The following is a 57,671-nucleotide window of genomic DNA, read 5'->3' on the forward strand; positions in this document are numbered from 1 at the left end:
ACGCCAGGCGACGTTTGCGGTAGCGGCGAAGATCTTCGAGTCGGTGTAGGCCACCTGGGCATTGGCCTGCAGCTTCGGGGTCAGCTGATAGCTGGAGCCGGTCCAGAAGGCCCAATCGCCCCAGCCGCAATCCGCGCCGTTGGTCGGGCAGGCGGAACGGTTGCTGTTGAGGTAGGAGCCTGCATATTTGTTCAGCTTGTCGCCGTCCGTATTCCAGCCACCCATGAGGAAGGCCTTGAAGGCACCGAAGCCGGCGTCGATACGGGCCTTGACGACACCTTCCTCGACGACGGGATCATAGCCGCCGATGACCCTCAGCGACCAGGCACCCGTTGTGTAGCCAGCGCCGAGGACGACGTCCGGAGCATAGTGGTTGCCCTTGCCGGTCTCTGCCATGCGCCGCCATAGGACGAGGTGTCACCCGAGGAGTTGGAATCTTCCAGCGAGATAATGGCCGTGAACCCGTTGCCGGCATAGCCCATGTAATAATTGTACTGCGAGTCGGTCACACTTCTTTCGCGAAAGTATCACAAACAAAGTTATGAAGAAAAATCAGACAATTGAGCCGCGCATAAAGCGCGCCTCTACAAAACGTTCAGCGGCGTTTTCCGAAATGCAGGGGCATTGCAATCGCTGCGGCCGGCGCTTTCACAGGACGTTGGCCAGCCACCTGAAGCCGCTTGTGCTCGAGATGATAGGCATAGGCGAACTGTGCGGCGATACCGATGACGACATAGATCGCGCCGACGGTAGGGCTCTTGTTGGTCACATAGAGAAGGACCTGGCCGGCCATGGCAAGGATCGTGCCCGCAACGAAGATGCTGAGCGAATGCCGCCCGAGGATCGTCAACGGATGGTTCGCCGAGCGCCGCAGCAGCGCTGATAAGGACGGTATGCTGATGATCAGATAGGCGAGCGCCAGCACATGCAGCAATCGCGGCAGCGACAGGAACGTCTTGTCAAAGCCGGTGACGACAGTCGGCAGGCCGAATGTCGCAAGATAATCGCCGATCACCCAGAGCTTGTCGGTCACCCAGATGAAGGACAGGAGCACATAGGCGGAAGCGAGCCCGATCAGCACGGGATGAACGAGGATCCGCCCGCCACGCTTCACATGCATGGTGGCAACGAAACCGATGACGAAGAGGAACTGCCAGGACAGCGGATTGAGGAACCAGAATCCGTCAAGCAGTGTCGTGTGCGGCGCGATGTAATAGATGCCCGAAACAAGCCAGACGCTGGCGGACACGAGAAGCAGGAGCAGGGGATTTTTGGCCTCCAGCAGCATCATCAGCGGCAGCATCAGAAACAGGGCGCCATACATGGGCAGGATATTGTTGTAGCCGATCTGATGCCCGAGCGTCAGCAGCGCCGGAATGCCACGACCCGGATCCATCAGCAGCGCGAGGATATTCACCTCGCACAACAGGCCCTTCTGATGGAAGATCCATGCGCCGCAGATGAACAGTACCAGCGTCACGAAGGTGGTGATCATATGCGCGGTATAGAGGGTGAAGGCGCGCTTGACCGCCTTCCACATCATTGCCAGCCGATTGCCGGGGAGAAACTTCGTTCCATAGGCGAGGCCGACGGAGATTCCGGAGATCAGAACGAAAGCTTCCGCTCCATCGGAAAAGCCGAAGTTTTTGGTGGTCAGTTGCTCGAAGAACTGCCCCGGCACGTGATTGATGAAGATCATGATCAGGGCCAAGGCCCTGAGGACATCCAACCGAGTGTCCCGCAGCATCGCCGCAGGCTTTGGCAAACTCATTCGTTTTGCCGCAGCCGCGTCGATATTCACCCTCGAGTTCATCAAACTCTCCTGTTCCGACAATCAAATGCGATCGGGGCCAAAGAGTTCCCCCTTTGGCCCCGATCGTCGAAGCAAAACAGTGCGGAAAGCACTACTGTCCGATCGGATAGCCCTCTTCGGGATGGGCGATTGCCCTATCATTTATGGTGACCGAGTATCCCTCAGCATCGGGCGCTTTTGAGACGGAAATACGGTATTTTCCGCTCGGCAGTTCGAGGTCCGCCCCAAAGCCGTCCCATGTCGAAGGCAGCGCCGGCCTAACATACAGTCTGCCGTTCTTGACGCGAATGCCAAGAATGCCCTCGATTGCCACGCGATACAGCCAGCCGGCCGATCCTGTGTACCAGGTCCAACCGCCACGGCCGGTCAATTCACCTTCACCGTAAATATCAGCGGCAACGACATAGGGCTCTACACGATAGGTATCGGCCTGATCACGATCGCGTGCATGGTTGACCGGATTGAGCATGTCGAAGCAATGCCAGGCGTCATCGCCGCGGTCCATTTCCGCCAGTGCCATCACGACCCAGGTGGCCGCATGCGTATACTGACCGCCATTTTCACGGACGCCCGGCGGATAGGACTTGATGTAGCCCGGATCGCGCGTGGACTTGGCAAAGGGTGGCGTAAACAGCCGGATGATCCGGTTGTCGTCGTCCACCAGTTTGTCGAGAACGGCATTCATCGCCTTCTCGCCGCGTGCCTTATCGCCTTCGCCGGAGAGAATGTTCCAGGACTGCGCGATCGAATCGATCTGGCACTCGAAATTCTCGCTGGAGCCGAGCGGGCTGCCATCGTCGAAATAGCCGCGGCGATAATGACCGCCGTCCCAGCCCGCCGTTTCCAGCGCCTTGCGCAGTTCCGGCAGATGATCCGACCAGCGCTTGACGCGCTCCTTGTCGCCGCGAGCTTCCGCATAGGGCAGGAAGGCGGTGAGGGTACCGGCCAGGAACCAGCCGAGCCAGATGCTTTCGCCGCGACCCTGGATGCCGACGCGGTTCATGCCGTCGTTCCAGTCGCCGCCGAGGATCAGTGGCAGGCCGTTGCCGCCCTTGCGCTTGATCGCGAGATCGAGCGCCAAGGCCGCATGTTCGTAGACGCTGGCTTTGTCCTCAGAGACGGTCGGCTGATAGAAGACGTCGTGTGTGCCGGGCATCAGGGCAGCACCCTCGACGAAGGGAAGCTCCTCGTCCAGGATCGACCTGTCGTTAGTGACTGTGCAGTACTGGTTGATGGCATAGGCCAGCCAGACGACGTCATCGGAGATATGCGTGCGCACGCCGGCGCCGCTGCCGGGCAGCCACCAATGCTGCACGTCGCCCTCGCGGAACTGGCGCTGTGCCGCATTCAGGATCTGCTTGCGGGCAAGTTCCGGCGCATGCATCAGGAAGGCCAGCGTATCCTGCAGCTGATCGCGGAAGCCGAAGGCACCCGACGCCTGATAGAAGGCCGTGCGCGACATGATACGGCAGCCGAGGCTTTGATAGGGCAGCCAGGCATTGATCATGTTGTTCATCGCCTTGTCCGGCGTCGAAATCTTCACGCGGCCGGTGAAATCATCCCAGAAACCGCGGTTCGCCGAAAGCACCGCATCGAAGTCGGCCTTGCGGATATCCGCCACCAATGCACGCGCCTCTTCGAGCGAAGCGGTGTCGCCCATATAGAAGCAGATCTCCTTCTGCTCGCCGGCCCCGATCGTCAGATCGAAGGCAAGAGCTGCGCAGGGATCGCCGTCCAGATCGGTCGAATTGGAGAGTGCCGCACCGGAGACGACGGCCTCCGGCAACTGCACCGTGCCATGGCGGCCGATGAATTCGCGGCGGCTTGCCGAGAAGCTCGAATGCGCCTCGCTTGCCGCCATGAAGGCGATCCGCTTGGAATAGTCGATGCTGTAGGGGTTGTTGGCAAACAGCGCGCCCGTCCCCTCGTCCAGCGACGAGAGGATGAAGGGCTTGGTCTTGTGCGGATTGATGCCGAGCACCCATTCCGCATAATTGTAGACCCGCAGCCGCCGGCTGCCCGTGCCCTTGTTGCTGAGGCGCAGGCGGAAGAGCTTGACCGGTCGCTCGCGATCGACCGTCTGGGTCAGCTCCAGCGCCACGCCATCCTCTTCGCTCGAGAAGACGGAATAGCCAAGGCCGTGACGGGTCTCGTACCGGACCTTCGGGTTACGGGACAGGCCCGCATAGGGTGTCATGACCCTGTTGCCATCGAGATCGGCCACGTAGAGCGCCTCGCCCGGGCGGTTGAGGACCATGTCGTTGGTCCAGGGCGTCAGCTGGTAGTCGCGCGAATTGTGACTCCAGGTGAAACCGCCGCCTTCGGCGGGCACGTGGAAGCCGAAACGCTCGTTGGTGATGACGTTGATCCACGGATGCGGCGTCGATTGTCCGCCGGCGAGCCGGACGACATATTCGCGGCCATCCTTGGCGAAACCACCATAGCCGTTCCAGAAATCGAGATCGTCCTGCGCTTCGAGCGCATCGGCAACAAAGACCGACTTCTGCGGCGCCATCGGCACTGCAAGTCGATTGACCGGCACCGGTCCGTCGGACTGCGAGGAGGCAAACAGCGTCGCCGCACGGGCAATCTGGTCGACGAGTTTGCCGTTTCGTGCGTGGAAGATCACGCGCGAGGCCGCGAGGATCTGCTGGTAGGTCTCGTTCTCGATCAGATCCTTGCGAACCGAGAAGATATTCGGCCGCAGCCCGTCGCCCTGATTGTGACGGACGTGCTCGACGAGCTTATCCAACTCGCTCTGCATTTCCTGGACGTGATCCGAGGTGCGTTCGTTGACGATGACAAGATCGGCGTTGATGCCGCGCGAGCGCAGATAGTCCGCCGCACTCAGCGCTTCTCTCGCGATTTCGAGATCGATATCGTCGTTGATGCGCAGGGTGAAGATCGGGAAATCACCCGATATGGTCACCGGCCAGAGCGCCGATTGCGAATGCAGGCCGGCCAGCACGGTGGCGCCGTCGGCGCGCAGGTGCATGTCCGGATAGACGAGGTAGCGGGCAAGCTTCTGGAAGGCTGCCGCCTGCTGCGAGGTGACGCCGACATGGCGCATCTGCATTTGCGTGCGCGTCCAGGCCTGCGTGAGCTCGACCCCGAAAGTATCGGGATTGCGATAGCGGTCGACCGCCTTGTCGACGTCCTCGCGGCTGGGTGCTGCAATCGTCCAGAAGATCACGCTGACCTTCTTGCCGGCCGGAACGCGCACGACGCGACGCAGCGACAGGCAGGCGTCCATGGTGAAGCCGTCCGTGCCGGAGAGCGTTGCGCCCGGATCGAAAGCCGCAGCTTCGGCAAGCGTGCGGCCGCGGCCGAGGAACTTGCGGCGGTCCGTCTCGAATTCCGTCGGGCGTTCGGAGCCGGCATTGTCGACGACCAGATGGGCGACCGACATATCCGGCTCGTTATAGTCGCGCTTGTTGCGCTCCGCCCGGATCATGTCGCCCTTGCCACCGATCTCGGTGCGCACGAACATGCGCGCGAAGACCGGATGACCCGAATCGACATCGTCGCTGGCGATGGCCGGCTCGAGATAGGAGGTGACTTCGATGAAGCGATCCTCCGCGCCCATGTTGAGCAGCGTCACGCGGCGGCCTTCGGCATCGTGTTCGGTCGCAACGATGCACTCGACCTCGCTGGTGAGGTCGCCCACGGTCTTGCTGTACTCAGCCTTTTCGTCGCTGAAAGTGACCTTGACCTTTTCGCCTTCGACACTGCGCGGCTCTGCGGTTGCCGACCACCATTGGCCGGAAGCGGTATCGCGCAGGAAGATGAAGGTGCCCCAACGGTCTTCCGTCGGATCCGGGCGCCAGCGCGAGACCGACAGGCTGTTCCAGCGCGAGTAACCGGCGCCGGTCGCCGTCAGCATGACCGAGTAGTGACCATTGGACAGGAAGGCGAGTTCGCGATCCTGCGTGGCCGGATCGGCGATCTTGCGAATTTCCGGACGCAGCAGATCTTCCTGGATGTTGGCCGGCTGGTCGCTCTCGTGCTTGGCGGCCATGACCGGAATATCGCGCGGAGCCTTTTCCTGCAGCAGCAGTTCGGCAGCTTCGATCACCGGATCGGCATGGAAAAGTTCACGCAGACGGCCATTGAAGGCGACGTTGGCAATGGCGGCGATCGACATGCCGTGATGGTGCGCATAGTAGTTGTAGACAACAGCGCATTTCTTGCCTTCGGGAACACGGGTCGGCGTGTAGTCCACGGCGTCGTGGAAGCCGTAGATGCCGAGCGCGCCGACCTTGCGCAACTTCTGCAGATTCTCCAGTGCGGCGGCCGGGCGATACTGGCTGGCGAGGATCGAGGCATATGGCGCGATGACGGCATTCTGGCCGAGGCCGCGCTTCAGGCCGAGCGAAGGCACGCCGAAATTGGTGTACTGGTAGTGCATATAATGGTCGCGAGCATTGAAGGCCGCTTCCGAAATGCCCCAAGGGATGCCGGTGCCTAGGCGCTTGGCATAGTTCATCTGTTCCTGGACGATCAGATTGTTCGTCTGGTTGAGGATACCGCCCTGACGCTCCTGCATGACGAGCGGCGGCATCAGATATTCGAACATCGAACCCGACCAGGATACCAGCGCGCCGCGCGACCCCACAGGCACGACCTGGCGGCCGAGACGATACCAATGCTCGGTCGGCAGATCGCCCTTGGCGATGGCGAAAAGGCTGGTGAGGCGGGCTTCGGAAGCCAGCAGATCGTAGCAGGCAGCATCGAGTTCGTTCGTCTCGACGCGGAAACCGATGGAGAGCAGGCGCCGCTCCGGGCGATAGAGGAAGCCGAACTCCATGCCGAAGGCGATATCGCGCATGCGGTCGCGCAGCTTCGTCAGGCGCTGGCGCAGCGAATCGACGTTGGCGAGATCGAAAATGCTGTCGGCGATATGGCCTTCGCAGACCTTCACCAGCGTTTGCGACCAGGTGAGCACTTCGCCGCTCTGCGGAGACTTGACCTCATGATCGAGGTTGCCCGCCAGCTTCTGGATATCCTGCGCCAGAACCGAGAGGTTGATGACGCGGATGGAGGCGAACTCATGCTCACGCTTGACAGCGACGAGCGCGTTCTGGAAGCCGGCGATGCGCTCTTCCAGGCGGCGGCGCAGCGGCCGCACGGTCTTGCGGTCGTCCGGGAGCTCGGCAAGCGTCTCGGCGAGAATGCCGGCGACGTCGCCGATGCCGTCGAGGTTGCCCTGCATATGCGCCGAGGGCGCTTCCGCCCAGATGCGGCAGGCCGAGGACACCGCGATCAGATGACCGGCGAAATTGCCGCTGTCGACAGCCGAGACATAACGCGCGCCCATCGGCTTCAGCGTATCGGTGTGATACCAGTTGCACAGGTGCCCGCGGAACTTTTCGAGCTTCTCGACGGTCGCCATGGTCTTTTCCATGCGATCGATGGTTTCCTCGAAGGAAATCCAGCCGAAATGACGCGCGGAGATGATCGACAGGAAATAGACGCCGATATTGGTCGGCGAGGTGCGCGATGCCACAACCGCATTCGGGGTCTGCTGCACGTTGTCAGGCGGCAGATGGTTCTGCTGCTCGACCACGAACGTATCGAAATAACGCCAGGTGCGGCGAGCGATCTTGCGCAGCTCGGCCGAGACGCTTTCCGGCACGTCAAGCCTGTCTTCGGTTTCCGCCGACTGGCTGACATACCAGGCGATCGCCGGCGACAGCATCCAGAGCAGCGCAAAGGGAATGCCGACGAAGAAGGCGTTGTCGCCGGAAAGCGAGGCGAAGGCGAGGGCCAGCAGCGCCAGCACCGGCGCATGCCACATGACGCGATAATGGCCGAGGATCGTCGTCTGCGCGGCGGCCTGGGCGCTGGCGGCCGTGCGCCATTGCAGCATCAGCTTGCGGCTGACGAAGGCGCGGTAGAGCGAGCGGCCGATGGCATCGGCCATGATGCAGGCGCCGTCGGCGATGAAGACGATACGCAGCGCCACTTGCGCATTGGCGGCGCGAATATCGGTCCAGACCGTATAGAGATGGGCGCGCGCGATGATATCGCTGGTGCGGGGGATGATGCCGTTGATGAGCGACAGCGTCGGTGCCACGAACAGGCAGAAGATCAGCAGGATCTGCCACAGAAGCGCGGCAAGCGCTCCCATGAAATACCAGCCGAGAACGGATGCGAAGAACCAGGCGATCGGCGTCAGCGAACGACGCAGATTGTCCACCATCTTCCAGCGGCCGAGGCCGGTCACGCCGCGCTTCGGATTGAAGAGATAGGGAAGGAGCTGCCAGTCGCCGCGGGCCCAGCGATGCTGGCGCGAGACTTCGACTTCATAGCGGATCGGAAAGTCCTCGACGAGCTCGCAGTCGGTGACCAGCGCGCAACGCGCCATCGAGCCTTCGAGCAGGTCGTGGCTGAGAACGGCGTTCTCCTCGATCTTGCCCTTCAGCGAGGCCTCGAAGGCGTCGACATGATATAGGCCCTTGCCGGTGAAGGTGCCTTCCTCGACCAGATCCTGATAGACGTCGGAAACGGCGAAGACGTAAGGGTCGAGGCCGCGATTGACCGAGAAAACGCGCTGGAACACCGACGCATCCTTGCCCGTCGTCAATGACGGGGTGACGCGCGGCTGCAGCACGCCATAACCGCGAACGACGCGCTTGCTGTCGGGATCGAATACGGGCCGGTTGGTCGGATGATGCAGCTTGCCGACGAGCTTGGTGACCGTATCGCGCACCAGACGCGTATCGGAATCGAGCGTCATGACATATTGCACATCCTTCGGCACCGTGTTGGCGCCGGGCAGGAAGGTGGTGTCGCGGTCGCCGCGCAGGAGCATGTTCAGCTCATGCAGCTTGCCGCGCTTGCGCTCCCAGCCCATCCAGGCGCCTTCGGCCGGATTATAGAGACGGCGGCGATGCAGCAGGTAAAAGCGCTGCTTGCCGTCCTCGTCGTAGCGGGCTGCCAGATTGGCCACTTCGCGGCGGGCGTAGTCCAGGATTTCCAGATCGCGCTCGCTCTCTTCCTCCTGGCTATCAGGCCAGTCGCTGAGCAGCGCGTAATAGACTTCGCCGCGCGGATTGGCGAGGTAGTGAACCTCGAGATTGCGGACGAGCTCGTCGACGCTGTCGCGATTGCCGATCAGGGTCGGCACGACCACAAGCGTACGGGCTTCTTCCGGAATGCCTTCCTTGTATTCGTAGCCGACGAGGCGCGCCGGCGTCAGATACATGGTGACGACGAAATTGAAGAGGCCGGTCGCACCCTCGGAGGCCGGCAGCGAGAACATCAGCAGCAGGATGACGGTTTCAGCCCAGCCCATGCCGGCCTGGATCATGTAATAGCCGACGACGCCTAGCACCACGGCGGTGAGAAACAGCACCGGCGCCGCGATCGCCAGCCAGTTGAGCTTGCGCCACTGGCGCACGAAGCTCGTCGATATCGGCGGACGATAGCCGATCGCCTTCTCCAGCTTCTCCGTCTGCTGGCCTATGATGAAATCGCCGATATTCGGCTCATGCGGCTCATGTTCGCCGGACGCCGTCGCCGCCGCGGTCATCGCCATGGCGACCTGGGCGATCTCCATTTCGGTCTTTTCGGAACGGCGCGCAAGCTTTTCAATGCGGCGGCGATAGCTGTTGCGCGAGCCCGGATCGAGCTTGGCATAGTCGGTCTCGTCCCACAGCAGCTTGTCGACCGCACTGACGTCTTCCACCCAGACCGACCAGTCTGTGTCGTCGATCAGGCGCAGGCTCTTGATGATGTTGCCCATCGTCACGTTGCCTGATGACAGCCGATTGTGCTCGGCCATCATGACGCTTTCGGCGTCGGTGCCGGCTTCGGTCAGCCGCTTTTCCATCCAGGTGACGGCAAGGCCTGAAGTGTGCGAGCCGTCGCGCAGGCGATAGAGGAACTGCGTGGCGAAGGTATTGTCCGACGTATAGGGCTCGAGTGTCTTCAGGAATTCGGCGACCTTGGCCTCGTCGTTGAGGCGGATCAGCTCGTCGACGGCGGCATTGGCCTTTTTGCGCGTAAGACGGCTCTGCTCGACGCGGCTCGAAATGCGGCGCAGATTGTCGACGAGAATATATCGCACCAGCGACGGAACGGCCCAGAGCTCGCCGATCTTCAGCATCTCTACCGACTGGAAGCCTTCGACCAGCGCCAGCAGGCCCGGACCGGAAACCGTGCTGTGCGTATGTGCGACATAGAGCCAGGCCAGCGCCATCGTGCGCGGCATGACCATGCCGCCGAGGGTGATCGTCTGCAGCTGATCGTAGAATTTCTTCGGGAAATCGCGGCGGACTTCCTGAATGGCTTCTTCGATGATGTAGTGGTTGTCGAGCAGCCATTCGGCGGCCGGCGTGATCGATTCACCGGCGTCGACATCGGCATTGGCAGAGCGATAGACGCGCAGAATCTCTTTTTCGTTCTCCTTGTGTCGCGCAAAGAAGTCGAACGGTGCAAAGCCCGGCAGCTTGGTGTTGGCGCCATTGCGGGCGAAGGTCGCGCCGCATTCCCGTATCTGCTCGTTGGAGAAATAGGTCGCGCGGATCGCATCGTTGTGATCGATCTGCTTGGCTTCAGAATCGCGCGGCGTAACGGTGGAGAGATTTTGAGATGTCATGGATTCGGGTTCTGGGTCCAAACAGAGTGAGTGGCATTGCCGCCTTTATCGTTTTTGCCCTGCCTGACACAAGAATTCACACATCTGGACCCTTTTGCTTCGCTTCCCGGCGGGCGAAGGGGATGAATTCGAGGTGACAGCTTAGAACAAACGTATAGAGGCGAAGATTTTCACGGGCGGTTTTTGAGAATAATGGCGATTTCCATCATCCCAAAGGGAGTGTCCGTGAAACTGGATATGCGGCTAAATGGTTCCGGCCGCGATCCGCACACGTCAACGACAATCGATCAAGGTCATGAGGCATTCTCCTTGGGCTGATTCATCCAATTGCGGAAATTCAGCATGGTTCGGCATATTGAACCCTCAATATCCCGCAGAAGATGAACTTAAACTGAACCCCCTCAAAAGATTCGCAAATTCCTTTCGGGACGCATCCGCTCCGGAAGCGATTAAGGCCGATTGGCTGACCATAAGCGAGCTACCGCCTGAAACGGAGACACCGCAAAACCTACTCGTCGCCATCCCGCGATGACAAAGTCACGCTCATTTCGAGCCTGGGAAGCGCGACGCACCTGCGCGCAAGGGTTACTTGGCATTCTACATGCCGCCAAACGCCTGATTGCGCCCGGCCGCCTCCCGAAATCTCTCTCATCTTTGCGGGAAGCTTACTGTTTTCACGAGGCGTATACCATCGGGTCGGGCAAATTTTCTTTGTCCGGCAAAGTTCCGCCAGTCGGATGGAGAGGAATTGTCTGAAGTGGAAATGGAGGCTTGAAAAAGCAGCATACCAGAACGACGCGGCTCGACATCGCAGTCAGCCACGCTTGTCATCACTCTATATTATAGGAATGGTCTGCATCGTCGCAGATGGCGGTCACGCCGACCGCCTCGCGAACAGCGTGTTTAAACAACGATGCCGCAAACAATGGCCGCGACGAAAAGAAACGCCGCGGAAAACAGAACGACATGAATCGCCATCTGTATCTTGTGCCGCGTCTTCGCGGCGCGCTTGGAACCATCGAACTGATTCACATGCGTATTCGATATACCCAAATTCGCCATGTGTTGCCTCCGTTCGTTTTTTATTTATATCTCATGGGCCAAGCCCAAGGCGGATATTCATATATTTCCTATCAATTAGGTAGACATGAATTTCCGTCCAGAACTCCGTCTGAGAAAAATTAAACCACTGGACTGCTAGGGGCCCGAAAGATCGGCAAAGCCAAAATCAGCAGAGAATGCGGCGAGCCCAAATCAAACTGCGCTCTATGGCGCTTGCATCAGCGACCTGCTCTTCGGCAGGACCTGTCCGGCGGCGGCTGTTTTCTTCCGAAAGAGCGGCGGCCCCTACGCGTTCCTCTTTCGCCGGCACCGGCGGATGAAGATAGCCCATGGTCATGCCACCCATGAAAAACATGCCTGCCTCCACTTAACGTCTGACCCTTGATCGGGATCACGAAAGTTAACTGCTATTAACGAGATCATGACATAATTGCGGCGGGTGTCAATAGTCTATACGATTGGTCGTGTTTCGATGGGCCATTCGTTAACGAGCGCGCGGGGTCTGGAGACCGTCCGATCAGGTGCGGACGAAGCCCTTGCTGGCGATCATCAGATTGCGCGTATAGTCTTCCTTCACGTCGCCCGCCGCCAGGTCTTTTGCACTCAGCCGCTCGACAACGGCGCCGTTGCGCATGACAGCGAGACGTTCGCACATATGCGTGACGACGCCGAGATCGTGGCTCACCATGACGAAGGTCAGATGGCGGTCCTTGCGTATCTGTTCGAGCAGATTGAGCACCTCGGCCTGCACCGAAGCATCCAGCGCCGACGTCGGCTCGTCGAGCAAAAGGATGGAGGGTTCGACGATCAGAGCGCGGGCAATGGCGACGCGCTGACGCTGGCCACCGGAGAGCTGGTGCGGATAGCGGAAGCGAAAGCCGGTTCCGAGACCCACTTCATCGAGCGCCCTCGCAATGCGCTTTTCGCCGTCGCCGATACCATGGATCACCAGCGGCTCCAGCAGCAGCCGATCGATCGTCTGGCGCGGATGCAGGGAGCCATAGGGGTCCTGGAACACCATCTGCACCTGGCGATAGAAAGCCTTGCTGCGTTTTGCTCCCTTCAACTGCTCGCCGCCGATGCGGATCCTGCCATCGCTGACGGGCGCAAGGCCCGCGACAGCGCGCAGCAGCGTCGACTTGCCGGAACCGGATTCGCCGACCAGACCGAAGGATTCGCCCTTGTTCACCTCGACGCTGACGGCATCGAGAGCGTAGTAACCATCATAGACGACGCTGAGGCCGTCAACCGCGAGCGCCACCGTCATGCCGCCCACTCCGGCTTGCGATCGAGAACCGGCAATGGATGGCGGTTCTCGCCGATGACCGGCATGCAATTCAGCAGACCGCGCGTATAGGGATGCTGGGCGTTATTGAGCTCGGAAGCCTTGATTTCCTCCACGACCTTGCCTGCATACATGACGATCACGCGATCGCAGAAGGAGGAAACCAGCCGCAGGTCGTGTGACACGAAAATCAGTCCCATGCCGCGCTCCGACACCAGCTTGTCCATGATCCTGAGCACATCGAGCTGCACGGTGACATCGAGAGCGGATGTCGGCTCGTCGGCGATCAGAAGCTCAGGCCCGGCAATCAGCATCATCGCAATCATCACACGCTGGCCCATGCCGCCCGATACTTCATGCGGATGCAGGTCGTAGACGCGCTTGGGATCGCGGATCTGCACGGCCTCCAACATCGCCATGGCGCGGTCGCGCGCTTCTCCCCTGCCCACCTTCTCATGCGTGCGCAGCGTCTCGGTGATCTGCCGGCCGATGGGCATGACAGGATCGAGCGAATATTTCGGATCCTGCAGCACCATGGCGATGCGCTTGCCGCGCAAAGACCGCCGCTCCTTGGCCGAGACCGACAGCAGCTCGATACCGCTGAAATTCAGCGTGTCGGCGCTGACGAGAGCGTGCGGCGGCGTCAGGCCCATGATAGCCCGGCCCGTCTGCGACTTGCCGGAGCCGCTTTCGCCGACGATGCCGAGCCTTTCGCGGCCGAGCGTGAAGGACACGCCGCGCACCGCTTCGATGACGCCCGTGCGCGTCGGATAACGAACCCTCAGGTTTTCTACGGTCAACATCGTCGTCATTGGCCGCTCTCCTTCGGATCGAGCGCGTCGCGCAGACCGTCGCCGAGCAGGTTGAAGCCGAGGCTGACGATCAGGATCGCAATGCCGGGCATGGCCGCCACCCACCACTGGTCGAGATAATATTTGAAGCCGTTTGCGATCATGACGCCCCATTCCGGCAGGGGCGGCTGCGCGCCGAGGCCGAGAAAGCCGAGACCGGCCGCGGTCAGGATGACGCCGGCCATATCGAGCGTCACACGCACGATCACCGAGGAGATGCACAGCGGCATGATGTGGCGGAAGATGATGCGCAGCGACGAGGCGCCCATGAGCTGCACGGCGGCGATATAATCGGAGTGACGCACCGTCATCGTTTCCGCCCGCGCCAGACGCGCATAGGGCGGCCAGGAGGTGATCGCGATGGCAATGACGGCGTTCTCGATGCCCGCCCCGAGCGCACCGGCAAAGGCGAGCGCCAGCACCAGCTTCGGGAAGGCGAGGAAGATGTCTGTGATGCGCATCAGCACGGTGTCGACCCAGCCGCCCAGGTAGCCGGAAACCATGCCGATGATGAGCCCGATCGGCGCCGATATGATCGCCACCAGCACGACGATGTAGAGCGTCCACCGCGAACCGTAGATGAGGCGGGAAAGGATGTCGCGCCCGAGATCATCCGTGCCGAGAAGATAGCCCGGCGTGCCCGGAGGCTTCAGATAGGCATTGGTCAGATCGCCGATGACGGGCGAATGCGGCGCGATGACATCGGCAAGCGCTGCCACCAGCACGAGCGCAATGATGATCAGCAATCCGACAACGGCCAGGCGATTGGCGGAGAATTGCCGCCAGGTGACATAGGCACGCCCGAGCCTTGCCTGCCGGCGCGACTGCGGCCGGTCGGACAGCAGCCAGTCACGCCAGCCGAGGTGGGTGGTCTCAGCGGTCGCCGTCATTTACGTCGCGTCCTTGGGTCGAGGGTCCGATAGAGCAGATCGGAGAACAGGTTGATGCCGATGAAGACCGTGCCGACGACGATTGTGCCGCCGAGAACGGCGTTCATGTCGGCATTGCGCAGCGAACTGGTGATGTAGAAGCCGATACCCGGCCAAGAGAACACGATCTCCGTCAGCACCGAACCCTCCAGCAGTCCGGCATAGGACAGCGCGATCACCGTGATCAGCGGCACCGCTGCGCTGCGCAGGGCATGGCCCCAGATCACCCGCGTCTCCGAAAGACCCTTTGCGCGGGCAGCGACGATATATTCCTGGCCCAGTTCGTTCAGCATGAAGCTGCGCGTCATGCGACTGATATAGGCGAGCGAGAAATAGCCGAGCAACGACGCCGGCAGGATGATGTGGCGGAAGACGTCCCAGAAGACGTCCCACTGCCCCTGCAGAGCGCTGTCGAGCAGATAGAAGCCGGTGATCGGCGTGAAGGTATATTCGTAGGCGATGTCGATGCGGCCGGGATAGGCCACCCAATTCAGCTTCGCATAGAAGATGACCAGCGACACCATGGCCAGCCAGAAGACCGGCACGGAATAGCCGACGAGGCCGATGACGCGGACGATCTGGTCGATGAAACTGTTGCGGCGCACGGCGGCAAGCACGCCGAAGGGAACCCCGAAAATCGCACCGATGATCGTGCCGACGGTCGCAAGCTCCATCGTCGCCGGAAAGACGCGCTTGATGTCGTCCATGACCGGATTGGTCGTCAGCACCGACGTGCCGAAATCGCCGGTAAGCGCGCTCACCAGATAGTAGTAGAACTGCTGGTACAGCGGCTGATCGAGATGCATTTCGCGGCGCAGGCGATCAATCACCTGCGCAGGCGCATGATCGCCGGCAATCGCCAGCGCCGGATCGATCGGGATCACCCGTCCGATGAAGAAGGTGACGGCCAGAAGGCCGAGATAGGTCGTGATCGCAACGACGAGGAATCGCAGCAGACCCATGAAAAAAGGAGCGGCACGGCCCTTCTTGGGCCGCACCTGCATTTTCCGCTCGACAGTGCTCAAAGGACTAATCCTGCCGGATTATCACTTTGACACCGGCCAGACAAAGTTGGTGTCGAAGGTCGGACCGAGCTTGAAGTCCTTCACGTCCTTGCGATAGCCGGCAACTTCCGTCTGCTGGAACAGGATGACGAAGGGGCTGGCATCCAGGAACTTCTTCTGGATGTCCTGATACATGGCGGCACGCTTGGCGGCATCGCCCTCGAACAGCGCTGCCTTGGTTTCCTTCTCCAACTCAGGCGTCGTCCAGGTATTGCGCCAGGAGAGCGTCTTGTTCGAGCTGCCGTCAGAATTGTCGTCGTTGGTCGTGAAGGTATCGGCGTTGGAATGGGGATCCCAATAGTCGTTGCCCCAGTTGCCGAAATAGATGTCGTGATTGCGGGCGCGATATTTGGTCAGCTTCTGCTTGCCGTCGCCGGGGATGATCTCCACCTTGATGCCTGCCTGGCCGAGCGTCTGCTGGATCGATGTGGCGACACCGGTATCCGGCTCGATGCTGCGCACGTCCATGGTCACGGAGAAGCCGTTGGGCAAGCCGGCCTTGGCGAGCAGTTCCTTGGCCTTGGCGATATCGAGCTTGAACGGATTTTCATCCAGCGCACCGAGCAGGCCCTTCGGCTCGAAGGTCTGATGGATTTCGCCGATACCCTTGATCAGGGTCTTGCCGATGGCATCGTAATCGACAAGGTACTTGAACGCCTGCTGCACTTCCGGCTTGGCAAGGTTCGGGTTCTTCTGGTTGAGGCTGATGTAGTAGATCGTGCCCTTCGGCGCGTTGGTGGAGGCAAGCTGGGCGTTCTTCTCGATGGCTGCGAGATCGGTCGGCGACAGGTTGCGGGCAACGTCGATATCGCCGTTCTCCAGCGCCAGACGCTGCGCCGAGCTTTCCTTCATGAAGCGGTAGATGACGCGGGCGAGCTTCGGCTTTTCGCCGTAGTAATTGTCGTTGCGCTCGAGGACGACGGCTTCGTTGGCGCGCCATTCACGCAGCTTGAACGGGCCGGAGCCGGCAAAACCGGTCTTCAGCCAGCCATTGCCGAAGTCGTTGTCGTATTTGCTGTCGGCCGATGGCGTCACCGGCTTGACGTGCTGCAGCACCAGCTTCTTGTCGACCACTTCGGCGACGGTCGCGGTCAGGCAGTTCAGCACGAAGCTCGGTGCGTAGGGCTTGTCGACGGTGAAGACGAAGGTATTCGGATCGGTGGCCTTGGCCTTTTCCGTCACATTGTCGCCGGTCAAGCCGAACTGGGTAAGAATGAAGGCCGGGCTCTTGTTGATCTTGACGACGCGCTCGAAGGACCATGCCACATCATCGGCGGTGATCGGATTGCCGGAGGCGAATTTCAGGCCGGGCTTCAGCTTGAACGTATAGGTCAGATGATCATCGGAAACCGACCAGCTCTCGGCAAGATCGCCCTGGATCTTGGAGGTGTCTTTGATATCGAGGCGAACGAGCAGGCTGTAGCTGTTGCCGGTGATTTCGGCAGCGGAAAGTTCATAGGCTTCCGCCGGGTCCATGCTCAGAATGTCGTCGAAGGAAAAACCTTCGACCAGCGTGTCCTTCGGCGTTGCGGCAAAAGCGCTCGGCACGGCCATTGTCAGAATAGAGAGAGCAACACCGGCCGTAAGGACGCGGAAGCTGCGGTTCATTCTGGTAATCATCATTGTTTTCGTTCCCTTCTTTGAGCTTTTATCAATATTGCGACGCGCGTGTTGCGCTGCCTTCCTTCCAAGCGGACGCCAGGATGCGAAGCCAGTTCTCCCTACACAGCTTTACAAGATCGGCTTCAGCATAACCAACGTTCCGAAGGGCGGCAATCAGCTTCTGGTTACCCGCCGCATCACTGATTTCCTCGGGAATCGTCGCGCCGTCGAAGTCCGATCCGAGGCCGACGCAATCGATACCGACGCGGCTGACCAGATGATCGACATGACGCACCATGGCTTCGATCGGCGTATTGGCATCAGAGCGGGCATCTTCGCGCAGCATGGCCGTCGCGTAGTTCAGGCCGACAATGCCGCGGCTTTCCTTGATTGCGCCGAGCTGCTTGTCGGTGAGATTGCGGGCAACGGGCGTCAGCGCATGCGCATTGGAGTGGCTGGCCACAAGCGGCTGATCCGAGGTCTTGGCCACATCCCAGAAGCCCTTCTCGGTGATATGGGCGAGATCGATGAGGATACCCAGCCGGTTGCATTCGCGCACCAGCGCAAAGCCCGCATCCGTCAGGCCCGGGCCGGTATCCGGAGAGCTCGGATAGGCAAAAGGCACACCGTGGGCGAAGACATTGTTGCGGCTCCAGACGGGGCCGAGCGAACGCAGCCCCGCCGCATAGAAGGTTTCGAGCGCGACGAGGTCGGCATCGATGGCTTCGCAGCCCTCCATATGCATCACGGCTGCGAAAATGCCCTTCTCCATGCAATCGCGAATTTCTCCGGTGGTACGGCAGAGCTTCCACGCGCCGGCGCGATCGAGCCGCAGCGCGATCGCCGCCATTTCCAGCGCGATATCGAGCGACGGCGCCCGCTCCAGGGGAGCAGCAAGCGGCGTTGCGTAATGACCGTTGCGATCGGGATCGGCGAAGACGAGGTCGCCTGATGGAATGTAGATGGCGCAGAGACCGCCGGCCAGACCGCCCGCTTTGGCGCGCGGCGCATCGATATGACCGCTCGATATCCCATCCTTGAATTCGGCGATCGGGTCGGCGCCATCGCGCTCGTGATGCCAGAGTCTCAACAGAACGTCATTATGACCATCGAATACGGACTGCATTGTCTATCCTGGGTGAAGCTCATGCGGAGCAGATGGAAAGCGGCCAGAATAGAAAAGCTGGCGGGATTCGCCATACCCAAATGAAAAAAATTTGCATTTGCATGGAATGCCGGATGCAAATGAAAAAGGCGGGGCAAAACCCCGCCTCGGATCATCGATCCTGTTTCAGGCGTTTCAGCGTTTCGCCCGCTTCTTCTGGCGGTAGACGTCGATGGCGACGGCGGCGATGATGATGACGCCCTTGGCGATTTCCTGGTAGTACGCGTCGACGTTCAGGAAGGTGAAGCCGGAAATCATCACGCCGAGGATGACCGTGCCGATCACCGTGCCGGCGATGCGCCCCACGCCGCCGGTAAGCGAGGTACCGCCGATGACGGCGGCTGCGATCGCGTCCAATTCATAGGTCACACCCATGCCGGCCTGCGCCGTCTGGACGCGGGCGGCGGTGATGATGCCGGCAAGCCCGGCCAGAAGCCCCGCAATTGCATAGACCTTGACCAGATGCCCCTCGACATTGATGCCCGACACGCGCGCTGCCTGCATGTTGGCGCCGATCGCATAGGTGAACTTGCCGTAGCGGGTGTAGCGCAGCACGACATGGAACGCGACCGCGATGATCAGGAAAACGATGACGGGCCAGATTCCGGAACCGATGAAATTGAACTGCTCGGTGAGGCCGGAGATCGGCTGTCCCTTGGTGTAGAGCTTCGACAGGCCGCGCGCCGAGACCATCATGCCGAGCGTGGCGATGAAAGGCGGAATTTTCGTCCGGGTGATGAGCTGACCGTTGATATAGCCGGCAAGCAGGCCGATCAAAAGCCCGACGCCGATCGGAACGAAGAAGGGCATGTCGGTCAGCGCCGGATAGACGGCCCGCGCCCAGGTGGAGGACTGGGCAAAACTCGCAGCGATCATGGCGGTCAGGCCGACGACGGAGCCCGACGACAGATCGATCCCGCCGGTTATGATGACCTGCGTCACGCCGATGGAGATGATGCCGATGACGGAGACCTGCAGAATCATGATCTTCAGGCGCTGCACGTTCATCAGGAAGCTCTGCCCGACGAAGATCCAGCCAAGGATTTCGCAGACGAGTGCAATGCCGATCAGCACGAGGAAGATGCCGAGTTCGGGCGGAACACGGCGACGTCTCGGACGCGTCAATGCCGGTGCGGCCGCCTCTGCAACTTTGCTAACCATGGTTCAATCCTCCCTTGCGATGATTGACGGCGTCACTGCGCCGCCAGCTCCATCACCTTCACTTGAGTTGCTTCCGCTCGATCCAGGAATCCGGTGACCCGTCCCTCATGCATCACCATGATGCGGTCGCTCATGCCGAGTACCTCGGGCATTTCCGACGAGATCATGACGACGGCGACGCCGTCGCGCGCCATTTCGGTGACCAGGCGATGGATTTCCGCCTTGGCGCCGACATCGATGCCGCGCGTCGGCTCGTCCAGGATCAAAATGCGAGGCTTGGTAAGCAGCCACCGGCCGATCAGCGCCTTCTGCTGATTGCCGCCGGAAAGATTTTCGATCCGCTCATCAAGGTTCGGCGTCTTGACGCGCAGCTTGCGCGCCATCTCCTCGCAGGCCTGCTCCACAGAGCCCTCCTGCACGAAGCCGCCACGCACGAACTTGTCGTGCAGCACGGCGACCTGCATGTTTTCGAGCACGCTGAGGATCAGCAGACAGCCGGTGTCCTTGCGGTCTTCGGTCAGAAACGCCATGCCGTGACGGATCGCCGCCGCCGGCGAGGAAATCTCGACCTTCTTGCCGAAAAGCTCGATCGTGCCTGACGATGCCGGCGTCACGCCGAAGATCGTCTCGGCGACATTCGATCGCCCGGAGCCGACCAGTCCGGCAACACCGAGGATTTCGCCGGCCCTGACATCGAAGGAAACATTCGAAAAGACGCCGTCGAGGCTCAAGTCCTTGACCGAAAGGACGGTTTCGCCGATCGGCACCTCCTCCTTCGGGAACATCTGCGTGATCTCGCGACCGACCATCATACGGATGATGTCGTCGCGGGTGACATCGGTGGACGCATGCGTGCCGATATACTTCCCGTCGCGGAAGACCGAGAATTCGTCGGCGATCTCGAACAGCTCGTTCATCTTGTGGGTGATGTAGACGATACCGATGCCCTGTTCGCGCAGGCCGCGGATAATCTCGAACAGATGCGCCACCTCGCGCTCGGTCAGCGCCGAGGTAGGCTCGTCCATGATCAGCACGTCGGAATCGTAGGAGACCGCCTTGGCGATTTCGACCATCTGCCGGCTGGCAACCGAAAGCTCGCTGACCTGGATTTCGGGATCGATCGAAATGTTGAGGCGGCGGAAAAGCTCTTCGGTCTTGCGGCTCATCTCGGCGTGATCGACGAAACCGAAGCGGTTCTTCGGCTCGCGCCGGATCCAGATATTCTCGGCAACAGTCATGAACGGCATCAGGTTGAGCTCCTGATGGATCATCGCAATGCCGTTTTCCAGCGCATCCAGCGGCGATTTCAGCCGGATCTCGACGCCCTTGAGGCGCACTTCGCCCTGGTCTGGAATATAGATGCCGGCAAGGATCTTCATCAGCGTCGACTTGCCGGCGCCGTTTTCGCCCATCAGCGCATGCACAGTGCCGCGCTTCAGACGGAAGGAAACATCGTCGAGGGCCAGGACGCCCGGAAATTCCTTGCGGATGCCTTCTGCGCTGAGCAGGTAGGCGGCGTTGGGGACGGCGCCGCTGGCGCGTACCGCAGCCATGGTGGATGGGCTGACAGCCATTTTTTCCTCCCGGGCAGCTCGGATTTATGAGGATGCGGGCTCAAACGCCCGCATCCGTCGATCATCGCACCGTCAGTTCTTCTTGACGAAGTCCTTGACGTTTGCCGGCGTCACGAGCTGGAAGGGAATGTAAACCTTCTTCTCGATCTTATCACCCTTGGCGAGCTTCAGCGCGGCATCCACGGCGCCCTTGCCCTGACCGGCGGCATCCTGGAATACCGTGACCTTCAGGTCGCCGGCCTGCATCGCAGCCAAGGCATCCTGCGTCGCGTCGACACCGGCGACGACGATCTTGTCGAGCGACTTGCCGGAAGCCTTCAGCGCCTGGATGGCGCCGATCGCCATTTCGTCGTTGTTGGAGATCACGGCATCGAATTCGATGCCGCTGGAAAGCCAGTTGGTCATCAGGTCGGCGCCCTGGGTACGCTGCCAGTTGGCAGTCTGCTCCTGGACGATGGTAATGCCCTTGCACTGGTCGGTGGCGATAACGTCATGCACGTCCTTCGTGCGCATGCGAGCAGCCTGGTTGGACAGCTCACCCATCATGACGACAGCCTTGCCCTTGCCGCCGAGAAGCCGGCAAACTTCCTTGGCTTCCAACGTGCCGGATTCCTGCTCGTTGGATGCGACGAAGGCCTGCTTGTCCGGAAGGCTGTCGACGTTCGCCGGCTCGCGGTTGACGTAGATCAGCGGGATCTTGGCATCGGCAGCCAGTTTGGAGATGGCAGCCGTCGCGTCGGTATCGACCGGGTTGACGATGATGGCATCGACCTTACTGGCGATGAAGTTCTGAATCTGGCTCTGCTGCTTGGCGATGTCGTTCTGAGCGTCTTCGACCTGCAGGTTCACGCCCTTCAAGGTCTTGGCGTAGTCCTGCATGCCGTTGCGCAGAACGGTCAGGAAGTTGTCGTCGAACAGCGCCATCGAGACGCCGATTGTTTCGGCATGGGCCGCAGTCGACAGCATAAGTGCCATCGCCGAGCCAAGGATGAATTTCTTCATGTTTTTCCTCCCAGATACGGTGCCCGGCCGCACCCCTCCTAAATGCCGGAGCCCCCGGTTTCGACCGCAGGACCTACAATCAATTCGGCCGTCACTCCCATGGCGGCCACATTGAAAAACGGAACAAACAAACCGTAAAATTCTCTATGCGGAATATTCATTCCATTTTTCCACACAAAGGTCAATACTATTTTCTGACCGCATCGCAGAAGCCGGCGATGACGGATTTCTCAGGGCGGATACTGCAAGAATCGACGATCGAACCTACATACGGGCACCCCTCAGGTGGAACCGACGTTCCATCGCCATATGAACGGGGTAGAATGCCATTGATACCGGCCGCCCGGCCGGCCATAACGGAGAACAAGCATGCCTTCGATGTACAGTTTCTCGGTCCCCGTCTTTCAGCGCGGCCTGCAAAATCTTTCCGCCTATCTCGACAGGATCGAAGCCTATGCCGCTGAAAAAGATATCGAGCCGAATGAACTCATCGCGGCGCGTCTGTTTGACGACATGCTGCCGCTTTCCGGTCAGTTCCAGCGCGCTTCCGATACCGCAAAGCTCACCATATCCCGGCTCGCCGGCATCGATGCTCCGCGCTTCGAGGACAACGAGACGACCGTCGCCGACCTGCGCGAGCGCCTGAAGAAAACGCAGGATTTCCTCGCGACGGTGACGCCGGAGGCTATGGAAGGCAGCGCCGAGCGGGAAGTCACCATCTCGCCGGGAGGCAACAAGACGGTCTTCAAGGGCGAGGATTATCTTGCAAAGTTCGCGCTGCCGAACTTCTTCTTCCACATCACCACGGCACACGGCATATTGCGCAGCCGTGGCCTGCCCGTCGGCAAGATGACCTATCTCGGACCGTTTGCCTGATAGCCTGCCATTGAATCTCGATCAGGGCCGGCGCGAAACCGGCCCTTCTTCCGTCAGCTCCGTATAGGCAAGCGTCTGGTCCAGGTGCTGTGCCCGCAGGGACAGGAGCTTTTCGGCATAGGCAAGCCGGGTTGCCGCGTAGGCTCCATCAGCAGCGACATTGGAAAGCTCCATCGGGTCCTTCGCCAGATCGAACAGCAGTGGCGGCAGGCCGGCGAAATGGACGTATTTGAAGCGCTCGTCCCGGATGACGGCGAGGTTGCAGGCATTGGATTTCAGGCCGAAATGCCGCTCAGGCTCGCCATTGGCGATATCGCGGAAATCGAACTCCCAGAATGCCGCCTCGCGCCAACCCTCCGGCACCGCGCCCGCGAGAAAAGGCAACAGCGTCTCACCATCGACATGGTTTCGAGGCTCGATACCGAGCCGGTCGCACAGGCTCGGGAAGATATCCGCCGCGCTGGTGAAATGCTCCACTTCCCGACCGTGGGCAACGGGCCGGCCCGGATCGCGAATAACAAGCGGGACATGATAGCTGCCGTCGAAAAAGCCGCCCTTGCCGAGCATCCAGTGATCGCCCATCATTTCGGCATGGTCCGATGTGAAGATGATCAAGGTGTCATCCCAGGCATCGGCATCCCTGAGCGCCTGCCAGATCCGCCCGAGCTGTGCGTCGACCTCGGCAATCATGCCGTAATAGATGGCGCGGATCGCCGACAGATCCTGCGACGTCCAGTCGGCGATGGGACCTTCGCCGCCGTAGATGAAACCGCTCTTGTCGATCAGCGGCAGGGCGAAGGCAAGAAGCGGATGCGCTGCCTGCTCCGCCTCGCGGTTGGCGGCGCGCGCAAAAGTCGGGCCATCACTCGCCGAGAACATGCGATTATAGGGTTCCGGCACCGAGAACGGCGGATGGGGCCTCAGAAAGGAAACATGCGCGAACCAAGGCGCATCCTGCTCGCCGAGCCAACGGATGAATTCGCCGGCGAGGAAGGCCGTCTGCGTCTCGTCCTTGGAATAGGTGGGCGCATTGCTTGAAATCTCGCCGGGCTTCGCGCCGACGGGAATATGGATTTCGCGGCTGACGGCATCGGCATGGCCGCGCGAACGCAGCCAGGATAGCCACTGCTTCTCATGCTCGGGCAGAAGCTGCCGCGCCGTGAAGCCCGGCAGCACGCCCTCATAGGTCGTCAGGTGCGGATCGTGAGGATCCCTGCCGCGTGGATCGGGCGCCGTGTCCGTATAGCCGAACAGCGTCGGATCGTAGCCGGCCCGGCGCGCTGCAAGCGCCAGATTGTCGAAACGGGCATCCAGCGGCGACCCGTTGCGGCAAACGCGATGGTTCATCTGATAAAGGCCGGTATAGAGCGTCGCCCGCGCCGGCGAGCAGGGCGCGGCCCCCGCAAAATGCCGGCGGAACAGCACGCCCTCCCGCGCCAGCGCATCGACATTCGGCGTCCTGACGCAATCGTGTCCAACCGCGGAAAGGCAATCGCCCCGCCACTGATCGGCCGAAATCAACAGCACGTTTGGGCGCTTGCCCACACCATTCAGAGAGGAACGCTGCTCAGTGCTGGTTCGACTTGGCATGCCAATTCCAGGCGGATTCGACGATCTCAGTCAGATCATATTTCGGCGACCAGCCGAGAACGTCGCGGGCCTTGTCGTTATTGGCGACCAAGGTCGTCGAATCGCCCTCGCGGCGACCGACATATTCGACCGGGAACGGCCGATCCGACACGGTCTCGATCGTTCCCAGCAATTCCTTCACCGTCGTGCCGGTGCCGGTGCCGAGATTGAGCGCGACGGATTCGCCGCCGCGCAGCAGATATTCCACCGCCCGGACATGCGCGTCGGCGAGGTCGAGCACATGGATGTAATCGCGCACACAGGTCCCATCGCGGGTGTCATAGTCGCTGCCGAACACCTTGAAGCCCTGGCGGCGACCGAGCGCGGCTTCGATGGCGAGCGGAATGGCATGCGTTTCCGGCGTGTGCCACTCGCCGATGCGCCCCTCGAAATCCGCGCCGGCGGCGTTGAAATAGCGCAGCACCACGGAGCGCAGCCCCTTGTACTGATCATAATCGGCAAGCGCCTGCTCGACGATATATTTCGTGCGGCCGTAAGGGTTGATCGGCACCTGCCGATGGCTTTCGTCGAGCGGCACACTCTGCGGCAGGCCATAGGTCGCGCAGGTGGAGGAAAAGACGAAGGCCCCGACACCGGCCGCCTGCGCCGCCGAAAGCAGGGTCAACGTGCCGATGACGTTGTTTTCATAGAAGGAAACGGGATCCTTGACCGACTCGCCCACTTCGATCAGCGCGGCGAAATGCAGGATGGCGGCTGGCTTGTGTTTGGCAAGCACCTCGTCGAGGCGCGCGCGATCGCGGATATCCCCCTCCTCGGCCGGACCCCATTTGACGAATTCACGATGGCCGTTGGAGAAATTGTCATAAACGACTGGCTGAAATCCCTTGTTCGCAAGATCCAGACATGTATGCGAGCCGATATAGCCGGCTCCGCCTACCACAAGCACCGTTTCTCCTGCCATAATCACCTCTTCTCAACCTTCAACGACATCTAGCCCAAGCGCGGGGGACCGTATTCGATCCGACGCGTAGAGTTAGAGAGCTGTAGCCGACTTGCAAGGCCGGAGAAAGGCGCAAGATTGGCAGGATCGGGACGAAAAGCTAAGCCGGCTTCGCCGCAGCCTTACTGGTGTGCATGAGAATTCCGACAAGCGCCAGAACCGGCGGCAGCAAGAAACATTGCATGCCGGCGAACAGAAAAAGTGCGGCGGCCATGCCGCAGCCAAGGGCAAAACCGCCGACGGCAGCTCCCATGCGGGCAAGCCGGGCGGTCATTGCCGCCCGCGCCTCCGGCTCGGCCCCGCGCAGCATATCGGCGATATCGATCATGATCTGCGTCGTCGTCCCCGTCATCATCGTCGTCGGCGGCGTCGAGCCGAGATGGACGCGATGAGCCGCCGTCTGGATCGCCATCGCCGAGACCAGCGTCATGCCTGTGAGGATCGCCTGCCAGCCATCCCCATCGGCGAACGGGCCGAAACGGATGGCGAAAATGGCGGCAAGCACCAACAGCAGGAATTTCAGCGACAGGATGATCTGCAATGTCGGCAGGTTGCGCCGCGACAGATCACTGCCAATGAGGCGCGCGAGAATGACGACCACGCAGAAGACCGGCAGCGCCAGAAGCTTGGCCGCAGCGCCGGACGTTCCGAGCGCCATGGCCGCGCCGAAGGTCACGAAATTGCCTGTGACATGCGCCGTGAACAGTCCGTGCAAGGCAAGAAATCCGGCGGTATCGACATAGCCGCCATTGATGCTCAGGAGGGTGGGCAGGCTCGGCTTCATCGGCTCCTCGTCTTCGCGTTGATCGCCTCCGATCTTATCGCGCCGAACAATCGCCGATGTCGAGATAATTGCGCAATCACGCTGTACAAGCTTGTGACGATTTCTCCAGCTAATCGCCGCTCGCGCCTATTCGCCGCGCTCGCTTTCGAGTGCGGCGATTTCGTCGGAGATTTCCGTAATCCTTTGCTGAAGCTCTGCTTCGGTGCCGTCCTCGACGTCACCTTCGCCAAAACAATAGCGCGCTATATGCAGCTCAAGCTTGGCCTCGAGTTCCTCGCGCTGGACGTGGAGATGTTTGAGATGGCTGTTTCGCATTGCGAACCACGCTTTCGATAAAATAAGTCTCACCCTTATAAATAGGTTGGAGACCAGAAAGTTTCGATGCACATGTCAGGCGCCTGGCCAAAACTGCTTCCGCAACACGCTGTAACACCGTATCCCCCGCCTATTGCAAAGCCCTCACCCGATATTCACATTCACGCGACCTGCACCTGAAACACGCTGAAGGCAAATATTGGCGCTGACACGGGCCATGGATTTGGGCTAATTCAGGTGGCTTGTTCGAGGTATGGTGTGTTGAACGAAAAAATTGCCGTCATCGGCCTGGGTTATGTGGGATTGCCTGTCGCGATCGCGCTGGCCGAAAAATTTCATGATGTGGTCGGTTTCGACATCAAGGCCTCCCGCGTCGCCGCGCTGAAGGCGGGTGACGATGATACCCGCGAGGTTTCCGCTGAGAGGCTGAAAGCGAGCGGGCTGCGCATCAGCAGCGACCTGCAGGACCTGCGGGACCGCGATATTTTCATCGTCGCCGTGCCGACGCCGATCGATCGCAACCGGCAGCCGGATCTTAGGCCGATGATTTCCGCCTCGCGCACGGTGGGCCAGGTTTTGCGCAAGGGCTCAGTCGTCGTCTACGAATCGACTGTCTATCCCGGCGTGACGGAAGAGGTATGCGGCCCGGTGCTCGCAGAAGTTTCCGGCCTGCGGCAGGGTGAGGATTTCCATGTCGGCTATTCGCCTGAGCGCATCAACCCCGGCGACAAGGAACACACCTTCGAGCGCATCGTGAAGGTCGTCGCCGGCGACAGCGAGGAAACGCTGGACAGGATCGCCGCCGTCTATGGCGCCGTGGTCGAGGCCGGCATTCACCGCGCGCCCAGCATCAAGGTCGCCGAAGCCGCCAAGGTGATCGAAAACACCCAGCGCGACGTCAACATCGCGCTGATGAACGAGCTGTCGATCATCTTCGAAAAGATGGATATCCGCACCGCCGACGTGCTCAAGGCGGCAAGAACGAAATGGAATTTCCTGCCTTTCACCCCCGGTCTCGTCGGCGGCCATTGCATCGGCGTCGATCCCTACTACCTCACCGCCAAGGCGGAAGAGCTCGGCTATCACCCGGAGGTCATTCTTTCCGGCCGCCGCATCAATGACGGCATGGGCGCCTTCATCGCCCAGAAGCTCATCAAGATGCTGGTATCGGCAAAGAAGCCTATCAATGGCGCCAGAATCGGCATCTTCGGCCTGACCTTCAAGGAAAACGTGCCCGATCTGCGCAACAGCCGCGTGCCCGACATCATCCGCGAGCTGCACCAGTTCGGCCTGGAGCCGCTGGTGCACGATCCGATGGCGAGCCATCCGGAAGCGGAAGAGGAATACGGCATACGCCTGGCGCAACTGAAGGATTTCGGCAAGCTCGACGCCCTCGTTCTTGCCGTTCCGCACAAATCCTATCTGGCCGAGGGTGCTGCCGGTATCCTCGATCTGCTGACCGAGAACGCCGTGGTCGTCGACGTGAAAGCGGCACTCGACCCCCGCAATCCCTTGCTACAGAGCCACTCGGTCTGGAGCCTCTAGGGGTCTGGCGGAAGACCCCGGCCCGATGCCGATCAACCGTCTTTCGCGTCGGAACCACCGACCGTCAGCGCCAGTCCCTCCTCGACGGAATAGGGCGGCGACCAGCCGGTGATCGCTTTCGTCTCGCCGATATCGACCTGAAGCGAGCCAAGAAGACGCTGTGCCGCCGCACGGCGCCCGAGGAGCGCTGCTAGTCCTTCCAGCAAAATCGGTGGCACCGGCAGCATGAGGGCTTTCCGCCCCGTGGCCGACGACAGCCTGGCAATCAATTCGCCGATCGAAAGATCCTCGCCGTCGCTGATCAGAAACACACGATTTCCGACGGCCGGATGACGAACGCAGAGCAGCATGAAATCGACGAGATTGCCGACGAACACCAGAGACCGCCGATTGACGACATTGCCGAACGGCCAGGGGAACGGCCGCTTGGCCCATGTCATCAGGCTTGCGAAATTCGCTTTGACGCCGGGTCCGTAGACCAGCGGCGGCCGGATGATGACGACATCCATGCCCGTCTCGGCGGCCACGGCCAGCAGTGCCTCCTCCGCTTCCAGCTTCGAGCGGCCATAGGCATCTTCCGGGTGCGGGACATCCGAGGCCTTGAAGGGCTTATCCCGCGCGGTTTCCTCGCCATTGACCTTGATCGAGCTCAGGAAGAGGAAGCGCCTGACACCGGCTCTCGCCGCCTGCCGCGCCAGATTGACCGTGGCATCGACATTGACGGCGCGAAATGCGGCAAGCGGATCGGCTGCACTCTCGTTCATGACATGAACGCGGGCGGCCAGATGCATGACGACGTCGGCACCGGCAAGCGCAGCCGACCAATCCGTCCCGCCATCGATCGCGCCCATGGCGACGAATCCCGGCCTCGGCGCGCGGCTCACCGGCCGATACTCCATCTGCCGCCGGGAAAGCTCGGCACAAAGCGTCCGTCCGACAAAGCCCGTCGCACCGGTGACCAGGATCATGCGTCCATTGCCTCTATTCGTTCGTCTGTTCGTTTTGTCGGACATGCTTTGCATAGGACATCGGCTGAGAACAAGCCCGAGGAATTTTGAGCAGGGCGGTTGTGCGCCAATCCGCGATATGAGATGCACAACGGAACAATGGCTATCATCGCGACCGCAAAGCCGGTGCCAATGCAACTCAACGAGACGATGCTCTATACGATCGCCAAGCGCCTTTTCGATTTTCTTGCCGCTCTTGCCGCGGCCATCGTCTTTTCCATTCCGATCCTGATCGTCGCCATCGCCGTTCGCGTGACATCGCCAGGCCCCATCCTCTACTGGTCGGATCGGGTCGGCCGCGGAAATAAGATTTTCGGCATGCCGAAATTCCGCAGCATGCGCACGGATACGCCCGCGGTCGCCACGCACCTGCTGAAGGATCCCAAGATCTATCTGACGCCGATCGGCTCCTTCCTGCGCAAATCCAGCCTGGACGAGCTGCCGCAGCTCTGGTGCATCCTGAAGGGAGAAATGAGCATCGTCGGCCCCCGCCCCGCTCTTTTCAATCAGCACGACCTGATCGCGCTCCGCACCGAGCGCGGCGTCGATGCCTTGTTGCCCGGCCTTACCGGTTGGGCGCAGGTCAATGGTCGCGACGAACTGCCTATTCCTCAGAAGGTGGCGCTGGACGAGGACTATCTGCGCCAGCGCTCCTTTCTCTTCGATCTCAAGATTATCATTCTGACGGCATTGAAGGTGGTTCGACGCGATGGAGTGACCCATTAGCAGGCACCTTGGCAAGCATCGGACGGAAATCGCCGTGGCGGAGGGAGTGGTGCGCAAAAATGCCGTATTCCTGCCCCTTTGCGACCCTAGGGGCCGTCATCGGGTTCCGGAATGCCGGATATTCAATCGAATGTGGACGACGACATTGGACGACTCGCGCATGAACAACCTGCATGCTGATCTCGCGGCCGAAACTCCTGGCGTCGCCAAAGCAGCGAGCACAATGCCGAAAGCTGTGGCGATCATCGGCGGCTTGCTTTGGCTTTTCCTGGCTTCTCCGACCGTCGTCGAAAGCGACGCCTATCGCTATGCGGCGGCGCTCCTCTCGCTGATCGCCCTCTATTACTATATGAGAGCGCCCGTGCGGCCGCGCACGGACTGGATCGGCTGGCTCTGCATGGGCTGGGCTTTCTACGTGATGGCGCGCTTCGGCATCAACTATTGGCTGACGCCGCAGCATGATATCGGCGCATCGGACTGGCTCTACGCCTTTCCCTTCTTCTTTCCCATCATGGGCGTCGCCTTCCTGATCTATGAAGAGCTGATGGAAAAGATCGTGGCGGCCTATTTCGCCATGGCGCTCATCATGCTGATCGCCACGCAGCATTTCCGCGAGGTTTTTGCCGGCGAGACCATCCGCCCGCTGATCATGAACAATCAGATCCACGGCGCCGTCGCCTGCGGCATGATCGTCATCTTTACGCTGTTCTGGCTGCTGCACTACCTGACGGAAAAATCCGGCGATCGACGGATTGCTCGCTTCGCCTACATCGTTTCGCCCTTCATCTTCGCTCTCTGCTTCATCGCCATTTACGGTGCCAAATCGAAGGGCGTCTGGCTGGCGCTCGGCATTACCCTACCGCTGATGGCGCTTATCACGCTGACCTATCTGCGCATGAAGAGCGGCATCATCGCCATCGTCGCCGTAGCGGCCTTGCTGATAGCCGGCGTCTATGGTGTGCGGCACAATCTCGACAAGACGGCAGGTCCGACCGTATCGGCGGCTCTTGCCATGGTGGAAAATGTCACCGGCGGTCACGATCTGGGCGGCGTGGTCTCAAGCACCATCAGCTCCACCAATACCCCGGTATCGATGGACGAGCGCCTGCAGCTCTGGTCGAACAGCTGGGAGGTCTTCTCCTCCGCGCCCGTTTTCGGCTGGGGCAGCAAATGGCTCGAGCGCTGGGCCGAGACGCGCTATTCGCACATTCAATACACGCTGCTGCACAATGGCTACCTGGAGATCCTGGTGCGCTACGGCCTGTTCGGTGCCGTCGTGATGGCCTTCATGCTCGGCGTCTTCATCCGGGCCGTCTGGCGCGCCCGCAAGGCGGGAATCATCCCCCGGGCCGCATGGCACGCCTATATCGTATGCATTTTCTTCTTCTCGCTGACGCTGCTCAGCAACTCCAACAACCGTCTCGCCATCGGCGAAGGCTTCGCCTTCGCAAGCTCCGCCTTCGCCTGCTGGTGCCACATGCGCACCAAAGGCGAATATCTGGCGGCGTCGAAGCCGGTGCTGCAGAGCGCCACATCCAGCGCTTGAGTTCATCAGCCGCGGCGCTTAGCGATCGCCTTTTCGAAGATGCGCTCCAATTGCCGCGCACTTTCCATCCAATCGAAGCGAGCGGCATTCGGCCTTGCCTTTTCGGCAAGGCGCGCATGAAGCTCGCTATCGGTCGCAAGGCTTTCCAGACCGCCAAGGATGGATTGCACATCGTTGGGGTCGACGAGGATACCCGCCTCCCCGGCAGCCTCCGGCATGGATGATGTATTTGATGTCACCACGGGTATGCCCATTGCATTGGCTTCGATGATGGGAAATCCAAAACCTTCATAAAGCGACGGCATCGCCAGAAATCGGGCCCGGCCATAGAGCTGCGCCAAATCGGCATCGGATACATAGCCGGTCAGCCGAACGAACGGCTCGATCTGCAGGGTCGCGATGTGCTCCTTGAGATCACCAAGCCTCCAGCCTTGGCCGCCGGCGAGCACGAGCAGCAACTCTTGCCGTATCGCTTCCGGCAAAGACGCGTAGGCCTGCAACAGCCGCAGCAGATTTTTGCGCGGCTCAAGCGTCCCCACGAATAGAATATAGGGGCGATCGACGCCAAAAGACGACAGAGGCTTGGGCTCGGTCGTCCCGCCGATGGCCGTCAAACCAGGATAGACCACGTTAAGCTTTTCGCCGCATGCCGGAAACTGAGCCTTCAGCACATTAGCCGTGGCGGCGGAAACGGCAACGACTTCATCCGCAACTGCAATCCCCGGCTTCATCAGCCAACGATCGCCCATCCATGTCTGCCAGCGCATGGTTGCGGCCATGTCCTTCCAGACGAGGTCATGGATCGTGATGACTCGCGCGATCCGGCGATCAAGAAAGGACGGCAGACGGTGCGCCGGCCCCCAGAAGACGTCAATCCCGTCCTGTGCCGCGCGGCGTGGCAGCTCCGTCTGCGCCCAGATCATTCTCCTCACGCCGCCCGGAAAGCGCGCGACGCGCAGCTCCGCGGGGGGCAGAGCCTTTACGTCCCCATGAGGCTCCTGCGGAAAATAGAGATAGAGCTGATGGCCAAGAAGCGCGAGATGCCGGCTCATTTCCAACACATACCGGCCAATTCCGGTCATGCTCGTCACCAGATTGCGCGCGTCGATACCGATCTTCATTTGGAAATCACCCCTGCGCCGACATGTGTCGCGATCTTGTCATCACAACGGGACCCTCAGCGGATTGCTCCACCAGCCGACTGACTCTTGAACCATGCCTATCTCGGCAGAGGCAGCACCCCGTCGCTTGAACTCCAGTGGGATATCGATCGCCAAATAGACACTATCGCCGGGCGGCACTACGAGCGGAATACGAGATTCATAGTTGTCGGGACCTATAAAGCCGCCATCTTTCGACGGGATGCGATAACTCGCCGCCACTCCAAACGAACCATCGGCGGTGCTGGCGCTCGCCCATGATTTTGGCGAGAGATTTGTCACTCGGACGAGGTATTTCAGGTTCCCGCTGTCGGTTGCGATCGGTCCTTCGACCAGCTCGATCTTGTGCCGGGTGTCCCCGCGAACAAGCGGCTTGGACATTTTCGTGTTGCCGATATCGGTAATCGGGACATAGGTCTTGTCCGCAGCTGGCTTGTATATCCGATACCAGTCGTCAGCGAGGACGACCCGCTGCAATTCCTCGGCGCTTTCCCTCCAGCTTGTCCCTCTATTCACCATCGGCTGCGAAGAGGAAGAGAGGACGCTATCGGTGGAAGCATTCACGAATGAACGGATCGTTGCTGCAAGAGAATCGGCGGAACCGCTGGTGAAGAAGCGACAATTTTGGTCACTCGCCGTGACTTCGCGAAAAACGGGAATATCGCTCGCAATCACGGCTTTCCCGAAATGCGCCGCTTCCACGATCGGAAGACCGAAACCCTCCGCATAGGAAGCCGCAATCAGCGCATTGCTGCTCGCATAGGCCTGCTGCAGCTTTTCATCCGAAATGCCATTGAGCCAGACGAGGCGCTTTCCGTATTCACGATGCTGCTCGATGCGCCGAACAAGATGCTCGACGCCCCACCCGGGCTTCCCGACGATCGTCAGCCCGACATCCTGACCCTCATCCCACAATCGATCGAAAGCGTCCAAGGCGATCGCATAGCCTTTACGAGGCTCGAGTGTCCCGACCATAAGGAAGGCGGGGCGCTCGTTTTGGCGATCAGCGGCGATGCTTGTGGAAACGGCCGCTTTGCCAAAATCGGCACCGAGATGCCAATAGCCTATCTTCATCTCTCGCGGAAACTGGATGGCCTCGAGTATCGTGATCAGCTCATCGGCAACGGCCTTCGAAATACAGACAAATGCGTTCGAATAAGCAAGTGCCGTCTGAAACCATGCCGAGAAGGTGGGAGGCATGCCTGGATCGCAGAAGCCGGGAAATCTCAACGGAACCGTGTCGTAGAGACACGAAATGACTGTCGCGCCTCTGAGCCGCGCGGCGCGCAGTGTTTTATAGTGATGCCTGAAAAACTCCCAGGAACTGTCGAGCATCAAGATGCGGTCACTCGCGGAAAACTCCAGACGCGCATCTTCTGCGAATGCAGTCACACCCTTGGGTTTCTCCAGCGTCCTCGGAATAGCGAACCAACCGTCGGGGGAATCGCTATAGGCCACGATCCGCTCTACATCATGGCTGTCTGCATCCTGCGACGCAGGCAGATTGGCACATATGTTCTTGACGACCCGCTGAATCCCGGTCTTGTGATCGACGCGATATGTGGATGTGGCGTCGATGATCAGCCGCGACGCTGTCGATCTTATGATCTCCGCGCGCGCAAGCGCCTCCGAAACCATGTCCGGCGGGAGATCAATACTTTGAACCTGGCGCAAAACGGCTTGCTGAGCCGTTGAAAGCGGTTCAGCGTTACCTTTGCTCCGGGCAGTCGCAACGGCATCCTTCAATGCGGCAACGGCGATGGCGGCGGATCTCGTCCAGCTGAAGTCCAGAGCACGGCTCCGCTGCCTCTCGGCCGCAACTCTTGTCGCCTCGCGGTCGCTCAGCGCATGCTGCATGACCCGTGCTATGTCAGTCACATCGGCTGGGTCGAAGAGAAATTCTTGATCTCCAATGACTTCGGGCAAGGCGCCGGTGTTCGACGCTATCACGGGGGTGCCGCAAGTTGTCGCTTCCAGCGCCGTCAGGCCAAAACCCTCCAGTAGAGAAGGCTGGATTACCAGGTCTGCCTCCTTATAGAGTGCTACAAGTTGGCTGTCGGTCACATGTCCAACCGCTACAAAGTCCTGCGCGGGAAGCCCCAGCTTCCGCCATCTCTCCTCTTCTTCTTTGAGGGGCGATTTCGGATGATCACCGGCCAGCACGAAACTGTACTGCGCTCGCAGATCTCCCGGCAACCGCGCAAACGCCGCGATGGCGGATTTCACATTCTTTCGCCAATCCAGGCCGCCAACATAAAGGATGAAACGCTTCTCCGTTGGCCTGGGAAACTTTCCATCAGCATGGTCGATCGCATCCCTGAAATCTTTCGATATTCCTGCGAGCATATTGATGGCATGAGAATTTTTCGAGATTTCGACGCACTCGCTGCGAGAATATTCGGAAATGCAGAGATTGAGATCGAATTGTGAATAAAAGGCAAGGCGCCGCTCATAGCAGGTACGCGTCGCCGACGTCAGCAAATACTGTTGGGGGTAACGGTGAGGTATCGCATCGTAGAATATCGATGCGACAGGAATTTTCAAAATACCATTGGGAAGAAGGGGAATGGCCTTATCCCTAAAACCTTCGAAAGGGCTTGCGGAGAGGGCAATGTCCGGATTGAGCGAGGCCACATGATATGCGAGCGCGATCTCGCTGAGCCGCCGTCGCTCGGAATAGCCGTCGATCCCTTCCCCACCCTCGGCAACGCCATGCCACATGAGGATGTTGGCGGGTTTTATCCATTGTTGAAGATGGTCACGAGCAGCAAGCGCATCCTGCGGCATACCGGCATTGAGCGAGACGAGGAGATCGATCTCCGGGTGATTATCGATGATCCCCAGGAGCAGTTCCTGCACATATCGACCAATTCCGCGCCACTTGCTCGCTGTCTGAAAGCATTGCCCATCAATCCACAATCGCATCAAAGACGATCTTTCATTTCGATTTTGAGATGCCCTGAAGCAACATGTTCCATTTGGTCACAGCGCCCTTCGGCGCATCGATAAACCATTGCCCCTCCTGGTCGCCGTCCAGGAATTCGAGCGTTGGAACTCCATATCCCTGGGCTCTTGCGAATGCCGCAAGCCTTCCCCTTAACATTGGAAAGCGCTGCGCCGACCGAAGGCAGGCATCCTTTAACCGCGGCCTTTTGGCAAGCCAACCCAGGAGCCTTTCGAGAAAGACAGCGACGATACGTTTCAGTAGCCTCTTCATCTCCACGAGCTTTCGATTTCCTGCCCGAAGCGGGCGAGTAAAACATCATGAAATGCTATTGTGCACCTGTTCGAGTTGGTGGCGAGGAACACTCTCCGGACTGCTCGCGTCCCGGGCAGCGTCCTTCAGATCGCAGATTTGATCGTCCTCTGCTGACGCGCAAGCTCCGCGCTGGTCTACATTATCAGCGCGCGATCCGGATCTTCCAGTCCTCGAACACGTCGCCAAGGGTGCGACGCAGGTCTATTTCCGGCTTCCAGCCCAGGGCTTCGAAGGCCGCCCTGTTATCACCGGCGGCGACGGCAATTTCCGATCCGCGCAACCGCTTCGGATCAACTTCAACGTCGACATCCGATCCGGACAGCTCAATCAGCATATCGAGTATCGACTGAATCTGCACCGGCCGGCCTGACGATAGATTGAAGACTCCACCCAGAACCTCGGATGTCACGTCGTTCAGCGCGGCATCGGCATAGGCGCGCACGACATCGCGAACGTCGAGAAAGTCGCGGTATGCCGAAAGATTCCCGACGCTGATACGAGGAACTCCGACACCCGAGGCAATTTCGGCGAGTTGCTTCGCGAAAGCGGGTACGACATAGTCGACCGTCTGGCCAGGTCCGGTATGGTTGAACGGACGAAACCGGATCGCTTTCAATCCATCATAGGCAAGTTGGCCGATCAAAATATCGGCCGCCGCTTTCGTCGCGCCGTAGACATTCATCGGCTTGAGCGCCGCGGTTTCTTTTATCGGCACCTTCGCCGCGTCAACGAACGAGGCGCCATAGGCTTCAGAGCTGCCGACGAAGACAAACCGGGCCTCCGGCGCATATTCCATCACGGCATAGGCGAGATTCATCGTACCCTGGAAATTCACATCCCAGGCCCGCTGTGGCATCTTTCGCGCATCCCCCGGGGCGGCGATGGCAGCGAGATGGATGATGGCCGTCGGGCGGCAATCGCGGATCAAGGTCGCCACCTGCTCCCGATCCGCAATTTCGGTCTTCCAGTCCGATACATCGCTTTGACCGGCGGTCAGAACGGTCAGCTCCGTACCCAACTCCAGCCGTCGCTTGTTGAGCTCATGCAACAGCCACGAGCCCACGAAGCCGCTCGCGCCTGTTACAAGAATTCGATGTTCCCTCGGCATGAGCTGCCTCGCCATCCGCTAGAGAGTCTTACTTGTCCAACCGCTTGAGGTCGGCCTCGACCATTTCGACAATCATCTCTTCGAGGCTGATTTTCGGCTCCCATCCAAACGTCTTGCGAGCCTTCTCCGGGTTGCCGAGCAGCACATCCACTTCCGCCGGGCGGAAGAGTTGAGGATCGATCACCAGATGATCCTCCATCTTCAGGCCGACATGCTGAAAGGCGATGGCGCACATGTCGCGCACGGTCGTCGTCCGACCGGTCGCAATGACATAGTCGTCAGCGACGTCCTGCTGCAGCATCAGCCACATGGCACGAACATAATCCTTCGAATGCCCCCAATCGCGCTTGGCATCGATATTTCCGAGCCGAAGTTCGTTTGCCAGGCCAAGCTTGATGCGAGCGACCGCATCCGTCACCTTGCGCGTGACGAACTCGATACCGCGAAGTGGAGATTCATGGTTGAAGAGAATGCCGCTCGACGCATGCAGGCCGAAACTCTCACGATAGTTGATCGTGATCCAATGGCCGTAGAGCTTGGCGACCGCATAGGGCGAGCGCGGGTAGAAGGGCGTCAGCTCCGACTGCATCGGCTCCTGAATGAGCCCGTACATTTCCGAGGAAGACGCCTGATAGAAGCGAGCCTCAGGCCGCTCGAGACGGATGGCCTCCAGGATATTCGTCACGCCGAGAGCCGTTACCTGGCCGGTGAGATAGGGCTGCTGCCAGGAGGACTTGACGAAGGATTGAGCACCGAGATTATAGACTTCGTCCGGCTTAACGTCCTTTACGGTACGGACGAGACCGGAAAGATCCATCAAGTCACCGTCGACGATACGGACGTCTTGCTCGATGCCAAGCCATTGCAGGCGGCTGAGATTGACATCCGAAGTGCTTGAACGACGGGCAAGTCCGTGGACTTCATAACCGTTTTTCAGCAATAGTTCCGCCAGATAGGCGCCGTCCTGACCCGTGATCCCCGTTACCAGTGCTTTCTTCGCCACTTATATCTCCATTCTCGCCGCATTTGACCAAATTGCTTACAGCAAGGCACCGCTTTTTGCCGAACACATAGTCACGTCCGGGCACCGATTTTCCAGCGCCATTTAGCCGTTATGTGAGCCAATGACAACGACTGGCGACAAGCTCCCTCATCGCGTGCACTATCGATAACAAAAAACCACCTATGAGGAAGTCCATACTGCAATCGTTCGTTCCATGTCAAAATCGGACTGGGCAGCAAGTTTGGGGATTCTGGGGCCGCCGCATTCGTCGGCCGCAGGGGATTCTGGGGCCGCCGCATTCGTCGGCCGCAATTGGGCACCGAAGACAGACCGCGTCATAATAGGCCGAACGAGCTCAATTGAAGACTTCCGCGATCGAATTTTCCCTAGACGCGCTCGCTCTGGATCGGCAATTCGCCCGCCAGTTCGCGATATAGACCATAATAGGCCAAGCACATTTTCTCAGCGGTGAAATGCGAGAGATAGCGATCCCGGGCCGCGGTACCCATCGCGATCGCCTTCTCCCTATCCTGCCAGATGCGCTTCATCGCATCCGATAGGGCATCGATGTCATTCGGCGGTACCACGAATCCCGTCTCGTTGTTCAAATTGACGAAACTTGTCCCAGTGCCGATTTCACAGGAAATCATCGGCTTGCCGAACATGGCAGCCTCGACGAGCGACAGTCCGAAAGCCTCTGAACGGAGCGGGGACGGGAAAACCAGCGCCTCGCAGAGTTCGAGCAGGGCGATCTTGTCGGGATCCGGCAGGGCGCCGACAAAGTGGACATTGTGGACACCTTGTTCGGCCGACTGCTTCAACTCCGCTTCCATCGGCCCGCTGCCGACGACGACGACGCTTAGGCCGTTCCTCCTTGCCGCCTCCAGCAGGATGTGAACACCTTTGTAATATCTCAGAACGCCGACAAACAGGAGAAAGCGGTCGGGAAAGCGGTTGCGCCACCGCGCACGGGTCGCCTCATCAGCCCTTGGATAGTCCGTCTCGTCGAGACCCAAGGGAATGACTGTCGTCTTCGATTCGAACCGTTTCAGGACGTCACTCGACGCCAGATAGTTGGGGGACGTCGCAACGATGCGATCGACACTTTTCAAAAAGCGAGACATCAACGGCTTGTAGAATTGCAGCAGGACCTTTTGCTTCACGATATCGGAATGATAGGTGACGACCGTCGGCTTGTCGGTATGGGCCGCAAGATGGACGATATCCATCACCGGCCAGGGGAAATGATAGTGGACGATGTCAGCCCTGCTGCTCAGCTCGCGAAAACGTCCGAACACCTCGCGCGAGAAGCCGGTGGAGGCGAATTCGAAATCGAGTCTGGCCTTGTGAGCCATATGGCCATCGAATTCCACGCTGTGTTCGCTGGGCTTTTTGCTAAGTGACAGAACATCGGATTCGACGCCGTATTTGGCAGTCCCTTTGGCAATCGCATGGATCGTCCGCTCGACACCACCAAATGTATCGGGCCAATATGTTTTGAAGAAATGTAGAACGCGCATGCTATTCCTGTATCGAAAAGCGATGGCGGCGTCACCTACGGCATCGTTTGGCCTGTCAAAAACACATGACGAGTCGCATTGCCTTGCATGCATGCTTCGCCGGCGAGCGGCCCCGATATCGTCTCAATCGAACGTTTCTGCATCCGCGAGCAACGGCTGGCGTCGATCCTTGGCGGAAAGTGTCGATACGTCGGCGGTTTTCCAGTCGATGGCGATTTGCGGGTCATCCCAGCGAATTCCGCGATCGCTCTCCGGCGCATAATAATCCGTCGTCTTGTAAAGGAATTCGACATGGTCGCTTAGCGTCAGGAACCCATGGGCAAATCCTTCCGGGATCCAAAGCTGGCGCTTGTTGTCCTCCGACAGCAAAACCCCCACCCATTGCCCGAATGTCGGCGAGGATTTCCGGATATCGACAGCGACATCATAGACTTCGCCAACCACGACTCGAACGAGCTTGGCCTGGGCATGCGGCGGCAACTGATAGTGCAGACCGCGCAAGACGCCCTTTCCCGACCGGCTATGGTTGTCCTGCACGAAATCGGCGCTTCGCCCGATCGCCGCCTCGAACTTGGCCTTGCTGAAGCTTTCGAAGAAGAAGCCACGGTCGTCGGCAAACACCGTGGGTTCGATGATCTTGACATCCGGAATGGCGGTATCGATGGCTTTCATTCGTCTTCCTGCTTCAGTTGATCGCATTGCGGAGGCAAGCTGCGGGAGATGTCACGGCGCGGTCAGAATATCCGCTCACGCAGCATTCCGAGAAGATATTGCCCGTAGCCATTCTTCTTGAGCGGAAGGGCCAGCGCCTCGACCTGCGATGCATTGATCCAGCCGCTGCGATAGGCGATTTCCTCGGGGCAGGCGACTTTCAGGCCCTGCCGGTTTTCGATGGTGGCGATATAGTGACTGGCCTCCAGCATGGATTCGTGCGTGCCGGTGTCGAGCCAGGCATAGCCACGCCCCATTGTCTGCACATCCAGTTGTCCGGTGTTCAGATAATGCATGTTGACATCGGTTATTTCCAGTTCGCCGCGCGGCGAAGGGCGTATGGATTTCGCCACGTCGACAACGCTCGCATCATAGAAATAGAGCCCGGTGATGGCATAATTGCTCTTCGGCAGCTCCGGCTTTTCCTCCAGGCTGATCGCCCTGCCCTGCTCATCGAATTCGACCACACCGTAGCGATGCGGGTCCTGGACGTGATAGGCAAAGACAGTTGCTCCGGCCTCTTTGTCGCCCGCCTGATGGAGCAGCCCCGAGAAGTCATGTCCATAGAAAATATTGTCCCCGAGCACTAGGGCGGACGGTGCTCCATCCAGGAATTTCTCGCCGATCAGGAATGCCTGCGCCAGACCATCCGGGCTCGGCTGAACCGCGTACTCAAGCTTGATCCCCCATTGGCTGCCATCCTTCAACAGCTGCTCGAAACGGGGCGTATCCTGCGGCGTCGAGATGATGAGGATTTCGCGGATGCCGGCCAGCATCAAGGTCGTCAGCGGATAGTAGATCATCGGCTTGTCGTAGATCGGCAGGAGCTGCTTGCTGACGGCCAGCGTAACAGGATAGAGGCGTGTTCCCGATCCACCAGCGAGTATGATGCCTTTGCGTGCCTTGTTCATGGTCCAGCGTCTCGTCTCTATCGCGTTCTCGTTCCGTCAGGCCATAGGGTGACTACAAGCCTTCATGAGATCTTGCCAGTTTCAATGCGTCGAAGGCTTCAGCCTGTCGATGACGTCCTCGACACCCTCCTGCCAGGCAGGAAGACTGAGGTCAAAGCCATCCATAAGCTTTGTGCAATCCAGTCTCGAATTGTGCGGGCGCTTTGCAGGCGTCGGGTATTCGGCGGTCGGGATAGGCTTGAGCGCGTCGATGGTCAGCGCAAGCTTGACGTCCCTGGCAGATGCCTGGCGGACGATATGCGCCGCATAGCCATGCCACGACGTGTTGCCTTGCGCGCTGAGATGATAGGTGCCCGACAGATCCGACGCATCCGGACGGGCGATACGCTCGATGACCGTGCGCGTGACATCGGCGATCAGGGCCGCCGATGTCGGCGCCCCCACCTGGTCGGCAACAACATTCAAGGAGCTGCGCTCTTGCGCGAGCCGAAGGATGGTCTTCAGGAAGTTGTTGCCGTGATGGCCGTAAACCCAGCTCGTCCGCAGGATGAGATGGCGACCGCCGGCGGAGCGGACGGCCTCTTCACCCAGCCATTTGCTTTCGCCGTAGACCGATTGCGGATTGGCCGTATCGCTCTCCACATACGCATCGGCTTTGGTGCCGTCGAAAACATAATCGGTCGAATAGTGCACCAGCCAGGCGCCGTTGTCGGCGGCCCAGCGCGCCAATATCCCCGGCGCCGCCGCATTCACGGCCATCGCCTGCTCCGCGTCGCTCTCGGCACGATCAACAGCCGTATAGGCGGCCGGATTTACGATGACGCGCGGCCTGTGCGCCTGCAGTGCTAAGAGAATGCTTGCCTCATTGGCAAGATCCATCTCGCCGCGGGTCATGGCCACCACGTCGCCGAGTGCTGCGAGCGAGCGCTGCAATTCGAACCCGACCTGTCCGTTGGCGCCCGTCACCAGAATTGTGCTCACAGTTGCACCTCATACTGCTTGCCGACCCATTCGCGATAGGCGCCACTGGTGACGTTTTGCACCCAATCCTGGTTACCGAGATACCATTCGATCGTCTTGCGAATGCCCGTCTCGAACGTCTCCTCGGGCTTCCAGCCCAGTTCGCGTTCGAGCTTGCGGGCATCGATGGCATAGCGGCGATCGTGACCGGGCCTGTCCTTCACGAAGGCGATCTGATCGCGGTAACGAGTGCCATCGGCCTTCGGCCGCAGCTCATCGAGGATGGCGCAGATGGTATGGACCACATCCAGATTGGGCTTTTCGTTCCAGCCGCCGACATTGTAGGTCTCACCGACCCTGCCGGCTTCCAGCACGCGACGAATGGCGCTGCAGTGATCCCTGACGTAAAGCCAGTCGCGGATCTGCTGTCCGTCGCCATAAATCGGGAGGTCCTTGCTCGAAAGCGCATTCAGGATCACCAGCGGGATCAGCTTTTCCGGAAAGTGATAGGGGCCGTAATTGTTGCTGCAATTCGTCGTCAGCACCGGCAGCCCATAGGTATGATGCCAGGCGCGAACGAGATGATCCGATGCAGCCTTGCTGGCCGAATAGGGGCTGTTCGGCTCATAGCGATTGAGCTCGTTGAACGGCGCGTCGTCCTTGGACAGCGTACCGTAGACCTCATCGGTCGAGACATGGAGAAAGCGGAAGGCCGGCTTCTCGTCGCCCGGCAAGCCATCCCAGTGACCACGAACCGCCTCCAGCAGATTGAACGTGCCGACGACATTCGTCTGAATGAAATCGCCGGGCCCGTGAATGGATCGGTCGACATGGCTTTCGGCGGCAAAATTGATCACCGCGCGGGGTTGGTGGGTCGCAAGCAACGTATCGACCAGTCCGCGGTCACCGATATCGCCATGCACGAATACATGACGATTATCGCCGTTCAATCCCCTCAGCGTATCCAGATTACCGGCATAGGTCAGCTTGTCGAGGTTGATGACCCTTTCATCACCCTGCCTGAGCCAGTCGAGAACGAAATTCCCGCCAATAAAGCCGGCTCCTCCGGAAACCAATATCGTCATTTAAATTCCATTTTTGCCGAAATTTTTTATAAAACTGCAGCCGAGGCCTGCAGCACCGAGAAATAAACAGCGTTGGCAATGTCCCCGCCACCTGAAGCCTGCTCGAGCATACTGGAGAACGGTGGGCGGCGTACAAAAGATGGCCGGGACCGATCCGCCGGTCTCACCAGGTCACCCTGAGGACGCTGTACGCAGAACCGTCGCCGGAGAACCACTATGGGCTTGGGCTGGAATCAATTCCATTTGGCGGGAGACAATCATCCCTTCTTGAAATGTTCGCATAGGAACAACGACGCAGCTCTTCATGTGCGGCGGCAATTGGCTAAATCAGGCTACCTTATTATCCGGCGACACCACCAAACACAATATACCGTGACAAGCAATGGTTGAGAATCGCAACTCCTTTGAAAAAAAATTAACTGAACTTCAGCGCGATCCGGAAGCGTCAACCGGCTTCGAAAGCGACTAGAGTAACCCGGCTCGAGCCAAGGCTGCTACTTCTATTGATTGGAAGCCGAGAATTGGCTGGGGAACCTGGACTCGAACCAAGATTAACGGAGTCAGAGTCCGTCGTTCTACCATTGAACTATTCCCCAACGGCCGCCTAGCGATGAAATCGTTCGCGGCGAAGGCTGCGCCTCTATAATAGAATTCGCCGCAGATGCAAATAGTTTAACGCGGACAAATGCAATTTTTTGAAAGCCAAAAGCTGAAATCCGGGATGGCCGGCGAATGCGCGTTCTTCAAGGAGATTCTGCGGATATCACCGTCCGCGTCGCCCATGACAGCTGATCAGGGATAGCCGGCGTCTCTCAAGACCAGCATTTCGGCCGGTTTACCAGCGCAAGATGCGTCGGCCGATCACATAACCCACCGCGGTGACCATGGCGATTGCCATCGGATACCAGAGCAGGACGAAAAGCGGGCTGTCATCCGTGCAGTTGGATGCATAAAAGGTTGCGGCGATGCCGCTGGCGGCAAGCCCCGCGACGGCGCCGGCCAAACCCGGCCGCTCCGGCGCCCCATGACGCAATGCAAAGAGGAAGCAGGCAAGCGGGCCGATCGACAATAATGGGATGAGCGTCAGGCAAAAGCGGGCATTGTGTCCGATCATCCGTGCGCTCCAGCTATCCGCCGGCATGACCGCCATCTCAACGGCCGCCGCCGCCAGCAGCAATAGCGGCGCGGCCAGAAGCGTCCAGCCCCAGATGCGCAGGGAGACGCCTGGCCGGCCGATGCGGAAGACGACGGCGCAGGCCGTCGCGGCGAGAGCGATCGTGACGACGAATTTGAACAGGAAACGAACGGTCTCGATCGCGCTGCCTATATCGGCGCGGAAACCGATCATCGCAAAGAAAATGCCACCGCTGATCAGGATGCCCGCGATGACCGACAGGGCCAGGACCTTGCCGATCCGCGTGCGGACCGGCGCATCCTGCGCCAAAAGATTGATGAGGTCATCGGTTTTCACTGGTCTCACTCCGGTACAAGGCCGCAAGCACCTTCAAAGCACGATGCAGTGCAACACGCACCGCACCTTCTGTCATCCGCAACCGATCCGCCGTCTCCCGCACGCTGGTTCCCTCGACGGAAATCGAACGCACGATGGTCTTCTGCGGATCCTTCAATTGTTCCAACATACGATCGACGTCTAACCGATCCAAGGCGTCCGTCTGGTCTTCCGCCTCGAGAATATCGATCACGTCATCGATCGGTACGCTCGTATGTCGTCCACGTCGCCTGAGGCCGTCGATCAGCTTGTTGCGCACGATCGTCGATATCCACGGGCCGATCGGGCGCGATGCGTCCCAGGTTCCGCGCTTCAGATGGATGGTCAGCAGCACTTCCTGAACCACGTCCTCGGCCTCGCTTACCGGCGCGCCGAACTGTTCGCAACGCCGGCGCGCCATAGCGCGCAGATGCGGTGTCACTGCGGACAGAAAACGATGGTAGGCCTGCACGTCGCCGTTGACGGCGGCACGCATCCAGACTGCCCATTGCTCTTCGCGCGCCGAATGATTCACCCGACATCTCCTCTACGCAGGACCGCAGGCTTTCGTTACCGGCAACGGCCATTCTTTTTCAAGCCTTTTCGGAACAGGCTTCGATCTAAGACGACGGCGCCGTGATCGAACGGTATTATTCGCCCGCTTGCGCGCTTCCAATTAGAGCATCATTGGCTACACTCAGAGCAGGTAGGATAAACGCGTAGCCGGCGCATGACATCGTAACGACGTTCAAAAAAATTTCGCACCGCCTGTAACATCCGCTCGGACAGCTCCGTAGACCTTGATGCAAGCCAATGACGGCTCGCCACCATCAAGGAGACAGTCCCATGAAGAACAGCCTCATCACCCTGGCCATTGCCGGTTCGATCGCCTCAGCACTTGCCTCCGTCGCGGTTCCCGCTGCGGCTGCCGACTCCAAGGAAAAATGCTACGGTGTCGCCCTCAAGGGTCAAAATGATTGCGCCGCAGGCAAGCATGATTGCGCCGGCAAGTCGACCATGAGCTACGACAAGATGTCCTTCAAGCTCGTTCCGACCGGCACCTGCACCTCCATGAAGACCCCGAAGGGCCACGGCACGCTGACCCCGGCTTGACCCCAACCCGGATCACCGATCCAATCACAGGATGTAAGGAGCATGGCATGAACAAGATTTCCGCAGTCGCCTTGGCCGCATCGGTCGCGACGGCTTTGACATTGGCCGCCGGCGTCACCACCGCCTCGGCCGCCGATGCCAAGGAAAAATGCTACGGCGTCGCCCTCAAGGGCCAGAATGATTGCGCCGCCGGTCCCGGCACGACCTGCGCCGGTACATCGAAAGTCGATTACCAGCGCAACTCGTGGAAGCTCGTTCCCGCCGGAACCTGCGAAACGATGAAGACACCGAACGGCCACGGCACCCTGATGCAGGGTCCGGCGCCTGTCTGACCCAAGCGTGGTGACGCAGGGCGGCGCAAATTCCGCGCGCCGCCCTCCTCCCAAGATCAAGCATATCCAAATGGAGGCTTGCAATGAAACCGTCAGAACTTCCCCGTCGCGCCGGCGTCGGCTTCAAGCCGGAGCATTTCGCCGCCATAGACGCCGTAAGCCAACCGATCGGCTTTTTCGAGGTCCATGCCGAAAACTACATGGGCGCCGGCGGACCGCCGCATGCTCAACTCGGCAAGCTCCGTCAGGACTATGCCCTGTCCATTCACGGCGTCGGCCTTTCGATCGGCTCGATGCAGCCGCTTGATGCCGATCACCTCGCCCGCCTGAAGATCGTCTGCGACCGCTACGAGCCGGAGAGCTTTTCCGAGCATCTGGCATGGTCGAGCCACGACACCACCTTTCTCAACGATCTCCTGCCTTTGCCCTATACCGAAGCGACCCTCGCCCAGGTTTGCGCCCATATCGATGAAGTACAAACCCTGCTCTGCCGCCAGATGCTGCTAGAGAATCCGGCTACATATCTACTGTTTGAGGAAAGCACGATCGAGGAAGTCGATTTTCTCTCAGAAGTGGCCCGCCGTACCGGCTGCGGCCTGCTGCTCGACGTCAACAACGTCTTCGTCGCCGCCACCAATCACAGGCTGGATCCGCGCGACTACCTCAAACGTTTTCCAGTGCAGCAGGTGCGCGAAATCCACCTGAGCGGCCATTCGGAAACCACCGACGATGCCGGCGCGCCGCTTCTGATCGACAGCCACGACACGCCGGTGAAGGATCCCGTCTGGGAACTCTATGAGGAGCTGATCACCCGCACGGGACCGATCGCCAGCCTGGTCGAGTGGGACAATGATGTCCCGCAATGGCCGGTTCTGAGGGCCGAGGCCGAGGCCGCCGGCACCATCCTGCGGCGTGCCGCCGAACGCCGGGCGGCATGAGGAGGAGTGATGTCTCTCTCGACGCAAACCGAATTCGCCGCAGCGCTTGTCGATCCCGGCCGGTCCGTTCCTGAGGGCCTCGCGGCCTGGAACGGTCCCCGCCCCGAGCGACGCTTCGGCGTCTACCGCAACAACGTCGCCATCGGCCTGATCGGCGCGCTCGCCTCGCGCTTTCCGGCTGCCGAAAAGATTGTCGGCGAGGAATTCTTCGCCGCCATGGCGCACGAATTCATCCGGCAGCATCCGCCGCGATCGCCGTTGCTGCTGGCTTATGGCGACGACTTTGCCGATTTCGTCGCGATATTCGAACCCGCGCGCGAAATTCCCTATCTGCCCGATGTCATCAGACTGGAGGCTGCACGCGGCAGGGCCTATCACGCCACCGACTCAACACCGCTCGACGCCGCCTTGCTGGCAACGATCGAGCCGGAAGGGCTGGCAGGTTTAAGCTTCGTGCCACATCCCTCCGCGTCGATCATTCGCTCGGCCTTTCCGGCGGTCACCATTTGGGCGATGAACGTCGGTGAGATCGAGCTGGCGGACATTGAAGATTGGACGGGTGAGGATGCGCTCGTCGTTCGCCCGCGGATGACTGTGGAAGTGCACCGCTTGCCGGTCGGCGGCGCCGCCTTTCTCGAAGCGCTCATTGCCGGCGCCGATCTGGGCAGCGCCTTCGAGACGGCTCTTGCTGAAACTCCGGACTTCGATCTTTCCGCCAACCTTGCCGGCGCGCTCGCGGCCGGCGCATTCACGGCCGTTCGCTGAACGCCAGGGAGAACCAACATGCAAGACCAGATGATGACGGCCGCCATGGCCGAACGTGAAACCGTGCCGCAAAGGCTCCACGGCGCCCTCAGGCTTCTCGACCGCATTCCGCATGATCTGATCGCCCTCGTTGCGCGCCTGTCGATTGCCGCCGTCTTCTGGCAGTCCGGTCAGACCAAGGTGGATGGGTGGCAGGTGACCGATAATGCCGTCTACCTCTTCCAGACGGAATACAAGCTGCCCTTCGTCGATCCCTGGATTGCCGCCCACATCGCCGCCTTCAGCGAGCATTTCTTTCCCTTTTTGCTGGTGATCGGCCTGGCCAGCCGGCTGTCGGCACTGGCACTGCTCGGCATGACGCTTGTCATCGAAATATTCGTCTACCCCGACGCCTGGCCGACGCACGGCACATGGGCGACCTGCTTCCTGGTGATCATCGCCGGCGGTCCGGGCCGGATCGCGCTCGACCATTTCATCGCCAAGCGGTTCGGCCGATCGTCATAATGCCGAAGCGGCAGGAGCGCCGGTCACCGGCGCTCCATAGCATGGCTTCCACAGAGTAATCCGCGCCCTATCGCAGCACGGGTTCCCCATGAAAGCGGCGTTGCGACGGCTTCGAGACGCCAAAGCCGACTTCCATCATCAGGCGCGGCTTTTGCGTGGGAACGGTGCCCATGTGGAAGCCGAAAGGATCCTCGACAAAGCCGGAGCCGGCCTTGCCCGTCAGCGTTACGGTGCTCGCTCGCCCATAATAATCGAGCACTTCGTCTGCCGAATGTCCCACAAGCAGCGTGAGCTGATGTTTGACACGCCTCCGCTTGTGGCTGCCTTTGACGAAGACGTGCGGGCCGGTGCCCTCGTCCACGTCGACCAGGTTGAAGAAGAACTTCAGCATCCGCCAGTCGTCGAGGTCGAAATGGAATTTGTCGAGCGAAGCCATGCTTCTGTCCGCTTCCGACGCCTGCGTCGGAAAACTCCACCAGATGCGCGTGGTAATCACCTTTGCCTGCCCACCAAGATATTGCCGGGCGACATCGATCAACAGCGGATCGCGTTGAACTGCGAGGACCGCATCGCAATCGAGCGAACGCTCGAAGAAATGCCCGCTGAGGATCGGGCGTGCGAAGCGGGTCTCCGCCTGCTTATGTTCGCTCGCGACGAATTCGAGCTTCCTGTTGAAATTGCCGAAGCAGCCGGTGGTTTGCGCGAATTCTGTGATTTCGCGATGGATATGGTCCGGGAGCATCAGGCCCGAATAGATGCCATCCGTCCGCAATGCGTTGACGACAGTGTTACGCTCGAGCCCGGTGAACATGGAAGCACCGGAAACGGGAAGCGTGACGGCTTGCCTGGTGGCAAACCAATGCATGCGCCGAAACGGGAGTGTTCGCGCCAGGAGGAACATCGGCAGCCAGGCTGGATTTTCCCGAAGATCGGTCAGGTAGGTGGGTATCCTGACAGCCATTCGCTTGAAGCGACCGCCTTGCCGAGCAATGGACTCCAAGTCTTTTGCCGGGGGATTGTGCATAGCTATCCTTTCCGCACATGTGCAAAAGCCACGCAACAGGCCCAACATCCTGTTGATGTAATTCTTTGAACATAAACATTTATTCGCTGCAGCGGGGGTCTCTGCTGCACTGCGGCAAATAGAAGCCGGTGGACCCCGGTCAAGGGGGCGGAAAATCACAATCCTGATTTAAACGGTAGAATTTTTCGCATAAACACGCTGCGATTTAGCAAATGCTCACGAAAGCGCACGGGCCGGTTGTTTTCACGGCCTCCGGTCCGAAAACAGCGTAGCCGGACGCATGAACGGGACATTTCATTTGCCGTTGCTTAGGACAATGGCGCTATTAAACACTTGGCAAGCGCAAGCCGAACGACAGGATCGAGACCTCGCGGCAACAAAGTTTGATGGCGGCTACGATTTTGACAGTCTTCCAACCGTCACAATCCTGTTCGCATTATTGGCTAAACGAGCGGAAAACGTGAAAGAAGGCCCCCGTATATGACAGAAACGAAGACCTTTGACCCGGCGGACGGGATAGTCGACTTCGATGCCGGCGAAGGCGAAGCCGCAACCGTGGTGGAGATGGACGACTATACCAAGAGCCTTGCCCAGGCGAAGGCAAAGTCCGTCAAGCTCGTCGATGCCATCACCGGCCAGACGCTCAAGAAAAAAGATGCCGTGCACGTCGACGACCTCCGCCCCTCGCTGGCGGATTTCATGCGGTTGAAACATCCCGAACTTCGCGCCGACGACTATATCAGCCGCAAGGCGATGGACGACTATCGCGCCCAGTATATCGCCGAACTTTTGACCGATGAGCGCGGCGAGCTTTCGAACCTCGAAGACGAAGTCGTCGAAAGCCTGAAGACGCATGATACACTGGCCGAGAATATCGAAGAGGATTACGAGGATCACCGCTCCATCGGCGACCGCATGGCCGACATCGTCGCGTCCTTCGGCGGCAGCTGGACCTTCATCATTTCCTTCTGTTTGTTCCTGACCGTGTGGATGGGCATCAATGCCCTCATGGGCGAAAACAAGGCCTTCGATGCCTATCCGTTCATTCTGCTGAACCTCATTCTCTCGACGATCGCTGCATTGCAGGCTCCGATCATCATGATGAGCCAGCGCCGGCAGGAAGCAAAGGACCGGCTGCGCGCGCTCAACGACTACAAGGTCAACCTGAAAGCCGAACTGGAAATCCGCCACCTGCATGAAAAGGTCGACCATCTCCTCAATCGCCAATGGGAGCGGCTCACCGAAATCCAGCAGATCCAGATCGAGATGATGCTGGAACAAGCCAAGGCCGCCACACGCGCCATGAAGGCCAACAAGGCGGTGAAAGCCAAGACCAGTGCACTGAAGAGCCTCTTCGGCAAGGTCAAGGATCCCGAGCCCGACGATTCGCCGAATTGACGCGACGAAGACCGATGCGGCCATGGCCCTGCCCCGCGGCCATGGTTGCGCCGGATAGCCGGCTATTCTCCAAAGTCGGTTCTGCGGATCTCGGTCCCGCAAGATAGTCAACCCAAGCGCGGAACACGTCACGCCTCGGCCTTGAACGTGCGGCCGAGATCCGGCCCGAGGCCGAAATAGTGCCTGAACACGTAGAGAAGCGGGCTCCATCTCGTCGTATCGATATGATTGCTGCCCGGCATGACGATGCTCCGGTGCGCATGAACGCAGACCACCTTCGCTTCGATGATCCGGAAATTCTCAGGCCGGTCCGAGGGCCATTCGCCACCGGGTTCGTACGACGCCACGACCTCGGCTTCGAATTGAATCGGACACTCCGCTATGCGCAGCGGACTGACAAGCTCTGCAGCTTGCGGCGTAAAGCCGGCGACATCGAACTTGTCGGATTCGAACCGGTATCCGATCTTCTCCTTGTGGGGAGGAACCGGATCGCGACCCGTGGTCGGAGCAATCGCCTCGATCTTCTGCCACAGATCCGGAGAGGGAAAATTCAACACCAGCTGCCGCTCCCGCATGGCGTTCTCCCGACCCTTGCTTGTCGATGTCAGGCCCAGAACGACGCGGTCGAAGAGCGTCCAGGCCGACGACATGGGCGAGATATTCGTGGTGCCATCGGGATTGAGACTGGTAACCAGCACGACGGGCGTGCCGACATAGAGCACGCTGGGCTTGATGACGATATGTTCGCGATCACTCTCGACGGACTTGGATAAGGCTGTGTTCATCAACATTGCAAACTCTCCTTATTGAGCTGCAGTGTAGCCGAACAGGCACATGGAATAGTTCGGTCGTGGCCGAACAATGGACATCAGAGAACAGATCGGTCGATGTGGGCGGCGGCAAATATGCCCGGGCCTTCCTCGCGCTTTTGCGTCGCAGCGGTCTGGTCGCTGGGTAGATCGAGGCGGCCGAAGACGCGGATTCCCACGCCCGGGCAATTGACATTCGCCGCCGGTGTGACACCGTTTCGGCTTGTTGCTGAAACACCGTTTTGAGGCAAAATGACAAAACGATCGCAAGCAGTTATCACCACGGCCGAAGAACGCCCGCGCGACGGATGGGACGACCCCATCCATGGCCGCATATCCTGGCACACGCTGCTGAGCAGCGACATCACCCCCACCGACAGCATGAGCGCCGGCATTGCGGAACTTGCCCCCGGCGGCGAGCTCAAACCTCACCGGCATGACCCGTCGGAAATCTATTTCATCTTCGAGGGGACAGGCATCGTGCGGATCGACGGGCAGGAAACGACGGTCAAGGCCGGCACGACAGTCTTCATTCCCGGCAACGCCGAACACGGCATTCGCAACGAATCGGGCACAGATCTGAAGTTTTTCTACGTCTTCCCGACCGGCTCTTTTGCAGACGTGATCTATCGCTTTCCGGAAAACTGACCAATCTCAAGACGATTCTTATCTGGCACGCGATCTGAGAAACATAGGCAACCAAGGCCCAAGAATGGCGGAGAGGGTGGGATTTGAACCCACGATGCCCTTGCAGGCATGCCGCATTTCGAGTGCGGTGCATTCGACCACTCTGCCACCTCTCCGGTTATGCTGGTCGGCGCGTTTGAGCGCGGCGTTCTCATAGCGAGAGACGGGGGGGATGGCAAGGGCGAATATGAAAGCTTTTCATCCTTTTGCCTTGACAGATCAGGGGCGCTTATATATCCCGTGCGACGCAATAGGTGTGGATAAGTCCGTACCTTGCCAGCCTTGCTTTGCGCGAGGTTTCACCGGCAGATCTTCTTGAGGGCCTCAAGCCTTTGGAATCCCTGCTAAGTTTCGACTGATAAAAAGACGGCCACTTGTCCTTGTTGGCAAGAGAGCCGGAACGAACATGAAAGGACAAAAAATGTTCGCAGTCATCAAGACCGGCGGTAAGCAGTACCGTGTGGCAGCCGACGACGTGCTGACCATCGAAAAGCTGGAAGTCACCGCCGGCGACATCGTAGAATTCACCGAAGTCCTCGTTATCGGCGAAGGCGCCGACGCTGCGATTGGTGCTCCCTTCGTCAAGGGCGCTTCCGTCAAGGCCGAAGTGGTCGAGCACAACCGCGGCAAGAAGGTCATCGCCTTCAAGAAACGCCGTCGTCAGAACTCGAAGCGTTCGCGCGGCCATCGCCAGCATCACACGGTCGTCCGTATCACGGACATCGTGGCTGCCAAGTAAGTAACGGGATCAGGGTTTAAAGGAGAACTCCAATGGCACACAAAAAAGCTGGCGGTTCGTCGCGCAACGGTCGCGATTCCGAATCCAAGCGCCTTGGCGTGAAGAAGTTCGGCGGCGAGAACGTCGTCGCAGGCAACATCATCGTGCGTCAACGCGGCACGCAGTGGCATCCGGGCACCAACGTTGGTCTCGGCAAGGATCACACGATTTTTGCGCTTACCGCGGGCAACGTGAACTACCGTACGAAGGCCAATGGCCGCGTGTACGTGTCTGTAATGCCGAAAGCGGAAGCAGCGGAATAAGCCGGTAGCGCTCTAAAACAGCCGGCGTCTCATCGACCCGGCTGATCGCATCAGGTTCAGTCAAGAAAAAGGGGAGATGGGGCGCCATCTCCCCTTTTTCTTTACCCTCAACCAAGGAGGACTGAACCATGCAAGGCGAATTGTTAAGGGAAGACCAATCAAGGTCTCCCGAAGAACGGCTGAGGCCGGAGCGGTTAAGGACCGATTGCCCTGTCTTACTGTCGGAAAGGCTCGTTCTGCGCGCGCCCCACGAAGAAGACATCGACGCCCTTGCCCATCTCGCCAACAACGCCAATGTCGCTACTATGGTATCGCGTATGCCGCATCCGTATACGACCAATGATGCCGCCGATTTCGTGCGACGCACGAAGCTTGGCGAGATTGGCAAGTGCGTCTATGCGATTACCAAAGCCGATAACGGCGCCTTTCTTGGATGCTGCGGCGTCGAGCCGACGGCCGATCCACGCACCGTCGAGATCGGCTACTGGCTGGGCGAACCGCACTGGAACCAGGGCTATACGACGGAAGCCGCCCATGCCCTGATCGACATGGTCTTCCGCACGCGCGAAAACGTTGGCCAGATCGATGCCCGTTGCCGGGTCATGAACGTCGCGTCCAGACGGGTCGTGCAGAAGTGCGGCTTCCAGTTCCAGGGGTCCGGCCTTGCCGCATCCCTGGCGCTCGGCAGCTCCGTGCCGGTCGAATGGTACAGGCTCGACCGCAAGACCTGGATATCGTTGCGCAGCTGGGGAGGTCTGAGATGAACGCGCTTGCTCTCAACCGCCGCAATGACAGGATGCTGATGCCGGGGCCGTCGCCGGTCATCCAGACCGGGCGGCTGACGCTGCGCCCGCACCGGCTCGGCGATGCCGACGCGATCGCCGAATCGCTGTCCGATTTCGCCGTCACCCGCATGCTGGCCCGGGTTCCCGCGCCCTATGACCGGCAGGATGCGCTGGACTGGCTGGTCCAGCACACCTCCGGCCTCGGCATCGATTGGGAACTGGCCATCACCGAAGGGGATGATGCCCATATCGGCTGTGTCGGCATCGAGCTCAGGCATGGCCGGTGGCATCTCGGCTACTGGCTGAACCGCTATTACTGGCGGCAGGGCATCATGACCGAGGCGGTCACATCGGCTCTGGAGCGCTTTGGCCGCCGCATGCCCGAGGTCGCCGTCCATTCCGGCGCCTTCGCCGATAATCCGGCATCCCTGAAGCTGCAGCAGAAGCTCGGCTTCGAGATCACCGGATGCTCGGAGATCTACAGCTTTGCCCGCAACACCATGGTTCCGCATATCGAAACCGTGCTGAAGCCCGGCGCGCTGCGGCTCTCGCAGGCGGCGTGAAGCCCTGAAATCCAGTCATCGCCGGCCGCCGGCGATGACGCCACACCAATCGGGCTGTTCTTGATGTTATGGCACGTCGAGCGCACGATATTCTTTGACCTCAGCCCGAAGCGCCTATATCGAAGGCAACATGACGGGTAAATGGCCGGCCGATGCGTCTCTATGGATGCGCAAAGGGCGGCTGAAATCGATTAAAGAGCGCATAGGCTTTTCTAAATCCCATTCGATCCGAAGGGATATGCGCCGACACCGGGTGACGGACGTAAGATGAAATTTCTCGATGAAGCAAAAGTCTATATTCGCTCAGGCGACGGCGGCGCCGGCAGCGTCTCCTTCCGGCGCGAGAAGTTCATCGAGTTCGGCGGACCGGACGGTGGCGATGGCGGTCGCGGCGGCGATGTCTGGGTCGAGGCGGTCAACGGCCTCAACACCCTGATCGACTTCCGTTATCAGCAGCATTTCAAGGCGACGATCGGCACGCATGGCATGGGCCGGAACCGCGCCGGCGCCAAGGGCGAAGACGTGACGCTGAAGGTGCCCGTCGGAACGCAGATCTTCGAAGAAGACGGGGAAACCCTGATCTGCGACATTACGCAGGAAGGCCAGCGCTTTCGCCTGGCACCCGGCGGCAATGGCGGCTTCGGCAACGCCTATTTCAAATCCTCGACCAACCAGGCGCCGGACTGGGCCAATCCCGGCCTGCCGGGCGAAGAAAAGACCATCTGGCTGCGGCTGAAGCTGATTGCCGATGCCGGCCTTGTCGGTCTGCCGAATGCGGGCAAATCGACCTTCCTCGCCTCTGTCAGCCGTGCCCGGCCGAAGATAGCCAACTATCCATTCACGACGCTGCATCCCAATCTCGGCGTCGCCACCATCGATGGCCAGGAATTCGTGCTGGCCGACATTCCCGGCCTGATCGAAGGCGCGCATGAAGGCGTCGGGATCGGCGATCGCTTCCTCGGCCATGTCGAGCGCACCCGCGTGCTGCTGCATCTGGTTTCCGCCCAGGAAGAGAAGGTCGGCAAGGCCTACAAGACGGTCAAGCACGAGCTTGAAGCTTACGGCAACAACATAACCGACAAACCTGAAATCGTCGCGCTATCGCAGATCGATGTGGTGGACGAGGAAACGCTGAAAAAGAAGACGCGCGAGCTGGCACGAGCCTGCGGCAAGACACCCTTCCAGATCTCCGCCATCACCGGCCGCGGCATGACCGAAGTGTTGCGCGCGCTGCGCGACGTCATCGTCGAAGCCAATGCCGGCGAGGCGGACAAGCCGGCAAAAACGCATAAGATACGCCATCGCGACCTGCAGACCTCCGACGACGTGGATGAGGGGGACGACGATCACGAGGAGCAGCAGGGATGACCGCCCGCAAGCCGCTCGACCGCTATCGCCGGATCGTGATCAAGATCGGCTCGGCTCTTCTCGTCGATCGCAAGGCCGGCCTGAAAAAATCCTGGCTCGACGGCATGTGTGCCGATATCGCCGCCCTGAAAGCCAAGGGCATCGATATCCTCGTCGTCTCATCCGGCGCCATCGCGCTCGGCCGTTCGGTGCTCGATCTACCCTCCGGCGCCTTGAAGCTGGAAGAAAGCCAGGCCGCCGCAGCCGTCGGGCAGATTTCGCTCGCCCGCGCCTGGTCCGAAAGCCTGTCGCATGACCATATCGTCGCCGGCCAGATCCTGCTGACGCTTGGCGACACGGAAGAGCGCCGCCGCTATCTGAACGCCCGCGCCACCATCAACCAGTTGCTGAAGATCGGCGCCGTGCCGATCATCAACGAGAACGACACGGTCGCCACAAGCGAAATCCGCTATGGCGACAATGACCGCCTCGCCGCCCGCGTCGCCACCATGACAGGCGCAGACCTTCTGATACTGCTCTCCGACATCGATGGGCTCTACACCGCCCCGCCGCATCTCGATCCGCAGGCACAATTCCTCGATACGATTGCCGAAATCACGCCTGACATCGAGGCCATGGCCGGCGGCGCCGCCTCCGAACTGTCGCGCGGCGGCATGCGCACCAAGATCGATGCCGGCAAGATCGCCACCGGCGCCGGCTGCGCGATGATCATCGCCTCCGGCAAGACCGATCGGCCGCTGAAATCAATTGAAAACGGCGCGCGCTCGTCCTGGTTCGCACCGTCGGGTACGCCCGTCACCGCCCGCAAGACCTGGATCGCCGGACAGCTGCAGCCGGCTGGCGAGCTGCATGTCGACGAGGGCGCGGTGACCGCGCTCGGCGCCGGCAAGAGCCTGCTGCCCGCTGGCGTGCGCAAGGTCGTCGGCCATTTCGGCCGCGGCGATACCGTGGCCGTGATCGGCCCTACCGGTCGCGAAATCGCCCGGGGCCTCGCCGGCTACGACGCCGAGGAGGCGCGCCAGATCACCGGCCGCAAGTCTGCGGAGATCGAGGCCATCCTCGGCTATGCCGGCCGCGCCGCCATGGTGCACCGCGACGACCTCGTCATGACCGCGTCCGTCAAGACCAAGGCGGAGAAATTGAAGAGGGATGAAGCCCATGCTTGATACTGTCGCACAAAGCCCCGACATCGAAGCGCTGATGAGCGATATCGGCCGTAAGGCCCGGGCTGCGTCGCGACCGCTGGCCTTCGCCTCCACAGAGAGCAAGAACAGGGCGTTGAGCGCCATGGCGGACGCCATTTTGGACCACAAGGATCATATTCTTGCCGAGAACGCCAAGGATTTGAAGGATGTGGAGGGCACGGATATGCTCGCCTCCTTCGTCGATCGCCTGACGCTGAACGACAAGCGCGTCGCAGAAATGGCCGACGGCATTCGCGCCATCGCCGCTTTGCCGGATCCGGTGGGCGAGGTCATCGCCGCCTGGGACCGTCCGAACGGGCTGAAGATAGAGCGCGTCCGCACCCCGCTCGGCGTCATCGGCGTCATCTTCGAAAGCCGGCCGAACGTGACAGCCGATGCCGGCGCACTCTGCCTCAAGGCAGGCAATGCCGTGATCCTGCGCTGCGGCAGCGATT

At 60.0% G+C, this 57,671-nt stretch carries 50 protein-coding genes, 2 tRNA genes and 1 pseudogene (2 of these 53 cut by a window edge); 19 read left to right on the forward strand and 34 right to left on the reverse strand.

The window, feature by feature from the left end:
• The 3 genes and pseudogenes from AB8B29_RS16385 to AB8B29_RS16395 all read right to left on the reverse strand — a co-directional run.
• Nucleotides 1-503 (reverse strand): annotated as a pseudogene (locus tag AB8B29_RS16385) (porin) (its annotated part extends 105 nt beyond the left edge of the window); the annotation flags it as partial.
• 92 nt (nucleotides 504-595) lie between these two features.
• The gene (locus AB8B29_RS16390) at nucleotides 596-1,813 is read right to left on the reverse strand and encodes an OpgC domain-containing protein (RefSeq protein ID WP_113118901.1); all 1,218 of its coding nucleotides are present in this window, start codon (nucleotides 1,811-1,813) and stop codon (nucleotides 596-598) included.
• Nucleotides 1,814-1,904: 91 nt separating this feature from the next.
• Nucleotides 1,905-10,415 (reverse strand): GH36-type glycosyl hydrolase domain-containing protein, encoded by an 8,511-nt coding sequence (locus AB8B29_RS16395; protein ID WP_113118900.1) that lies wholly within the window; start codon nucleotides 10,413-10,415, stop codon nucleotides 1,905-1,907.
• A gap of 867 nt (nucleotides 10,416-11,282) precedes the next feature.
• On the opposite strand from AB8B29_RS16395, the gene AB8B29_RS16400 reads away from it, so the two are divergent.
• Nucleotides 11,283-11,600 (forward strand): hypothetical protein, encoded by a 318-nt coding sequence (locus AB8B29_RS16400; RefSeq protein ID WP_162731006.1) that lies wholly within the window; start codon nucleotides 11,283-11,285, stop codon nucleotides 11,598-11,600.
• Nucleotides 11,601-11,643: 43 nt separating this feature from the next.
• Here the strand turns inward: AB8B29_RS16400 and AB8B29_RS16405 are convergent, their stop codons facing one another.
• From AB8B29_RS16405 to AB8B29_RS16455, 11 genes are all read right to left on the reverse strand, one after another.
• Entirely contained in the window at nucleotides 11,644-11,832 is a 189-nt protein-coding gene (locus tag AB8B29_RS16405) for a hypothetical protein (RefSeq protein ID WP_037195806.1), read from the reverse strand.
• 162 nt (nucleotides 11,833-11,994) lie between these two features.
• The gene (locus AB8B29_RS16410; RefSeq protein WP_037195804.1) at nucleotides 11,995-12,744 is read right to left on the reverse strand and encodes an ABC transporter ATP-binding protein; all 750 of its coding nucleotides are present in this window, start codon (nucleotides 12,742-12,744) and stop codon (nucleotides 11,995-11,997) included.
• Complete coding sequence (locus AB8B29_RS16415; RefSeq protein WP_037195802.1) at nucleotides 12,741-13,574, reverse strand: ABC transporter ATP-binding protein; 834 nt, start codon at nucleotides 13,572-13,574, stop codon at nucleotides 12,741-12,743. Before AB8B29_RS16415 ends, AB8B29_RS16410 begins: the two co-directional genes overlap by 4 nt.
• Complete coding sequence (locus AB8B29_RS16420) at nucleotides 13,571-14,503, reverse strand: ABC transporter permease (RefSeq protein WP_037195800.1); 933 nt, start codon at nucleotides 14,501-14,503, stop codon at nucleotides 13,571-13,573. The genes AB8B29_RS16415 and AB8B29_RS16420 overlap by 4 nt, the downstream gene beginning before the upstream one ends.
• The gene (locus AB8B29_RS16425) at nucleotides 14,500-15,567 is read right to left on the reverse strand and encodes an ABC transporter permease (RefSeq protein ID WP_037195798.1); all 1,068 of its coding nucleotides are present in this window, start codon (nucleotides 15,565-15,567) and stop codon (nucleotides 14,500-14,502) included. Before AB8B29_RS16425 ends, AB8B29_RS16420 begins: the two co-directional genes overlap by 4 nt.
• 21 nt (nucleotides 15,568-15,588) lie before the next feature.
• Nucleotides 15,589-17,229 carry an ABC transporter substrate-binding protein gene (locus tag AB8B29_RS16430; protein ID WP_037195796.1) on the reverse strand — a complete coding sequence of 547 codons (1,641 nt, stop codon included), beginning with the start codon at nucleotides 17,227-17,229 and terminating at the stop codon, nucleotides 15,589-15,591.
• 28 nt (nucleotides 17,230-17,257) lie between these two features.
• Entirely contained in the window at nucleotides 17,258-18,334 is a 1,077-nt protein-coding gene (locus tag AB8B29_RS16435; RefSeq protein ID WP_037195794.1) for a dipeptidase, read from the reverse strand.
• A 174-nt stretch (nucleotides 18,335-18,508) separates the two neighbouring features.
• Entirely contained in the window at nucleotides 18,509-19,534 is a 1,026-nt protein-coding gene (locus AB8B29_RS16440) for an ABC transporter permease (RefSeq protein WP_037195791.1), read from the reverse strand.
• A gap of 32 nt (nucleotides 19,535-19,566) precedes the next feature.
• Nucleotides 19,567-21,108, reverse strand: a complete 1,542-nt coding sequence (locus AB8B29_RS16445) for a sugar ABC transporter ATP-binding protein (RefSeq protein ID WP_037195788.1) — start codon at nucleotides 21,106-21,108, stop codon at nucleotides 19,567-19,569.
• Between the two features lie 72 nt (nucleotides 21,109-21,180).
• Complete coding sequence (locus AB8B29_RS16450; RefSeq protein ID WP_037195787.1) at nucleotides 21,181-22,110, reverse strand: sugar ABC transporter substrate-binding protein; 930 nt, start codon at nucleotides 22,108-22,110, stop codon at nucleotides 21,181-21,183.
• Nucleotides 22,111-22,148: 38 nt separating this feature from the next.
• On the reverse strand, nucleotides 22,149-22,271 hold the full coding sequence (locus AB8B29_RS16455; RefSeq protein ID WP_280518134.1) for a hypothetical protein: 123 nt from the start codon (nucleotides 22,269-22,271) through the stop codon (nucleotides 22,149-22,151).
• 208 nt (nucleotides 22,272-22,479) lie between these two features.
• Between AB8B29_RS16455 and AB8B29_RS16460 the strand changes: the two genes are divergently transcribed.
• Nucleotides 22,480-22,986: a DUF1993 domain-containing protein gene (locus AB8B29_RS16460; protein WP_113118899.1), complete on the forward strand. Its 507-nt coding sequence runs from the start codon at nucleotides 22,480-22,482 to the stop codon at nucleotides 22,984-22,986.
• A gap of 21 nt (nucleotides 22,987-23,007) precedes the next feature.
• On the opposite strand, the gene AB8B29_RS16465 is transcribed toward AB8B29_RS16460, so the two are convergent.
• The 4 genes from AB8B29_RS16465 to AB8B29_RS16480 all read right to left on the reverse strand — a co-directional run bounded on the left by AB8B29_RS16465 (nucleotide 23,008) and on the right by AB8B29_RS16480 (nucleotide 26,675).
• Complete coding sequence (locus tag AB8B29_RS16465) at nucleotides 23,008-24,576, reverse strand: alkaline phosphatase family protein (protein ID WP_047637669.1); 1,569 nt, start codon at nucleotides 24,574-24,576, stop codon at nucleotides 23,008-23,010.
• Nucleotides 24,554-25,537: a UDP-glucose 4-epimerase GalE gene (gene galE / locus AB8B29_RS16470; protein WP_037195784.1), complete on the reverse strand. Its 984-nt coding sequence runs from the start codon at nucleotides 25,535-25,537 to the stop codon at nucleotides 24,554-24,556. The genes AB8B29_RS16465 and galE overlap by 23 nt, the downstream gene beginning before the upstream one ends.
• 139 nt (nucleotides 25,538-25,676) lie before the next feature.
• Nucleotides 25,677-26,360: a YoaK family protein gene (locus AB8B29_RS16475; RefSeq protein ID WP_037195783.1), complete on the reverse strand. Its 684-nt coding sequence runs from the start codon at nucleotides 26,358-26,360 to the stop codon at nucleotides 25,677-25,679.
• Nucleotides 26,361-26,486: 126 nt separating this feature from the next.
• Nucleotides 26,487-26,675, reverse strand: coding sequence for a hypothetical protein (locus AB8B29_RS16480; protein WP_047554321.1), 189 nt, complete (start codon nucleotides 26,673-26,675; stop codon nucleotides 26,487-26,489).
• Nucleotides 26,676-26,933: 258 nt separating this feature from the next.
• On the opposite strand from AB8B29_RS16480, the gene AB8B29_RS16485 reads away from it, so the two are divergent.
• Nucleotides 26,934-28,220, forward strand: a complete 1,287-nt coding sequence (locus AB8B29_RS16485) for a nucleotide sugar dehydrogenase (RefSeq protein ID WP_047554323.1) — start codon at nucleotides 26,934-26,936, stop codon at nucleotides 28,218-28,220.
• Between the two features lie 32 nt (nucleotides 28,221-28,252).
• Here AB8B29_RS16485 and AB8B29_RS16490 read toward each other — a convergent pair whose 3' ends face one another.
• Nucleotides 28,253-29,188: an NAD-dependent epimerase/dehydratase family protein gene (locus tag AB8B29_RS16490; protein WP_047554419.1), complete on the reverse strand. Its 936-nt coding sequence runs from the start codon at nucleotides 29,186-29,188 to the stop codon at nucleotides 28,253-28,255.
• 189 nt (nucleotides 29,189-29,377) lie between these two features.
• On the opposite strand from AB8B29_RS16490, the gene AB8B29_RS16495 reads away from it, so the two are divergent.
• Both AB8B29_RS16495 and AB8B29_RS16500 read left to right on the forward strand, forming a co-directional pair.
• Nucleotides 29,378-29,953 carry a sugar transferase gene (locus AB8B29_RS16495; RefSeq protein ID WP_037196155.1) on the forward strand — a complete coding sequence of 192 codons (576 nt, stop codon included), beginning with the start codon at nucleotides 29,378-29,380 and terminating at the stop codon, nucleotides 29,951-29,953.
• A 160-nt stretch (nucleotides 29,954-30,113) separates the two neighbouring features.
• Entirely contained in the window at nucleotides 30,114-31,499 is a 1,386-nt protein-coding gene (locus AB8B29_RS16500) for an O-antigen ligase family protein (protein ID WP_052224133.1), read from the forward strand.
• A gap of 5 nt (nucleotides 31,500-31,504) precedes the next feature.
• Here the strand turns inward: AB8B29_RS16500 and AB8B29_RS16505 are convergent, their stop codons facing one another.
• From AB8B29_RS16505 to AB8B29_RS16560, 12 genes are all read right to left on the reverse strand, one after another.
• The gene (locus AB8B29_RS16505) at nucleotides 31,505-32,620 is read right to left on the reverse strand and encodes a glycosyltransferase family 4 protein (protein WP_037195777.1); all 1,116 of its coding nucleotides are present in this window, start codon (nucleotides 32,618-32,620) and stop codon (nucleotides 31,505-31,507) included.
• A gap of 42 nt (nucleotides 32,621-32,662) precedes the next feature.
• Complete coding sequence (locus AB8B29_RS16510) at nucleotides 32,663-35,518, reverse strand: glycosyltransferase family 4 protein (protein WP_162740608.1); 2,856 nt, start codon at nucleotides 35,516-35,518, stop codon at nucleotides 32,663-32,665.
• 542 nt (nucleotides 35,519-36,060) lie between these two features.
• Nucleotides 36,061-37,026, reverse strand: coding sequence for a GDP-mannose 4,6-dehydratase (locus AB8B29_RS16515; protein ID WP_113118895.1), 966 nt, complete (start codon nucleotides 37,024-37,026; stop codon nucleotides 36,061-36,063).
• A gap of 28 nt (nucleotides 37,027-37,054) precedes the next feature.
• Nucleotides 37,055-38,029 (reverse strand): GDP-mannose 4,6-dehydratase, encoded by a 975-nt coding sequence (gene gmd / locus AB8B29_RS16520; protein ID WP_037195773.1) that lies wholly within the window; start codon nucleotides 38,027-38,029, stop codon nucleotides 37,055-37,057.
• 386 nt (nucleotides 38,030-38,415) lie between these two features.
• A complete protein-coding gene (locus AB8B29_RS16525) occupies nucleotides 38,416-39,549 on the reverse strand; it encodes a glycosyltransferase family 4 protein (RefSeq protein ID WP_037195772.1) in 1,134 nt (377 codons plus the stop codon).
• 123 nt (nucleotides 39,550-39,672) lie between these two features.
• Nucleotides 39,673-40,221, reverse strand: a complete 549-nt coding sequence (rfbC, locus tag AB8B29_RS16530; protein WP_037195771.1) for a dTDP-4-dehydrorhamnose 3,5-epimerase — start codon at nucleotides 40,219-40,221, stop codon at nucleotides 39,673-39,675.
• 62 nt (nucleotides 40,222-40,283) lie between these two features.
• Nucleotides 40,284-41,171 (reverse strand): glucose-1-phosphate thymidylyltransferase RfbA, encoded by an 888-nt coding sequence (gene rfbA / locus AB8B29_RS16535; RefSeq protein WP_037195770.1) that lies wholly within the window; start codon nucleotides 41,169-41,171, stop codon nucleotides 40,284-40,286.
• Between the two features lie 81 nt (nucleotides 41,172-41,252).
• The gene (gene rfbD / locus AB8B29_RS16540; RefSeq protein WP_047637661.1) at nucleotides 41,253-42,152 is read right to left on the reverse strand and encodes a dTDP-4-dehydrorhamnose reductase; all 900 of its coding nucleotides are present in this window, start codon (nucleotides 42,150-42,152) and stop codon (nucleotides 41,253-41,255) included.
• Nucleotides 42,149-43,216: a dTDP-glucose 4,6-dehydratase gene (gene rfbB / locus AB8B29_RS16545; RefSeq protein WP_047637660.1), complete on the reverse strand. Its 1,068-nt coding sequence runs from the start codon at nucleotides 43,214-43,216 to the stop codon at nucleotides 42,149-42,151. The genes rfbD and rfbB overlap by 4 nt, the downstream gene beginning before the upstream one ends.
• Before the next feature lie 522 nt (nucleotides 43,217-43,738).
• A tRNA-Gln gene (locus AB8B29_RS16550) sits at nucleotides 43,739-43,812 on the reverse strand.
• 239 nt (nucleotides 43,813-44,051) lie between these two features.
• A complete protein-coding gene (locus tag AB8B29_RS16555; protein WP_092573089.1) occupies nucleotides 44,052-44,687 on the reverse strand; it encodes an NrsF family protein in 636 nt (211 codons plus the stop codon).
• Nucleotides 44,674-45,240 (reverse strand): sigma-70 family RNA polymerase sigma factor, encoded by a 567-nt coding sequence (locus AB8B29_RS16560; protein WP_037195762.1) that lies wholly within the window; start codon nucleotides 45,238-45,240, stop codon nucleotides 44,674-44,676. Before AB8B29_RS16560 ends, AB8B29_RS16555 begins: the two co-directional genes overlap by 14 nt.
• 311 nt (nucleotides 45,241-45,551) lie before the next feature.
• Between AB8B29_RS16560 and AB8B29_RS16565 the strand changes: the two genes are divergently transcribed.
• The 5 genes from AB8B29_RS16565 to AB8B29_RS16585 all read left to right on the forward strand — a co-directional run bounded on the left by AB8B29_RS16565 (nucleotide 45,552) and on the right by AB8B29_RS16585 (nucleotide 48,357).
• Entirely contained in the window at nucleotides 45,552-45,818 is a 267-nt protein-coding gene (locus AB8B29_RS16565; RefSeq protein ID WP_037195760.1) for a BufA1 family periplasmic bufferin-type metallophore, read from the forward strand.
• Between the two features lie 47 nt (nucleotides 45,819-45,865).
• A complete protein-coding gene (locus AB8B29_RS16570) occupies nucleotides 45,866-46,150 on the forward strand; it encodes a BufA1 family periplasmic bufferin-type metallophore (protein WP_113118894.1) in 285 nt (94 codons plus the stop codon).
• 83 nt (nucleotides 46,151-46,233) lie between these two features.
• Entirely contained in the window at nucleotides 46,234-47,088 is an 855-nt protein-coding gene (bufB, locus tag AB8B29_RS16575; protein ID WP_113118893.1) for an MNIO family bufferin maturase, read from the forward strand.
• Between the two features lie 9 nt (nucleotides 47,089-47,097).
• Nucleotides 47,098-47,853, forward strand: coding sequence for an HvfC/BufC N-terminal domain-containing protein (locus AB8B29_RS16580; RefSeq protein WP_113118892.1), 756 nt, complete (start codon nucleotides 47,098-47,100; stop codon nucleotides 47,851-47,853).
• A gap of 18 nt (nucleotides 47,854-47,871) precedes the next feature.
• Nucleotides 47,872-48,357, forward strand: coding sequence for a DoxX family protein (locus AB8B29_RS16585; protein ID WP_113118891.1), 486 nt, complete (start codon nucleotides 47,872-47,874; stop codon nucleotides 48,355-48,357).
• Between the two features lie 67 nt (nucleotides 48,358-48,424).
• Here the strand turns inward: AB8B29_RS16585 and AB8B29_RS16590 are convergent, their stop codons facing one another.
• A complete protein-coding gene (locus AB8B29_RS16590; RefSeq protein ID WP_113118890.1) occupies nucleotides 48,425-49,381 on the reverse strand; it encodes a phytanoyl-CoA dioxygenase family protein in 957 nt (318 codons plus the stop codon).
• A gap of 480 nt (nucleotides 49,382-49,861) precedes the next feature.
• Between AB8B29_RS16590 and AB8B29_RS16595 the strand changes: the two genes are divergently transcribed.
• Nucleotides 49,862-50,779, forward strand: coding sequence for a DUF1003 domain-containing protein (locus AB8B29_RS16595; RefSeq protein ID WP_037195744.1), 918 nt, complete (start codon nucleotides 49,862-49,864; stop codon nucleotides 50,777-50,779).
• A 128-nt stretch (nucleotides 50,780-50,907) separates the two neighbouring features.
• Here AB8B29_RS16595 and AB8B29_RS16600 read toward each other — a convergent pair whose 3' ends face one another.
• Complete coding sequence (locus tag AB8B29_RS16600) at nucleotides 50,908-51,564, reverse strand: flavin reductase family protein (RefSeq protein WP_439006610.1); 657 nt, start codon at nucleotides 51,562-51,564, stop codon at nucleotides 50,908-50,910.
• 276 nt (nucleotides 51,565-51,840) lie between these two features.
• Between AB8B29_RS16600 and AB8B29_RS16605 the strand changes: the two genes are divergently transcribed.
• The gene (locus AB8B29_RS16605; RefSeq protein WP_047559473.1) at nucleotides 51,841-52,236 is read left to right on the forward strand and encodes a cupin domain-containing protein; all 396 of its coding nucleotides are present in this window, start codon (nucleotides 51,841-51,843) and stop codon (nucleotides 52,234-52,236) included.
• 65 nt (nucleotides 52,237-52,301) lie between these two features.
• Here AB8B29_RS16605 and AB8B29_RS16610 read toward each other — a convergent pair.
• Nucleotides 52,302-52,391 (reverse strand) — tRNA-Ser (locus AB8B29_RS16610).
• A 305-nt stretch (nucleotides 52,392-52,696) separates the two neighbouring features.
• Between AB8B29_RS16610 and rplU the strand changes: the two genes are divergently transcribed.
• The 7 genes from rplU to AB8B29_RS16645 all read left to right on the forward strand — a co-directional run.
• Nucleotides 52,697-53,014, forward strand: a complete 318-nt coding sequence (gene rplU, locus AB8B29_RS16615) for a 50S ribosomal protein L21 (RefSeq protein WP_034510937.1) — start codon at nucleotides 52,697-52,699, stop codon at nucleotides 53,012-53,014.
• 32 nt (nucleotides 53,015-53,046) lie between these two features.
• The gene (gene rpmA / locus AB8B29_RS16620) at nucleotides 53,047-53,316 is read left to right on the forward strand and encodes a 50S ribosomal protein L27 (RefSeq protein WP_037195734.1); all 270 of its coding nucleotides are present in this window, start codon (nucleotides 53,047-53,049) and stop codon (nucleotides 53,314-53,316) included.
• 128 nt (nucleotides 53,317-53,444) lie between these two features.
• Nucleotides 53,445-54,080, forward strand: coding sequence for a GNAT family N-acetyltransferase (locus AB8B29_RS16625; RefSeq protein ID WP_047637652.1), 636 nt, complete (start codon nucleotides 53,445-53,447; stop codon nucleotides 54,078-54,080).
• Nucleotides 54,077-54,664: a GNAT family N-acetyltransferase gene (locus AB8B29_RS16630; RefSeq protein WP_092573083.1), complete on the forward strand. Its 588-nt coding sequence runs from the start codon at nucleotides 54,077-54,079 to the stop codon at nucleotides 54,662-54,664. Before AB8B29_RS16625 ends, AB8B29_RS16630 begins: the two co-directional genes overlap by 4 nt.
• Nucleotides 54,665-54,931: 267 nt before the next feature.
• On the forward strand, nucleotides 54,932-56,032 hold the full coding sequence (gene obgE, locus AB8B29_RS16635) for a GTPase ObgE (protein ID WP_112440766.1): 1,101 nt from the start codon (nucleotides 54,932-54,934) through the stop codon (nucleotides 56,030-56,032).
• Complete coding sequence (proB, locus tag AB8B29_RS16640) at nucleotides 56,029-57,198, forward strand: glutamate 5-kinase (RefSeq protein WP_113118872.1); 1,170 nt, start codon at nucleotides 56,029-56,031, stop codon at nucleotides 57,196-57,198. Before obgE ends, proB begins: the two co-directional genes overlap by 4 nt.
• Nucleotides 57,191-57,671: the start of a glutamate-5-semialdehyde dehydrogenase gene (locus AB8B29_RS16645; protein WP_113118912.1), read on the forward strand. Its footprint extends 803 nt past the window's final position; the window shows 481 of its 1,284 coding nt (coding positions 1-481); its start codon is at nucleotides 57,191-57,193; its stop codon lies beyond the right edge, outside the window. Before proB ends, AB8B29_RS16645 begins: the two co-directional genes overlap by 8 nt.

It is taken from the genome of Rhizobium sp. 11_C7_N12_5 (assembly GCF_051811145.1).
In the GTDB taxonomy this organism is placed as follows: Bacteria; Pseudomonadota; Alphaproteobacteria; order Rhizobiales; family Rhizobiaceae; genus Rhizobium; species Rhizobium lusitanum.

Coding starts and splice junctions, on each gene's coding strand:
- AB8B29_RS16435 (WP_037195794.1), bottom strand. CDS start 18,334: ATGCAGTCCGTATTCGATGGTCATAATGACGTTCTGTTGAGACTCTGG.
- AB8B29_RS16450 (WP_037195787.1), bottom strand. CDS start 22,110: ATGAAGAAATTCATCCTTGGCTCGGCGATGGCACTTATGCTGTCGACT.
- AB8B29_RS16400 (WP_162731006.1), top strand. CDS start 11,283: ATGGCGGTCACGCCGACCGCCTCGCGAACAGCGTGTTTAAACAACGAT.
- AB8B29_RS16475 (WP_037195783.1), bottom strand. CDS start 26,360: ATGAAGCCGAGCCTGCCCACCCTCCTGAGCATCAATGGCGGCTATGTC.
- AB8B29_RS16525 (WP_037195772.1), bottom strand. CDS start 39,549: ATGCGCGTTCTACATTTCTTCAAAACATATTGGCCCGATACATTTGGT.
- AB8B29_RS16505 (WP_037195777.1), bottom strand. CDS start 32,620: ATGAAGATCGGTATCGACGCGCGCAATCTGGTGACGAGCATGACCGGA.
- AB8B29_RS16590 (WP_113118890.1), bottom strand. CDS start 49,381: ATGCACAATCCCCCGGCAAAAGACTTGGAGTCCATTGCTCGGCAAGGC.
- AB8B29_RS16465 (WP_047637669.1), bottom strand. CDS start 24,576: ATGCCAAGTCGAACCAGCACTGAGCAGCGTTCCTCTCTGAATGGTGTG.
- proB (WP_113118872.1), top strand. CDS start 56,029: ATGACCGCCCGCAAGCCGCTCGACCGCTATCGCCGGATCGTGATCAAG.
- AB8B29_RS16565 (WP_037195760.1), top strand. CDS start 45,552: ATGAAGAACAGCCTCATCACCCTGGCCATTGCCGGTTCGATCGCCTCA.
- AB8B29_RS16600 (WP_439006610.1), bottom strand. CDS start 51,564: ATGAACACAGCCTTATCCAAGTCCGTCGAGAGTGATCGCGAACATATC.
- AB8B29_RS16515 (WP_113118895.1), bottom strand. CDS start 37,026: ATGCCGAGGGAACATCGAATTCTTGTAACAGGCGCGAGCGGCTTCGTG.
- rplU (WP_034510937.1), top strand. CDS start 52,697: ATGTTCGCAGTCATCAAGACCGGCGGTAAGCAGTACCGTGTGGCAGCC.
- AB8B29_RS16500 (WP_052224133.1), top strand. CDS start 30,114: ATGAACAACCTGCATGCTGATCTCGCGGCCGAAACTCCTGGCGTCGCC.
- AB8B29_RS16630 (WP_092573083.1), top strand. CDS start 54,077: ATGAACGCGCTTGCTCTCAACCGCCGCAATGACAGGATGCTGATGCCG.
- AB8B29_RS16430 (WP_037195796.1), bottom strand. CDS start 17,229: ATGATGATTACCAGAATGAACCGCAGCTTCCGCGTCCTTACGGCCGGT.
- AB8B29_RS16580 (WP_113118892.1), top strand. CDS start 47,098: ATGTCTCTCTCGACGCAAACCGAATTCGCCGCAGCGCTTGTCGATCCC.
- AB8B29_RS16585 (WP_113118891.1), top strand. CDS start 47,872: ATGCAAGACCAGATGATGACGGCCGCCATGGCCGAACGTGAAACCGTG.
- galE (WP_037195784.1), bottom strand. CDS start 25,537: ATGGCAGGAGAAACGGTGCTTGTGGTAGGCGGAGCCGGCTATATCGGC.
- AB8B29_RS16390 (WP_113118901.1), bottom strand. CDS start 1,813: ATGAACTCGAGGGTGAATATCGACGCGGCTGCGGCAAAACGAATGAGT.
- AB8B29_RS16490 (WP_047554419.1), bottom strand. CDS start 29,188: ATGATCCTGGTCACCGGTGCGACGGGCTTTGTCGGACGGACGCTTTGT.
- AB8B29_RS16495 (WP_037196155.1), top strand. CDS start 29,378: ATGCTCTATACGATCGCCAAGCGCCTTTTCGATTTTCTTGCCGCTCTT.
- AB8B29_RS16405 (WP_037195806.1), bottom strand. CDS start 11,832: ATGTTTTTCATGGGTGGCATGACCATGGGCTATCTTCATCCGCCGGTG.
- AB8B29_RS16460 (WP_113118899.1), top strand. CDS start 22,480: ATGCCTTCGATGTACAGTTTCTCGGTCCCCGTCTTTCAGCGCGGCCTG.
- AB8B29_RS16570 (WP_113118894.1), top strand. CDS start 45,866: ATGAACAAGATTTCCGCAGTCGCCTTGGCCGCATCGGTCGCGACGGCT.
- rpmA (WP_037195734.1), top strand. CDS start 53,047: ATGGCACACAAAAAAGCTGGCGGTTCGTCGCGCAACGGTCGCGATTCC.
- rfbC (WP_037195771.1), bottom strand. CDS start 40,221: ATGAAAGCCATCGATACCGCCATTCCGGATGTCAAGATCATCGAACCC.
- AB8B29_RS16410 (WP_037195804.1), bottom strand. CDS start 12,744: ATGACGGTGGCGCTCGCGGTTGACGGCCTCAGCGTCGTCTATGATGGT.
- AB8B29_RS16415 (WP_037195802.1), bottom strand. CDS start 13,574: ATGACGACGATGTTGACCGTAGAAAACCTGAGGGTTCGTTATCCGACG.
- AB8B29_RS16455 (WP_280518134.1), bottom strand. CDS start 22,271: ATGAATATTCCGCATAGAGAATTTTACGGTTTGTTTGTTCCGTTTTTC.
- AB8B29_RS16395 (WP_113118900.1), bottom strand. CDS start 10,415: ATGACATCTCAAAATCTCTCCACCGTTACGCCGCGCGATTCTGAAGCC.
- AB8B29_RS16480 (WP_047554321.1), bottom strand. CDS start 26,675: ATGCGAAACAGCCATCTCAAACATCTCCACGTCCAGCGCGAGGAACTC.
- AB8B29_RS16445 (WP_037195788.1), bottom strand. CDS start 21,108: ATGGCTGTCAGCCCATCCACCATGGCTGCGGTACGCGCCAGCGGCGCC.
- rfbB (WP_047637660.1), bottom strand. CDS start 43,216: ATGACGATATTGGTTTCCGGAGGAGCCGGCTTTATTGGCGGGAATTTC.
- AB8B29_RS16595 (WP_037195744.1), top strand. CDS start 49,862: ATGACAGAAACGAAGACCTTTGACCCGGCGGACGGGATAGTCGACTTC.
- AB8B29_RS16605 (WP_047559473.1), top strand. CDS start 51,841: ATGACAAAACGATCGCAAGCAGTTATCACCACGGCCGAAGAACGCCCG.
- bufB (WP_113118893.1), top strand. CDS start 46,234: ATGAAACCGTCAGAACTTCCCCGTCGCGCCGGCGTCGGCTTCAAGCCG.
- AB8B29_RS16420 (WP_037195800.1), bottom strand. CDS start 14,503: ATGACGGCGACCGCTGAGACCACCCACCTCGGCTGGCGTGACTGGCTG.
- AB8B29_RS16625 (WP_047637652.1), top strand. CDS start 53,445: ATGCAAGGCGAATTGTTAAGGGAAGACCAATCAAGGTCTCCCGAAGAA.
- obgE (WP_112440766.1), top strand. CDS start 54,932: ATGAAATTTCTCGATGAAGCAAAAGTCTATATTCGCTCAGGCGACGGC.
- rfbA (WP_037195770.1), bottom strand. CDS start 41,171: ATGAACAAGGCACGCAAAGGCATCATACTCGCTGGTGGATCGGGAACA.
- AB8B29_RS16440 (WP_037195791.1), bottom strand. CDS start 19,534: ATGGTTAGCAAAGTTGCAGAGGCGGCCGCACCGGCATTGACGCGTCCG.